We start from the raw sequence: 53,333 nt of genomic DNA, 5'->3' as shown, positions 1-53,333 counted from the left end.
CGCTACATGGAACTCAGTTGTTCCGGCCACTCACGGGAGGGCGACTCGCATCACGTTCACTCAGGGCGCACCGGTCCGACACCGTGTCGGGCGGAGCGCGGGGGCGGCGTCGTGCGCCCGCGTGCGACACCGGGCCCGGGGGCGCGCGGCGGCGCGGCCTTCCGGGGTCGAGACCGCCTCGTCTCGCATGGGCGAATCGCCCGGTTTAGTGTGGGTGATGCGGGCGCTGGCCTGCCGAGTCGTCGGATCCCAGGGCCGAGATGTACTATTTCGTAATGAAATCGTAGCCCGGAATGCGCTGCATGCCGGGTTCGCACATGCTAATGGTGCGGGCCGCGCGGACGTCGTCCGAACGGCATCCAGGTCCGTGCTGACACACCAGCCACCACACCGGTGGCCCCGGTGGGAGGGGAGTCCCACCCGGCCGCCCGTCCGCCAGGAGGCATCCGCATGACCGCCAAGCCCGCAACGTCCGAGAACCTGCTCACCCCGTCCGAGGTCGCAACCCTGTTCCGTGTCGACCCGAAGACCGTGACCCGCTGGGCCAAGGCCGGCAAGCTGTCGTCGATCCGCACCCTCGGCGGGCACCGCCGCTACCTCGAGTCCGAGGTGCAGGCCCTGCTCGAGGGGATCCCGCAGCAGCGGGTCTCCTGACACCGCCGGCGGGTCCGCACCCGCCGCAGCGACGAGGACCCCGGACGCGTGCCCGCGTCCGGGGTCCTCGTGCGTCGTCGGGCGTGACGCGCGGTCGTGCGCGTGCGCTCGTCGTGCGGGTGCCTGTCGTGCTGGTGCTCAGCGGCGGGCGAGCCGCAGCACCACGATCGCGGTCACGAACGCCACGCCCACCCCCACGCCGGCCAGCACCTTGCGGGCGTGCGCCCGGTCGGCCGGGTCGGCCCCCGGGCTGGTCGCGTCGGACGCGAGCCGACGCGCGGTGGCGATCGCCGCGTCCGCCTGCGCGCGGGGTGCCAGGCGCGCGGTGAGCTCGTCGACGGTCGTGGCGAGCTGATGGCGCGTCGCGGCGATGTCCGCCTCGACCGCGAGCATCGCGGGCGTCGTGAACCGCTCCGGTGCGCTCTTGTCGTCGCTCATCGGGCGTCTCCTTCCAGGGGCACGGTCCAGGGTCGCGGCGCGCTCACGACGCGGCGCCCTTGAGGGCGTCGACGTCCGCCTGCACGCTCGCGATGGCGGCCTGCGGGCTGGGCGGGGAGCCCTTCTTGACGGCCTTGAGCCCGACGAGCGCGAGCACCACCACCACGACGAGCAGCAGGAGCGTCACGACGAGCGCGGCGACCCACAGGGGCATCCAGAGGTCCAGCACGATCACGAGCGTCATCAGGACCGCCGCGAGCAGGTAGAGCGCGAGCACGCCGGCGGCCGCGAGAAGCCCCGCACCCGCGCCCAGCAGCTTCGCGCGCTCGGCGATCTCGGTCTTGGCCAGCTGGATCTCGGCGCGCACCAGCCGCGAGGTCTGCTCGCTCAGGTCGCTCACGAGCTGACCGAGCGAACGCTGCCCCGGGGGATCCGCGTGCGTCGTCATGGTGTGCCTCTCCTCGTCGTGCGCGCCCGTCCCGCACGCGGTGCGTTCGGGGCCTTGTCGTCAGGCTCTCCAGTCTGGTGGCGGCCTCGTCGTGCCGCGAGGCGAGACGACCCACCGTGCCGCAACGACCCGCCGTGCCGCGACGAGCCGCCGTGCCGACGTGTCAGTCGGCCCAGGGGTGGACCTGCTCGCCCGCGGGGTGCGTGGGCTCGCGGATCTGGGTGAGGTCGACCATGGGGGTCCGCGGCAGGTGGCTGCGGCCCCAGGCGGCGAAGCCGGCGGCCAGGAGCACGAGCGCGAGGCCGACGAGCAGCGCCGAGAGCCACGGCTCGACGACGTGCGCCAGTCCGATGACGGCGGCCGTGACGAACAGCGCGAGCCCGAGGAACGTGAGAACCGCGGCCGCCGCGAATGCGATCGCGGACGGGCGGACCTCGACGGCCCGCGTGCGGACGCTCGCGCTGACGGCGTCGATCTCGGCCTGGATCGACGCGCGCACGCGGTCCTCGGCCTGGCCGATCTTCTCGCGGGCGCGCTCGGCGATCGGCTCGGTGAGCCGGTCGAGCAGTCGGCGGCGTTCGGGGCCTGTCTCGCTGGTCACGGGCTCCTCCTCGCGGGGCACGGTGTGCCGCCAGCCTAGTCAGGAGGAGGGCCCGTGGGCCCGGATCACGCGCGCGTCGTCGCAGGTCGCGTCGGGGGTGGCCGCGCGGCTGCGGAGACGACGAAGCCCGCCAGGCTGCTCCCTGGCGGGCTTCGTGCGGTGGCTCCGACCGGCGTCGATCCGGTGACCTTTCGATTTTCAGTCGAACGCTCTACCAACTGAGCTACAGAGCCGTGAGGGCGTGCCCTCGAACGACGATGCCGGCCACGAGTGACCGGCTTGTGTCGAGCGACCCCGACGGGACTTGAACCCGCGACCTCCGCCGTGACAGGGCGGCGCGCTAACCAACTGCGCTACGGGGCCTCGTGGTGAGACCTGTACTGCGTTTCACCTGCACTTGCTCGTACCCCCAACGGGATTCGAACCCGTGCTACCGCCGTGAAAGGGCGGGGTCCTAGGCCGCTAGACGATGAGGGCGTCGCCCCTGACGTCGAGGCGTCGGTTGACCGTGGATGAGCATACGGGGTCCCGGGCCGGATCCCCAAACCGGTTCGTGGGCGGGCTTGGTCACACCGGTCAGGGGGCAGGATGGGGTCGTGGTCGAGATGTCGCGCGAGGAGTTCGAGGACGCCGTCCGGGACGCGCTCGACGAGATCCCGCCGGAGCTCGCCGAGGTGATGGACAACGTCGTCGTGCTCGTCGAGGACGACCCGCCGCCCGGGGACGAGGACCTGCTGGGCCTGTACGAGGGCGTGCCGCTCACCGAGCGCACGCACCAGTGGGCCGCCGGGTCCCTGCCGGACCGCATCACGGTCTTCCGCAACCCGACGCTCGAGATCTGCGAGACGCGCGAGGACGTCGTGGAGGAGGTCGCCATCACGGTGGTGCACGAGGTCGCGCACCACTTCGGCATCGACGACGACCGGCTGCACGAGCTCGGCTGGGCGTAGGTGCCCCGGCGCACCGGTCGGCCGTAGGGTCGGCGCATGAGGTCGGTGCAGGTCGGGGTGGTGATCCTGCCGCAGGAGCGGTGGGCCACGCAGCGCGAGAAGTGGCGCCGCGCGCAGGAGATGGGGTTCGCGCACGCGTGGACCTACGACCACCTGGCGTGGCGCAGCCTGGCCGACGAGCCGTGGTTCGCCACCGTGCCGCTGCTCGCGGCCGCGGCCGAGGCGACCGACCGGATCGGGCTCGGCACGTTCGTCGCGTCCCCGAACTTCCGGCACCCGGTGCCGTTCGCCAAGGACGTGATGGGTCTCGACGACGTCTCGGGCGGGCGGTTCCTGCTCGGGGTCGGCGCCGGCGGCGAGGGGTTCGACGCGTCGGTGACGGGTCCGGCGCCGAGCCGCGGCGAGCGCACGCGCCGGTTCGAGGAGTTCGTCGGGCTGCTGGACACGCTGCTCACGCAGCCCGTCACCGAGCACGCGGGGGAGTTCTACACGGCGCACGACGCCCGCATGGTGCCCGGGACCCTCGCGCGGCCGCGCACGCCGTTCGTCGTCGCGGCCGCCGGCCCGCGCACCATGACGCTCGCGGCGCGGTACGGGCAAGGGTGGGTCACCTACGGTGCGGCGTACGCCACCGAGGACGTCGAGGACCAGCCCGCGCGGGCGCAGGAGCGCTGGTGGGCGGCGCTCGAGCAGCAGGTCGCGCAGTTCGACGAGATCGAGCGCGCGCACCGGCCCGGCGACGTGCCGCTGCGGCGGTACCTGAGCCTCGACGGCGCCCCCGTCTACTCGTTGACGTCCGCACAGCTCGCGGCCGAGGGGGTCGAGCGCGCGGCGGCACTCGGCTTCACGGACGTCGTGGTGCACTGGCCGCGCGCGCACGGCATCTACGCCGGGTCGGAGCGCGCGCTCGAGGAGCTCGCGACGACGCTGCGCTGACGCGTCAGTGCGCGGTGCGGGCCTCCCAGGCGCTGCGCACCATGTCGTCGATCGTGTGCGTCATGCGCCAGCCGAGGTCGCGCGCTGCGAGCTCGCCCGACGCGACGATGCGTGCCGGGTCGCCCGCGCGCCGCTCGGTCACCTCGGGCGTGAAGTCGATGCCGGTGGCCGCGGCGACGGCGGTCATGATCTGGCGCACCGACAGCCCGTCGCCCGAGCCCAGGTTGTAGACGCGCTCGAGCGTGCCGCCCTCGGCGAGCGTGCGCGCGGCCGCGACGTGCGCGTCCGCGAGGTCCGCGACGTGGATGTAGTCGCGCACGCACGTGCCGTCGGGGGTGGGGTAGTCGTCGCCGCGGATCTGGGGCGTGCGGCCGGCGAGCAGGGCCTCGAACACCAGCGGGAACAGGTTGTGCGGGCTCGTGTCGTAGACGTCCGGGGTCCCGGAGCCGACGACGTTGAAGTACCGCAGGCTCGTGTGCTTGAGGCCGGTGGCACGGCCCTGGTCGCGCAGGAGCCATTCGCCCACGAGCTTGGACTCGCCGTAGGGCGACTCGGGCGTCGTCGGCGTGTCCTCGGTGACGAGCTCGACGTCGGGCGTGCCGAACACCGCGGCCGACGAGGAGTACACGATCGCGTCGACCCCCTGCTCGGCCATGACCTCGAGGAGCGTGAGCGTGCCCGCGACGTTCTGCCGGTAGGTGTGCAGGGGGCGGTCCACCGAGACGCCCGCGTACTTGAAGCCCGCGAGGTGCACGACGCCCTCGACGCCGTGCCGCGCGAGCGTGTCGGCGACGACGTCCGCGTCGTCGACCGAGCCGCGCACGAAGGGGACGCCCGCCGGGACGAACTCCTCGTGGCCGCTGGACAGGTCGTCCAGCACGACGGGCTCGAGCCCGACCTTCGTGAAGGCGCGCACCACGTGCGCACCGATGTACCCCGCCCCGCCGGTCACCAACCACGTCATGGGTCCGAGGGTAGCCGTCCGGGACGAGAGAAGCGACACAAGGTCGATCAGAAACGAACATCATCCGACAGGATCGCGCGGTCGGCTCGCGCAGGATGCCACGGATGGGTGAACCTGCGGTGTTCGGATCTGATCGAACGCGCCCCGGCGAGAACGCCGAGAAGCGGCGCGTGTGACGAACCGGACGGCAGGAGGGCGCGCTGCGTGGACCGCCGGTGGCGCGGATGTCGGTGGCGGTCGCGATGATCGGGGCATGCCCCGCGAGCGTCCGGCCGTCGTCGGTGTCGTCGACACCGCGCAACGACGCGCGCGCCTCGCGCGTCGGCACGGGCTCGTCGAGCCGCTGCCCGACCTGCACGCCGCGGTCCGGGCGCTCGTCGTGCTGCACGGCACCGACGCGTCCGGCCCGTACCTGGCCGCGTGGGCCCGGGTGCCGGGGTTCGCGACGAGCGACCTCGACGACGCCCTGTACCGCGACCGCACGGTCGTCCGGCAGCTCGCCATGCGCCGCACGCTGTGGGTGGCCGGCACCGACCTGCTGCCCGCGCTCGTCGCGTCGCCGGGGGCGCGGGTCGCCGGCGCCGAGCGGCGCCGGCTGCTCAAGGAGCTCGCGCAGGACGGCCGCTACCCCGACCCGCAGGGGACGCTGACGCGCGCCGAGGCCGGCGTGCTCGCGGCGCTCGCGGACGGCCGCTCGCGGACCGCGGCGGAGCTGCGCGACGAGGTCCCCGAGGCCGGTGGTGTGTTCCGGGCCGCCGGCGGCACCCGGTGGGCGCAGGAGCTGGCGGTCATGCCGCGGCTGCTGACGATCCTCGGCGCGAGCGGGCTCGTCGTCCGCGCCGAGAACCGCGGCGGGTGGACCGTGTCCCGGCCCTCGTGGGCGCTCGCGGAGCGATGGCTGGGCGGCCCGCTCGTGCTGCCCGACGCCGCCGCCGCGCACACCGCGGTCGTGGCGCGCTGGCTGCGGGCGTTCGGGCCCGGGACCGAGCGGGACCTGCAGTGGTGGCTCGGCTCGACCCTGACCGCGGTGCGCCGCTCGCTCGCGGACGTGGGCGCGGTCCCGGTCGGGCTCGAGGGGAGCGAGGACGTGGGGTGGCTGCTGCCGGACGACCTCGAGCCGGTCGAGCCCGCCGGGCCGTGGGCCGCGCTCCTGCCGGCGCTGGACCCGACCACGATGGGCTGGGCCGCACGCGACTGGTACCTGGGACCGCACGCGAGGCAGGTGGTCGACGCGGTCGGCAACGCCGGGCCGACCGTGTGGGTCGACGGGTGCGTCGTCGGGGCGTGGTCCGCGAGCAGCGGGACGGTCGAGGTGGCGCTGCTCGAGGACGTGCCCACACCCGCCCGCGCCGCGATCGCCGACGAGGTCGAGCGCCTCACCGCGTGGCTCGCGGGCGGCACCGTGTCGCCCACCTTCCCGTCGCCGCTGTTCGGCGGCCGGCGCCACGCGCCCGAGCCGGCGGCGGCCGCCTCGTCGGCCGTGCCCGCCGCACCGCGGGGCTGAGGTCGGCCCGGTGGTGGAGCAGCTGTCCCGGCGCGACGCGCGGCGGATCGCCGTGCGGGCGCAGGCGCTCACCGCGCGGCGGCCCGACGGCGTGCTGGACACCGTCCGGCGGCTGGACGCCCTGCAGCACGACCCCATCGCGGCCGTCGCGGCGAGCGTCGACCTCGTCCTGTTCAGCCGGCTCGGCTCGTCGTACGACCCCGACGAGCTGGCGGACCTGGTGGCGCAGCAGCGCGTCGTCGAGCTCGACGGCATGCTGCGCGACGCGCGCGACGTGCGGCTGTTCACCGCCGACATGGCGGCCTGGCCCGGCCCGGACGCACCCGCGTGGCGGCTCGGCAACGCGCAGTGGCTCGACGACAACCGCGGCGCGCGCGGCGACGTGCTCGACGCGCTGCGCATGGACGGCCCGCTCACCGCGGGCGAGCTGCCCGACACGTGCGTGCGGCCGTGGCGCTCGTCGGGCTGGAACGACCACCGCGACGTGACCATGCTGCTCGGCCTGCTCGTGCAGACCGGGGACGTCGCGGTCGCCGGGCGGCGCGGGCGCGAGAAGCTGTGGGACCTCGCCGATCGGGTCTACCCGCCCCACGAGCCGGTGCCCGCGGCGCAGGCGCGGCGGGTGCGGGACGAGCGGCGGCTCGCGTCGCTCGGGCTCGTGCGCGACCGTGCGCTCGAGGGGTACCCGGACGAGCTCGTCGGCGAGGTGGTCCAGGTCGAGGGCGTGCGCGGTCGCTGGCGCGTCGACCCCGCGCTGCTCGACGCGGTCGGCGCACCGTTCGAGCCGCGCACGGCGTTGCTCTCGCCGTTCGACCGGCTGGTGACCGACCGCCGGCGCCTCGCGGAGGTGTTCGAGTTCGAGTACGCCCTCGAGATGTACAAACCGGCGAGGCAGCGGCGCTGGGGCTACTACGCGCTGCCCGTGCTGCACGGCGACCGGCTCGTCGGGAAGCTCGACGCGACCGCCGACCCGCGGCGCGGGCGGCTCGTCGTGCACGCCCTGCACGAGGACCCGGTGGACGGGGAACCGTGGGACAGCGAGGTGCGCGGCGCGGTGCACGCGCAGCTCAGGGACCTCGGGGAGTGGTTGGGGCTGCGGATCGAGCGGTGACGGGTCATGGTGGTCGTCACACGGTCGGGTGACGACAAACCCTCCAGATCGTGCGCGCGTGTGCCGAACAACGACGTGAACCCACTCGCGAGGAGACCCTCCCATGCGCTTCCGGACGCGTACGTCGAGCCTCGGTGCGCTCGGCACCGCCGCGGTCGTCGCGGCCGCCGTGATCGGTGCCGCACCCGCGACCGCCTCGACCATCGACCCGCCCCCGCCGTCGCTCACGCGCGCGGCGGAACGTGCGGCGGCCACGAGCGACGCCGCGAGCGAGAAGCGCCTCGACGCGGCCGCGGCCGTGCCGGACGACCTCACGACGCGGCGCACCGCGAGCGGACGCGTGCTCGCACTCCCGCTCGTCGACGAGTCGTACGCGCTGACCTCCGCGTGGGGTGCTCGGTGCATCCCCGTCAAGGGTGCGTCCACGTTCCACTACGGGCTGGACATGGGCACGGGCGACAAGAAGCCGATCTACGCGGTCGCGAGCGGCGTCGTCACCCACGTCGTGCCGCCGACGAACGGTGCCGCGGGCTACCTGACGGTGAAGTCCGAGATCGAGGGCGTGCCGACGTGGATCGCGTACGTGCACCCGTGGGACCCCGGCAAGTACGTCAAGGTCGGTACCAAGGTGAAGGTCGGCAACCGCATCGCCGAGGTCGGCGCGTCCGGCCCCGCGACCGGGCCGCACCTGCACCTCGAGGTGTGGCAGAACGCGTTCTACGGCTCGGGCACGTCGGTGGACCCGAAGACGTGGCTGTCCGGCTTCAAGCTGCCGGTGGTGGACCGCGCGACCGCGGACAACACGCAGCCGGCGCCGACGCGCTGCTACTACTACCCGACGACGAGGCTCAACCTGCGCGCCGGTCCGTCGGTCGGCAACACGCTCCTCGCGACGCTCAAGCCGAACACGCGCATGCTCAACACGCCGGGCATCAAGCGCAACGGCTTCATCCCGGTGACGGTCGCGCTCGACGGTGCGCGCGTGCGCGGCTGGGTGCACACCGACTACATCTCGCAGGTGAAGACCTACCACCTCACGGTCGACGCGACCGTGCGCGCCGCCGCGAACGCGCAGGCCAAGGCGCTGTTCCTGGGCAAGAAGGGCACGCCGGTGAGCATCAAGGAGGCCTCCGGCGGGTGGCGCAAGGTGATCATCAAGGGCACCACGGGCTGGGTGCCGCGCACGTCGGTCGGCGCCGGGCTCGGGTGACGCCCGTGCCGCAGGCCGCGCCGCGCGGCCGGCCCGGTCACCCGGGCGCTCACCGTGCGTACTGGCCGTACCCCGTCAGGTACGCGCTGGTGGCGGCCTTCGCGGTGCAGCCGGTGACCGACCCGGTGTAGCCGATGCGGCCCGTGGTGGCGTTGCGCTGCTTGACCAGCGACTCGCCCGGGGCCTCGTGGTAGGACTTCGCGTAGCCCGCGAACAGGTTGCGCTTGACCGAGACGAGGTCGTGGCGCTCGAGCTCCCACGTCTTGACCGCGGCGTCGTACGACGTGCGGGTCGCGGGCTGGTTGGCGATGAGGTTGCGCCACAGCGAGACGTCCTGCGCGGCGACCCCGACCGTCACGCCGGCCGCGCCGCCGAGCATCGTGTTGTACCGGATCGTCACGTGGCGCGGGCTGTCCTGCCAGGTGTCCCACGTCGACGCCGAGGCCTTGATCTGCGCGCCGTTCGGGGCGGCCGCGAGCAGGTTGCGCTCGATCATGCCGCCGCTCGAGTAGATGCCGGCCATCAGGTAGATGTTGTGGTCCATGCCGTGCGCGTGCGTCCCGTTGTTCGTGCGGATGCAGTTGTAGGCGATGGTGTAGTCGTTCGGTCCGGCGGCGCGCTGCGTCGAGGGTGACGCGCCCCGCGCGCCGGGCGTCACCATGAGGTTGGCCGTCTCGCGCGAGCCGCTGACCTCGTTGTTCGTGAACACCCAGCCCGTCCCGCCCTGGATGTGCACGACCGCCTGGCCGCGGCCCTGGATGGTGCGGTTGTACGTGAAGTGGATCCCGCGGACCGTCCAGTGGCTCGCGTTCTTGAGCTGGAGCGTGCCGTTCAGCTCGACGCGCTCGCCCGGCTGGCTCTGCAGCTCGATGGGCTTGGTCGCGGTGCCCACGGCGGCGCCGTAGCCCGCCGCCTCGCGGTACGTCCCGCCGCGCACGACGATGACGTCGCCCGGGCGGCCCGCGCGGATCGCCGCGGTGATCGTGCGCAGCGGGCGAGACCTCGTCGCGGCCGGGCACGTCGCCTGGTCGCGGGAGTTCTTGCGCAGGCACACGTGCCGGTCGACCGTCTTGGTGCCCCACGACGTGGCGTACGTGTACGTGTCGGAACCGTTGGTGGCGACGTACATCGTGCGGGCGCCGGAGGTGGCCTTCGTGACGACCTTCGAGCGCACGCCGTAGTACGGGTCGGACGTCGCCGCGGTCGCGGTCGTCGCGGGGAGCGCGACGAGCGTCCCGACGAGCGCGGCGACGAGCGTCCCTGCCGTGAGCAGGCGGCGGCCGGTGGTGCTCGGCCGGGTGCGCGGCGGGCGGCGCATCTCGGTGGTGGCGGGCATCGCGTCTCCTCGTCGTCCCGGTCCGGCGCGCTCGTCGGACCGGTGCGTGCCGCTCGGCGAGGCTAACCCCGGGCCGGGAACGTTCGAAGGGCTGCGCGGACAGGACGTCCGCGACGTGCCGGACGAACCGGGGCGAGCCGGGACGGACCGACCGCAGCGACCGAGGGTGAGGTTGCGCCCGGCACCCCGGGGCGTCCACCAGGCGGACGCCCCGGGTCGTCCCGGCGGACGGCTCAGGTCACGCGGTGCGGGTGCGTGCGCCCCGAGGCGCGGGACGCGGTGCGCCGGGAGAGGGCGGGGTCCGTCACCGCGCGTGCGGCTTGGTGGCGCGGACGACCGCGCTGTGCATGCCGTCGGCGACGGCGTGGGTGAAGCGGACCTCGGCGTCGTGGAAGCCCGCGGCCGCGAGCCCCTCGAGGTACTCGGCGCGCGAGAGCGCACCGGCGATGCAGCCGACGTACGAGCCCCGCTCGGCCCGGTCGTCGGGCGACAGGTGGTCCTCGGCGACGACGTCGGAGATGCCCAGCCGGCCGCCGGGTGCGAGCACGCGGAACGCCTCGGCGAGCACCGCGGGCTTGTCCGGGGACAGGTTGACCACGCAGTTGGAGATGACCACGTCGACGCTGGCGTCGTCGAGCGGCAGGTCCTCGATGACGCCCTTGCGGAACTCGACGTTCGTCGCACCCGCCTTGGCCGCGTTGGCGCGGGCCAGGTCGAGCATCTCGTCGGTCATGTCGACGCCGTAGGCGAAGCCCGTGGGGCCGACGCGGCGGGCCGAGAGCAGCACGTCGATGCCGCCGCCCGAGCCCAGGTCGAGCACGCGCTCGCCCTCGCGCAGCTCGGCGACGAGCAGCGGGTTGCCGCAGCCGAGCGAGGCGGCCAGCGCCTCGGCGGGGATGCTCGCGGCGTCGTCCGCGCCGTAGAGGCCGGCCCCGAACCGCTCGTCGACGAGCGCGTCCGTGCCGCACCCGCCGCCGCAGCAGCCGGCGTCTGCGGTCGCGGACGGGGCGCTCTGGACGGCGGCCTGTGCGTAGCGGGCCCGGACCTGCTCGCGGATGTCCTGCATGATGACTCCTCCAGACATTGATGGATGTCGATGGCAGGAGCGTCGCGCAGATATCGACCAGTGTCAATATCGACCGTTGTCGATGCGTGAGGCATGATGGGGGCGTGCCTCTCGAGCTGCTCCCCGTGACCGCCGCACCGTCGGCCGCGTGCTGCACGCCGGCGCGCGGACCGGTCCTCAGCGCCCAGGACGCGGAGGGCGTCGCGCGCACCCTCAAGGCGCTCGCGGACCCCGCCCGCCTCCGGCTGCTGTCGATCCTCGCGGCGCACGACGAGGGCGGGGCGTGCGTGTGCGACCTGACCGAGCCCGTCGGGCTCACGCAGCCGACGGTCTCCCACCACCTCAAGGTGCTCACCGAGGCGGGCCTCGTGACGCGGGAGAAGCGCGGGGTGTGGGCGTACTACGCGCTCGTGCCGGGCGCGGTCGACGCGATCGCCTCGCACCTGGCGACCCACCTGACCCCCCGCCCCCCGGCCTGACGACACCGTCCGCCGACACCGCCCCCCACCGCACACCGCGCACCGCCCCCGCACCAACCCACCGAGCGCGCACGCTCCGGCGCGAGTGCGGACGCCGTTCGTGCGCGGTCGCGTGCCACCGTGCGCGCTCGGCGGGGTAGCGCTTGCCCGATGGGAACGGGTCCGGGCGGTCCGAACCGTTTCATCGGTGAAGACGAGGCTTCCCTGAGGGGCGAGCGCACGCGATGTTAAGGCTCACATCGCGCGGAGACCGGGTCTGCGCGACACCGCGACCGGGCCGCATCCGGGGCGCGGTCGACCTCGCACCTGACTCGAAGGAGAGCAGCATGAGATCACGCGTCCAGGGGCCGGCCCACCGGGCCAGGCGGTCCGAGCGGGGGCGCCGGCGTCTGCGTTGGGTGTCGACGGTCGTCGCCGGCGTCACCGCCGCGTCGGCGGGCGTCCTCGCGCTCGTCGTCGCACCCGCCGCCACGGCCGCGACGGTGGACACCAACGCGTCCTACGTCCTGGTCAACCGCGGCAGCGGCAAGGCCCTCGACGTCTACAACCTGTCGATGGCCGACGGCGCCCGCATCGCGCAGTGGACGCGCAACGACGGCGCGCAGCAGCAGTGGCAGTTCGTCGACTCCGGCAACGGCTACTACCGGCTGAAGTCGAAGCTGTCGGGCAAGGTGCTCGACGTCTACAACTGGTCGACGGCCGACGGCGGCGCGATCGTCCAGTACGCCGACTACAACCAGACCAACCAGCAGTTCCGTCTGCAGGACACGTCGAACGGCTACGTCTCGCTGATCAGCCGGCACTCCGGCAAGGCCGTCGAGGTGCAGGGCGCCTCCACCGCCGACGGCGCGAACGTCGTCCAGTACGCGAACTGGGGCGGGAACAACCAGCAGTGGCAGCTGGTGCGCGTGGGCTCGTCGCCGACGACGAACCCGACCACGAACCCCACGACGAACCCGACCCAGAACCCGGGCACGTGCGACCTGCCGTCGTCGTACCGCTGGTCGTCCACGGGTGCGCTGGCGCAGCCGCGTTCGGGGTGGGCGTCGCTGAAGGACTTCACGGTCGCGCCGTACAACGGCCAGCAGCTCGTCTACGCCACGACGCACGACTTCGGCAGCTCGTGGGGCTCGATGAACTTCGGGCTGTTCTCGAGCTACTCGCAGATGGGCTCCGTGAGCCAGAACCAGATGCCGTTCTCGGCGGTCGCCCCCTCGCTGTTCTACTTCGCGCCCAAGAACATCTGGGTGCTCGCGTACCAGTGGGGCGGCCCGGCGTTCTCGTACCGCACGTCGACCAACCCGGCCAACGTGAACAGCTGGTCGTCCGCCCAGACGCTGTTCTCGGGCAGCATCTCCGGCTCGGGCACCGGCCCGATCGACCAGGCCGTGATCGGCGACAGCCAGAACATGTACCTGTTCTTCGCCGGTGACAACGGCAAGATCTACCGCGCCTCGATGCCGATCGGGAACTTCCCCGGGTCGTTCGGCTCGTCGTCGACCGTCGTCATGAGCGACACGACGAACAACCTGTTCGAGGCCGTGCAGGTCTACAAGCTCCAGGGCCAGAACAAGTGGCTCATGATCGTCGAGGCCATCGGCTCGCAGGGCCGGTACTTCCGGTCCTTCACGACGACGAACCTGGGCGGCTCCTGGACGCCGCAGGCGACCAGCGAGTCCAACCCGTTCGCGGGCAAGGCGAACAGCGGTGCCACGTGGACGAACGACATCAGCCACGGTGAGCTGCTGCGCACCAGTGCGGACCAGACCAACACGGTCGACCCGTGCAACCTGCAGCTGCTCTACCAGGGCCGCAGCCCGAGCTCCGGCGGCGACTACGGCCAGCTGCCGTACCGCCCGGGTCTGCTGACCCTCCAGCGGTAGTCCCTCCAGGCGGGCCTGGCTGGACCCGCCCTGAGGCGCCCGCCTCGCACCACCGCTCCCGGCTCTGCCGGGCCGGCGCGAGGCGGGCGCCTCGGCGTCCCTGCCGCACGCCCGGTGCGCGCCGACGCTCGGGTCGGTCTCGGGCGGCGAATCGATTCGGCGGCGCCCACCTCCTTCGGGAGGCGCTCCTCGGCGGTGCAATGTGAAGGCTCACATCCGTGGTTCGACCGGTGGTGGGACGGCACCGTGGCCGTCTCCCGAGCACCGGGACGGCCCGTGTCCATCAGACCGAGGAGCGTCCAATGACCACCCGTACCAGGTCCACCCGGGCGGCAGCCGCGCTGCTGTCCGCCGCCACGCTCGTGATCGGCGGCCTCACCGTCGCGGCGAGCTCCGCGACCGCGGCCGAGGGTTGCCGCGTCGACTACACCGTCCAGAACCAGTGGCCCGGCGGGTTCCAGGGTGACGTCAAGGTCACCAACCTCGGCTCGGCGATCTCGTCGTGGAAGGTCACGTGGACGTGGCCGTCCTCGGACCAGAAGATCCAGCAGGCCTGGAACGCCGACGTCACCTCGTCGGGCTCGCAGGTGTCCGCCTCCAGCGTCAGCTGGAACGGCGCGCTCGGCACCGGCGCCAGCGCCTCGTTCGGCTTCCTCGGCAGCGCCGGCTCGTCGAACCCTGCGCCGACGGGCTTCGCCGTCAACGGCGTCGCGTGCACCGGCACCGTCCCGACGCAGACCCCGACGCAGACCCCGACGCAGACCCCCACGCCGACCCCCACGCCGACCCCGACACCCACCCCGACGCAGACCCCGCCCCCCACCACGTGCCAGCTGCCGTCGTCGTACCGCTGGTCGTCCACGGGGGCGTTGGCGCAGCCGCGTTCGGGGTGGGCGTCGCTGAAGGACTTCACGGTCGCGCGGTACAACGGCCAGCAGCTCGTCTACGCCACGACGCACGACTTCGGCAGCTCGTGGGGCTCGATGAACTTCGGGCTGTTCACCGAGTACTCGCAGATGGCCTCGGCCAGCCAGAACCCGATGCCGTTCAGCGCGGTCGCGCCGTCGCTGTTCTACTTCGCGCCCAAGAACACCTGGGTCCTGGCCTACCAGTGGGGCGGTCCCGCGTTCTCCTACCGGACGTCGTCGAACCCGGCGAACGTCAACAGCTGGTCGTCGGCGCAGACGCTGTTCTCCGGCAGCATCTCCAACTCCGGGACCGGCCCGATCGACCACGCGCTGATCGGCGACGACCGCAACATGTACCTGTTCTTCGCCGGCGACAACGGCCGGATCTACCGGGCGTCGATGCCGATCGGGAACTTCCCCGGCAGCTTCGGGTCGAACTACACGACGATCATGACCGACTCGACGAACAACCTGTTCGAGGCCGTCCAGGTCTACAAGCTCCAGGGCCAGCAGCGGTACCTCATGATCGTCGAGGCCATCGGCAGCCAGGGGCGCTACTTCCGGTCCTTCACGGCGACCGACCTGGGCGGGTCCTGGACCCCGCAGGCGGCGTCCGAGTCGAACCCGTTCGCGGGCAAGGCGAACAGCGGTGCCACGTGGACGAACGACATCAGCCACGGTGAGCTGCTGCGCACCAGCGCCGACCAGACCATGACGGTCGACCCCTGCAACCTGCGCCTGCTCTACCAGGGCCGCAGCCCGAGCTCGGGCGGCGACTACGGCCTGCTGCCGTACCGCCCGGGCCTGCTCACGCTCCAGCGCTGACCACCTGGCGCTGAACCGGACGCCCTCGCGGCGCCCCACCCGGACCGCCCCGTGCCGCCCGCCCAGGCTCCCTGCCCTGGTCGACGCGGTACGGGGCGGTCCGCTCGTCGCTGGACGGACTGTACGGACGGACGGTCAGGCGGTCGCCGGGACGAAGACGACCCCCTCACCCCGTCCGCCGAGTGCGGACGCTGCGACCCGAGCGCACCCGTAGGACGTACGCGCTCGCACCGCACCGTCAGCAGTCGCCGGGCCGGAGCAGGTCACGGCGCCGACCGTCGGGCTCGAGCCGTCGGGGTCAGAGGGGCTTCTTGAAGAAGGTCGCCGAGACGTCGTAGCCGAGCGCGGTGTAGAACGGGCCGGCTCGGCGGCTCGCGAGCGCGACGTAGGCGGCGCCGTGCTCCTGCGCCCAGCGCTCGGCGAACCGCACGAGCTCGCCGCCGACGCCCGACCTGCGGTGGGTCTCGGCGACCATCACCTCCTCCACCCAGGCGACCGGGCCGTTGGCGAGGAACGTCAGGTGGCGGTGGGCGAGCAGGTATCCGACGACCCGGCCGGCGGACTCGGCGACCGCGACGAGCGCGCCGGGCGCCTCACGCAGGTCCCGCCAGGTCGCGTCAAACGCGTCGCGCTGCGGGGTGAACGACGTCGCGAAGTCGCGGGCGAGCGGCCAGACCTGGTCGGCGTCGTCGGTGCGCGCGGCGCGGACGAGCGTGGTGTCGGGCACCGACGCAGTCTCCGGAACACGCGTGGGCTCGGCAAGGGCATTGCGCGGACCTCCACGTCGCGGCGGACGGATGGACAGGTACCCGCAGCGGGCGGTGCGCGCGACCCCTGCGCGGCCGACCTCGGCACCGCCATGTGGTGGGCGCTGCAGACCGTCACCACAGTCGGCTACGGCGACGTGGTCCCGTCCAACGGGATCGGGAAGGCGCTCGGGCATTCTTCATGCTCGAGGCCATCGCCTTCGTCGCGATCGTCACCGCCGCGATCACCTCGAGCTTCGTCGAGCGCGCCCGGCACGAGCGCATGCAGGCGGGCGTGACCGACGCGACGAGCGCGCAGATCATGGCCCGCCTCGACGAGCTCAGCGCCCAGATCGAGGCTCTGCGGCGCACCGTCGACCGCGGCGGCCACGGGTGATCGGCACGGTCGGTCACGAGCGCGGGTAGGCTCCCGGGCGAGCCGGGTCGACGGCTCACCAGGAGGAACGAACGGTGCAGAGCACGTCCGCAGACACCACGTCGGAGCCTGGGGCGACGCCCCTCCCGCGGCTCAGCCGCGACGGCAGCGTGCACGTCACCGACGAGCGGATCAACACCATCTCCCACCTCGCGGCGAGCTGCTTCGCGCTCGTCGGCGGTGCGCTGCTCGTCACCCAGGCGGTCGCCGACGGTGACGTCTGGACGATCGTCGGGCTCAGCGTCTACGCCGCCTCCGTGCTCCTGCTGTTCGTCGCCAGCACGCTGCACCACGGCATCGACGGCGGCCCGCGCGTCAACCGGGTGCTGCGCACGCTCGACTACGCATCGGTATTCGTCCTCATCGCCGGGACGACGACGCCCATGGTGCTGGTGCTGTTCCGCAACGCGTACGGCTGGACCGTGCTGGGAGCGGTCTGGGCGGTCGCCGCGGTCGGCATCGCGTTGCGGTCGTCGCTGCGCGACCTGCCCAAGTACGTGACGAACACGCTGTACATCGCGATGGGCTGGATGCCGGTGCTGCTCGTCGGCTCCGGGGTCTCCCTGCCCGTCGGGGCGTACGTGCTCCTCGCCGCCGGCGGGCTGGTGTACTGCGTAGGGTTCGTCATCTTCGTCGTCGAGCGGCCCAACCCGGCGCCCGGCGTGCTCGGGTTCCACGAGATCTGGCACATCCTCGTCGTGCTCGCCGCCGTGCTGCACTACCTGCTGATGTGCCGGTACGTGCTCCCGGCCTAGCAGGCCTGCGATGCGGCCACCGCCACCCGGCATGCAGCAGGATGGTCCCGTGACCGACCTGCCCACCTTCACCGTCGCCGACCTCGAGGCCGAGCCCGTGCTCGACCTGCCGGCGTTCACGCAGGACGACGCCGTGGACCTCGGTCTGCTGGCCGTCGCCGTCATCCGCGAGCGCGGCGCGAACCTCGCGGTGCGCGTCGAGCTGCACGGCGAGGCGGTCTTCCAGGCACTGACCGGCTCGACCGGCGCGGACAACCTGCCCTGGCTCGAGGGCAAGGCGCGGGTCGTGCACCGCTTCGGCGAGGCGTCGCTGCTGGTCCGCCGCCGCCACGAGGCCGCGGGCACGCCCTTTGACGAGCTTCTCGACGTCGACCACGACCGTTTCAAGGCGCACGGCGGGTCGGTGCCGCTGCGCGTCGGCGGCGAGGTCGTCGGCACCCTGACGACGTCGGGCGAGCCGGATGTCGTCGACCACGCGGTCTCCGCGGAGACCGTCCGCCGCTACCTGAAGTCGCACACCCGCTGGCGGGGGCGCCCGTAGCCTGTACCGCGGACGGCCGACGACCGAGTGTCACCCGAGCGCTTCGGGGTGGCAGTCGGTGTGCGGTCCCGGGCCTCTAGCTCAACTGGCAGAGCAGCGGACTTTTAATCCGCGGATTGCGTGCCGCCAGCGGTGGGGTCGACGGGGCGCAGATCCCGCGCGGCTCGGAGCAGCTCGTCGGGGGTCGTCGCGAACAGCGGCGCGAGGACTTCGAGCTCATCGAGCGTGTACGGCGTCTGGCCGGCACGCTTGCGCGACACCGACTGCTGCGTGATGCCCAGCAGTGCGGCGACGCGCGCCTGCGTGATCTCGTAGCGCGCCATCTCGCCGCGGATCACGGCCGCGACGCGCTGGTGCAGAGGCCGCTCCGCGAGCGGGACGAGGGTGCTGATCTGCGTGCTCATAGCGAGCACTCTACTCGTTGTAGCGTGTGGCGCGCAATGGCTGTGCGGGCGAAACGCGACCAGTGTGCGCGACACGCTTGCGCTGCACGCTTTCTGCGTGTATACCTCTCCCCATGACCAGATACGCTGAAAGTGTGGCGCACTCGCAGAAGGTGCGGCGGCTGTTCCCCCGGCCGGCCACGGCGATCGTGACCGGCAACGTGCGGGCCGAGATGGCGCGCAAGCGGATCTCGCAGGCGCTCGTCGCCGATCGTCTGCGTCTCACGCAGCAGGCCGTCTCGAACCGGCTGAACGGGCGCGTCCCGTTCGACGTCGACGAGATCGTCGCGGTCGCCGAGCTGCTCGAGGTCGACCCGGCTGCGCTCCTTCACCGGAGTGCGTCGTGAGCCCGGCGAGTGCCGGCGTGCTCGCTGCGGCCGTGGCGCTGCTCGTGCTCGGGCTGCTCGGGTGGGCTCTCGCGCGGATGGCCGACCGCCAACCGCCGATCATCGTCTGGGAGTTGGCCGGGCTCGACGCTGAGACCGTCGCCGCGCGTGCAACGTCCGCGCTGCGCGCAACGTCCTCGCTCCACGCAGCGGTCCTGAGCCGAGCGAGCGGCCTCTGTGAGGCGTGCGGTGCGAAGCTCCCCGCGCTTGCGCGGTGCCAGATCGTTCACCTGGACAAGAGCTCGCGCGAGGCGCCCGCGTTCGCCGCGGTGTGTGACCCGTGCGCGTCAGTGGCTCGACTCTCGCAGCGGGCAGTCGCACAGCACATCAAGGCACGACAGCTTGATGACGCGCCCGGCGCGCGCGTCGGCCAGCCACCGCTCTGCGGCGTCCTGGGCGAACGTCCCGCTGCCGTCGGTCGCGAGGGTCAGCGGCACACCGGGGCTGACCAGGATTCGCGCGACGGCCTCGCCGTCGAACAGCGAGGCCCAGAGGGACCCGCCCTCGTCGATGACGCGCGCCACGACCGGCCGGAAGGTCTCCAGGACGCTGTCGTTGGCCGTGTACTCGACGCCCCCGTACCGCAGGTACCCCATGGTCTCGCTCCTCTGTCGACGATCACTGACGCCCCGAAGGTAGCGCTCGGCCCGGTCGACGTGACCGCGGAGCGCGCGGCGTGGCTCGCCCGGGCCGCCTCGCACCACCAGTCCGGCTACTGCTACCGCGCGGACTGCGTCCGCGAGGAGTGCGTCTTCAACCGCACCGCGCTCGCGGCGATGTACGGGGCCGGCGTCCGCTCCCCCGAGGTCGTCTCGGCGCACGGCGCCATGCTCGCGGCCGGCGCGCCGAGTGCTTCCCCCTCGGTGCACGCGTCGACGGTGGGAACCGTCGGCGACGCGGGGGAGGGCCGGGTCGGGGGTGACGACTCCCCCTCGTCATCCCCGACCATCGGTCTCGCGGTCCCGCTCGCGACCCGCGTCCCGGTCGTGATGACCCGCCACCGGACCGTGCACACCGTGTGCGCCGACATCGTCGTCGCGCAGCACGCCGCGGCCCGCATCGACGGCACGGTCGAGTTCCACGACTACGACGCCCGGCGGCAGGCATGACCGCCCCGACGCCCCGCGAGGTGTTCGGCCCCACCGCTGGCACCGACGTCGACGGTGGCGGTGTCTTCTCGCCGACCTCGCCCTGGGTCGCCAGGCCAGGCCCGTCCCAGCGCCGCCGCGCCGCCGCGGTCCGCAGCGCGCACGAGCGTGCGGAGCAGCTCGCCAGGGCCCTGGGGCCGCTGATGCGGCGCGACGAGAGCGACGTCGACCTCCACCTCGAGCTGTACCGCCGCGCGGCGGACCGTCTCGACGTCGCACTCGACGAGCTCGACGCCGCGCTCGCGGCCGGTCCGCCGCTCCCCGCGCCGCGCGCGCGCTGATCCCACACCCCCACCCCCGACCTTCGGAAGGCACCCCCATGTCGTCCACCACCCCCACCGTCGCGACGCTGGTCGCCAACCCCGGCTCCACGCAACTGCGGCTGCTCGTCGCCCGGGTCGCGAAGCGACTCGAGCGCGGCGACTCGATCGAGACCGTCACCGCCTGGGTCGGCTCGCGCGGCGCGCGCCTGGTCTTCGGCTCGTCCGCGCAGCGCATCGTCCTGACGCTCATCGGCGGCGCGCGGTGAGCGGGCACATCGACGGCGCGTACCCGGTCGTGATCCGCCGCCGTCCCCGCCCGCCGGCGCCGGCCCCCGCGACCGACCGCCCGCCGCGCGCCGAGCCGGGCGTCTCGCCGGAGCTCTCCGCGATCGTCGACGACGTCCTCGCCGAGCTGCGCGAGGAGGACGCCCCGTACCGGTTCCCCGCGCCCGCGACGTACGTCCGGCCCCAGCACGCACGCCCCCGCCCGCTGCTGCTGAACCGCGCGGCCCGGGTCGTGCGCGACGCGCTCATGCTCGCCGTGTTCGCGGCGTTCTGCGCGATGCTCGCGCTCGTCGCGGTCGCGTGGTTCTCGCCCGACACCGTCGCGGGGCCGTCGTTGTGACACGGGCCCGCCTCGACGTCGCGAGCGTGACCGCGTGGTGGCGCGTCTTCCTGACGAAGCCCGGCCACGTCGACCAGCTCGACGCGATCGGCGGCCCGCGCCGCGCGCACCGGCTCGCGGACCAGATACGCGTCGTCGCCGTCAACGCCGAGGGCCCGACGGCCGCGACGCAGCTGCGCGCCGCCGGCGAGGCGCTCCTCGTCTCCGCCTGGCTGCGCGCGACGCGCCGCGGTGCGCCCGGCGGCGCGCCGACGCCGCCCGTCGGGTTCGACGTCGCGGTGACCGCGCTCGCGGGCCTGTACCTGATCGACGAGGCCTTCCGCCTGATCGCGGAGGGCTCCACCCGGGACACGTCGTGAGGCCGGTGGCCGCACGTGCCCGCTCGACGCACCGCACGCCGGTGTGCCTGTGCGGCGCGAGGTTGCGGTGGGTCCGGTACACGCCGATCAAGGCCGATCCGGACGACCCGACCGCCGCGACGTCGGTCCTTCCGCTCGACCACCGCGCGGCCGCCCCAGGGTCCCCGGCGGCTCGCACCGCGAACTACGCCGTGCAGCTCGGCACGGTCTTCGCCCGCCAGATCACCCCCACCCGCCCACTCGACCCGGCCGTCGAGTGGGGCCCCTTCAACATCCACTTCGCCACCTGCCCCCGGCGGGTCACGGCTGAGCAGCTGGCCTCGATGGGCCAGCGGAACGGACGACGACGATGAGCACCCCCACCGCCAAGCGCACCGGCCTGGTGCGCGTGCAGCTCGACACCCCGTGCCTGCGCTGCGGCTCGACCGACACGTACGGCGCCCGCTGGCACGACGACGACGGAGCGCTGATCCGGCAGGTCGCGACCGGCTGCCACGCGTGCGGCTGGTCGTCGAGCCGGTACAACGAGACCCACCCGTACGGTGCGGCGCTCGCGCCGGACCCGTCCGACGCCGACGGTGCGCTCCCCGACGGTTCGCCGGCCGACGCGCTGCTGCGCTTCACGGCGGTCACGGGCCTGGAGTTGGTCGCACTGCTGGACGTCGCGACCCCCGACCTCCTGGCCGCGGGGAGCGGCTACCCCGACGCGGACGTGCGCGCGGCTGCCCTGGGTCACTGGCTGGCGCTCGTCGCTGCGACGCGTGCCTGCTACGACACGCACGCCCTGCTGTCGCGCCTGCGTGAGCTCGACCCGACGGCCGCCGACGACATGGCAGAGAGCCTGCGCCTCGCGGCCGAGTACTCGCTGCACGGCGAGGGGTTCACGGAGTGGGTCGCGGCGCACGGGATCGACGTCGACCACGTCTTCGACGACGCGAAGCGCGCGAGCCAGGACAGCCCGCCCGCGCTCCTGCGCGTCCTGGGCGAGTACTCGCGCCTGCGCGCGAGGCACCCCGCGGGGCCGTTGCCGACACCGCAGGCCACGCCGGCGGACGACGAGGACCCCGCGACGACCGAGGCGATCGACACGATCGCCCGCCACGTCGTCGCGACCCACGGCCCGCTTGAGACCGGCTCGGCCTGGGAGGACTACCCCGAGATCGGCGAGCACGACTGGTCCCGCGTGTGCGCGGCCGCGGCCGCCGTGCGCGAGGACCTCTGGCCCGAGCACGACCGCTACGACGCCGCGTACGGCCTGCTCGCCGCGCGCGCCGTGGAGGTGTGAGCCGTGGCCCGCCGGACCTCCGTCCCCGACGTCGCACCGACGTCCTCGTCGTCGAGCGCGCTGGACGCGCTGACCGCGCAGCCGACGGCGGGCGGTGACTCGCACGCCGTGCTGGTCCCGCTCGAGCGGCTGCGCCCGCACCCGCACAACCCGCGCAAGGACCTCGGCGACCTGTCCGAGCTCACGAAGTCGATCCGTGCGCACGGCGTGCGCCAGAACCTGCTCGTCGTCGTCGACCCGGACGACCCCGACGCGTACCGCATCGTCATCGGCCACCGTCGCGCGGCCGCGGCCCGCGCCGCCGACCTCACGGCCGTGCCCGTCGTCGTCGACCGCGGCCTCGACGAGATCTCGCAGCGCGAGCTGATGCTCGTCGAGAACCTCCAGCGCGTCGACCTGACCCCCGTCGAGGAGGCCGACGGGTACCAGGACCTGCTCGACCTGGGCGTCGACGTCGCGACGATCGCCGCGCACACCGGCCGCTCCGAGACCACGGTCCGCGCCCGGCTGCGTCTCGTGCCTCTGCCGGACAAGGCCCGCGCCGCGATCCACGCACGGGACATCACCCTCGAGGACGCGGCCGCGCTCGCGGACCTCCCGGAGTCCAAGCAGAAGAGCCTCGTCAAGGCGCTCGGGACGAACAACTTCCGTCACCAGATGGCCACGGTCCGCTCCGAGCTCGAGCAGGAGCGTCAGATGGCGCCGCTCCTGCAGGTCCTCGCCGACGCGAACGCGACCGAGCTCAAGGCGAACGAGTGGGCCACGCCCGAGGGCTCGACCCGCCACATGGGAGACATCCGTGGTTCGAGGGCCGCCGAGTTCGCGGCGGAGCTGGCCACAGCGATCGGCCCGGGCTGGTCCTGGCGCTGGTACTACGGCGCCGTCCACCTGTACCGCCCGCACACGCTCGAGGAGGCCCAGGAGGCCGCGAAGGCGGACGCCCGCCGCACGGCGTGGGAGGCCGAGCGCGACGAGCGCAACGCGAAGGAGGCCGCGGAGCGCGCCGTCCGGACCGAGTTCGCGACGGTCACCGCTGCGACGCGGCGCGAGTTCCTCGAGCACCTGATCCACGACCGCAAGACCCTGACCAAGGACCAGACCGCGACGCTGCTGGACTACGTCGCGACCGAGGTGGTCGAGCAGCCCTGGGCGGGTCAGTACTGGCAGGGCGCGTTCCGCGGCCACTCGATCCCGGTCGACACCGACAGCGCCGACGCGCTCGTGGGCTGGCTGCGGATCACCCTGCCCTACGACCACGTCTCGAGCTACCACCGCCAGGAGCACCTCCCGATCGTCGCGGCCGCGGCCGCCGACCTGAGCGCGCCGCAGCGGCTCCTCGCCGCGCTCGCGGCCGCGGTCGAGCCGATCGGCCAGACAACCTGGCAGAACGGGGGCCGGTCGGTCACGACGGCCCGCTGGTACGCGCTGCTCGAGCAGCTCGGCTACGTCGTCTCGGACGCGGAGCGCGCCGCGCTCGTCGTCCCGCTCGACGACGACGAGGAGCCTGACGACGAGGACGGTGCGTCGTGACGCTCGTCGCCCCTCCCCACGGGTCGGGGTCGAACCACGCGAACAGCGGCCCGCCGTGCCTGCCGACCGAGGCCCGCGGCAAGGAGACCCCAGACGAGTTCCGCGCGCGCATGGAGGCCAAGCGCGGGCAGCGGCGCAGCATCGTGCTCCGCACCCCGTCGGGGCAACCCCGCCCCGAGCCCGCCCCCCCGTCCGGCACGTCCGCCCACGGCATCACCGCATCGACGCTGCGGCCGGCGCCCCGCGCACGCACGCCAAAGCCGGCCCCGACCCCTCGCCCGACGCGGCAGCCCGTCGTGTCGAAGCGCGAGCGCGACCGCGCAGCCACGGTCACCGCCTACCTCAACGGCGACCGTGTGAGCGACATCGCGGCCCGCCTCGACAGGTCCCCGACGACCGTACGCACGTGGCTGCGCGCGGCCGGCATCGAGCCTCCCGCCCGCGAGTACCCGGTACGCGTCCGCCCCTGCGCGGGCGGCTGCGGCCGACTCACCCGCCCCGCGTCGACGACCGTCGAGCAGTGCCCCGGCACGGTCGCGCGCGCGGCAGGCGGGAAGTGCAGCAGCTGCCACGAGAAGACCTCGAGCCGGCGCGCGATCAACGACGACGAGCTGAAGCGGATCGTCGAGCTCTACGACACCGGGCTGACCGCCCCGCAGATCGGCGAGCAGCTCGGCCGCACGTCCAAGACCATCCGCACCGCGCTCGACCGCGCCGGCGTCACCCGCGTTGACGGGCGCAGCCTCCGCTCCGGCGGCCGCCCCAAGACCGCCAACGACGACCCGCCCGACCTGGCGAAGGCCGTCGTCGACGCCTACACCGCCGGCAAGACGATCACCCAGATCGAGCAGACCATCCCCGGCGTCGGGTCTGCGACCCACGCACGCGGCATCCTCATGCGCGCCGGGGTCAGCATGCGCCCGCCCGCGAACAAGCCGACCGACCTCGACGCCCGTGCGCGCGCCGTCCAGCTCGCCACCCAAACCAACCTCACGCACAGCCAGATCGGCGCGCAGCTCGGCTACGCACAGACCACGATCTCTCGCTGGATCCGCGAGCACGACCACCCCACGACGACCAACGTCGCGCTCGCGGACACCGCCCCGCCGGCCACGCACGCACCCGCCCCAGCCGACGGCGACGACGTAGAGGCGGACCTTCCGCCGGAGCTCCTCGCGCTCGCGTCCAGCTCCGCGCGCGCCGTCGTCTCGTCGCTGCTCGATGCGGCGGCCGCGCTCGCGGAGACCTCGCGGCACGTCGCGGTCCTCGTCACGCAGACGCGTGCCGTCCTCGACCAGCTCGGACAGGACACCACGGAGGTGGCGCCGTGATCCTCACGACCGACGCCCCGATCGTCGAGCCGCTCACCCCCGAGGAGTACGCCGACCTGTACCGGTTCCACCGCGCCGCCCGCGCCGCGGTCGACAGGGAGGCGGCCGCCGCGCGCCTGCGACGCGCCGCGCTCGTCGCGGTCTACCACACCCGCGAGCCCATCCCGACGCCCGAGCCCGCCGCACCTGTGCGCACCGAGGACGCCGGCGACGACTTCCCGCGTGAGTGCGAGCGCGCACGCGTCGCGGCGATCGCCCGCTACCACGACACCCCGGGCAAGCAACGCGCGCGCCGCAACGCTCTCTGCGACGACAAGGCGACCCGACACCCCGGGAGCAGCGACCCCAGCCCGTCGCACGGTGGCGGGTCGTCGAGGACGCGCAGGTGCGAGTGCTCAGACCCGTTCACGGCCCGGATGACGGGTCACGGACACGCGTGCCCGCTCTACGACGGAGGTGCGGCGTGACAGCGCGCGTGCCCGTCGACTACGCGCACACCGCCCACGCCCGCGAGAACCGCGAGAGGAAGGCCGTCGCGCTCGCGGACTCGATGCGCCGCCTCGGTGTGACGGTCGAGGGCATCGCGGTCGGTGGAGGGATGCGTCGCACGGTGTGGCGGGACGCGGGTCTGGACCGGTCCCCGTCGGAGGAGACGTGGGACCTGGTGCACCAGCTCTTCGCGGCGGTGCAGGAGCCGGTCGTCGCACCCTCCGCGGAGCGTGCGTCGACGGGCCGCCGGTGCACGGTGCCGGCGTGCTCGTCGACGGACGCGCACCCGTACCCGGAGGGCTGGCGGTGCGACCCGCATTCCCCGTGGGCGCGCCGCGGTCTGCCGCGCGCGGACCCGAACCGGGTCCCGGGCGTGCCGTGCGAGCTCGACCGCCTGCGCGCCGCGCGTGCGATCGCCGCGACGTCGTACCCGCTGCCCACGTCGACGGTCGTCGACGACCGCGCGATCGCGTCCGGCAAGCGCCGCTCGACGACCGCCACCTACCAGGCCGTGCGCGCCGCGCAGGCACACCACCGCAACAGGAGGAACCCATGACCGACCCCGTGCGTCGCATCTATGTCGCGTCGTCGTGGCGCAACCCGGACCAGCCCGAGGTCGTCGACCGGCTGCGCGCTCGCGGGTTCGAGGTGTACGACTTCCGCAACCCGCCGGGGCGGTCCGGCTTCGCCTGGTCGGAGATCGATCCGGGGTGGCAGTCGTGGACGGCTGCGGAGTACATCGCCGCGCTCGAAGACCCGCTCGCCGTGGCCGGGTACGCGAGCGACTTCGCCGCGATGCAGTGGGCGGACACGTTCGTGCTCGTCCTCCCGTGCGGCCGGTCCGCCCACCTCGAGCTCGGGTGGGCGGTCGGCGCGGGCAAGCGCGCGGTCATCATCACGCGCGACGGCGAGGAGCCGGAGCTCATGGCGAAGATGGTCGACTACATCGCCGTCGGCCTCGACGACGCGCTCGAGTACCTGTCCCGCCCCGACGCTCCCGCCCCATCCGACGAGGACCGGGAGGCGCTGGCGCGGTACCGAGAGCACTCGGTGCGGCTCAACAACTTGTCGTGGCGCATCGCCGTTGCCGTGGGCGATGTCCCCGTGGGCGCTACCGAGGTCATCGGGGACCCGGATGAGCAACTCACCCGTCTCATCGCCCTCGCCACCCGCTCGCCCCAGCCCGCACCTGCAACACCCGCAACGGACGCTGCCCCGTCCGATGAGGATGCGCTGGTCGAGCGGCTGCGAGGGTCGGCCGACGCATGGTGGAGTGAGTACGACCGGGAGCTGCGCGCGCACGAGGAGACGAAAACGGCGTTGGTCGCGGTCACTGCTGAGCGCGACGCCCTCGCCGCCCGCTCGCTCGCCGCCCGTCCGTCCCAGACCGCCACGACCGTCAGCGCGGAGCAGGTGGAGCACATCGTGCGACGGGTGACCCCGTGAGCGCGCAGTTCTGGCTCAGTCTGGCGCTGGGCGCGGCGGGCATCACGGGCATCTTCCTCGCCGGGTCGGGGCGCAAGGTCGGCTGGCTGATCGGCCTGCTGATCCAGCCCGTGTGGATGGTGTTCGCGGTCGTCACCGGGTCCTGGGGGCTCATCCCGCTCGCGGTCGGCTACGGGGTCGTCTACGGCCGCAACTTGCGTCGCCAGTCCTCGCGGGAGGTGACCCCGTGAGCGCCCCGGACTGGGCCGTCGAGAAGGCGGTTGACGAGCGCAAGCCGCTGGCCGACTGGCGGACGCACATCGTGACCGTCACCGTCGACACCCGGTACGAGGACTGGCCCGAGGTCGATGTCCGGATGGTCTGCACTGCGCCCCCGGACGCGGAGTGCCGCACCTACCCGGTGTGCGACTGCGAGGCCTTCTCCGTCTGCGAGGACCCCGCGGAGCACGCGGAGGGTGGGCACACGGAGACGGCCCGTCACGACCTGGCGGGACACCCCTACGAGCCGGGCCGCGGCTGCTGGATCAAGTCGTGGTTCGACATTGGCGAGGAGGGGCTGAAGTACGTCGGCCCCGACGCGAGCGCTGCCCGCGACGACGGCGTGCCGGCCGTCGCCCGCGAGGGCGAGATCGACGTGACGGGCTTCTGGCCAGAGGAGTACGTCGAGTGGCAGTGGCATTACCCGAACCGCGGCTTCACCGGCGACCCGAGCGCTCTGCCCGCACCGGTCCGGGAGGCTGAGCTCGAAGACGCCGGGCAGGGCGTACTGGAGGTCCCGCGTTGCTGAACGGACCCGCTCCGATCCGTGCTCCGTGATGCCGGCGGACGCCACCCCCACCATCGACACCCCACCGCGAACCTGAAGGGGGGCACTGCCGCCCGTGTCCTGGCAGAAGAGCAGCGACGGCGCCGCGACGCACCCGAAGCTGATGAAGATCGACGCGTTGCCCGACGCGGACGACCGCCTCCTGAACGAGGTGAAGGGCTGGCTCTGGTCCCTCTCGACGCAGTCTGCCCAGCACGACACCGACTACTACGTCGAGGTCGGCACCGCGCGGATGTTCGGGACGTCGCGCACCGCGGTGCTCGTCGACGTCGCACTGCGCGTCGGGCTGCTGACCGAGCACACGATCGACGGCTTGCGCGTCTACAAGCTGCTCGAGGACGAGAACCTCTGGCACATCCGCTCGCGTGCGGAGAAGGAGTGGGAGCGCCAGCAGGCCTCCGACACCAAGGACCCGCGGCTGAAGGTCCCGGTGGTCCTCCGCGACGGTGACAACTGCCGTTACTGCGGCGTCCTCACGCAGTGGCGGGGACCTCGCAACCACGCGACGTTCACCCTCGACCACCGGCAGCCCGGCCAGCCCGGGACCGTCGAGACGCTCGTCGTCGCGTGCTGGCGGTGCAACACCTCGCGCAGCAACAACCCGCAGTGGGACGACGACCACCCGCTGCGCCCCGCACCGGCCCGGCCGCTGTACGGGCGGTGGGCCGCGCAGTACCTGACCGATAACGGCTACCCGACGCAGCAGAACGTGCTGCGCGAGGCGGACGAGAAGCGACCGGCGCCGGCCCTTGGCGCGGACCCCGCACCCATGAGCGTGCGACCCGCGACGGGCAAGGACGACGACACCGCTACCGCCCCTCGCCGCGCCGTCCCGCGCGCAACTCCCGCGAGAGTGGAGTCCGAGTCGAGTCAGACTCCACCGCCCGCTACCCCGGGAGTGGCTCCTCCCGGGTCGGGTCAGGGTCGGGTCGGGTCTCCCTCGGGTGTGGACGGTACGGGTCAGGGCGGGAGGGGCGCGCCGCAGGCGCAGCCCCGTCGTCGTCGTGGGCGTCGGGGGAAGCGTGGGCCTGGGCGAGGTGCGTCGTGAACCTGAGCGCGGCCCTCACCTGCCCTCTGTGCGAGCGGCCTCTCGACGAGCTCCTTGGGGAGACGGTCTGCGGGGTCTGCGTTGCTCGGCTGCGTGGGCTGCTTTGGGGGATCCCCGACGAGGTGTCACAGGAACGTCGCGTCGTCGAGGTACGTGGCGCTCGCGGCGACGTCGTCGTGCGTCGGCGTGCGGTCGATGGAGAGGTCGTCGTCCCAGGCCTTGCGTCCTCGCTCGAGGCCGCGGCCCGCGGTGAGCTGCGCTTCGGCGACGTCGGCCCGGTCAGTCGCTCGGCGGACGCCCGGCTACCGCTCGTGCCGTCGGCCGTGTTCGCTCGCGACGAGCTGGTGCGCGTGCTGGCGGAGCAGGCGCGCGCGATCGCCGAGGTGCGTGCGCACCCTCGTCCGCGGCGTGACCTGTGCGCCCTGGCGGAGTGGCTGCTCGGGCAGCTCGGCTGGCTCGCGTTCAACGACGACGGCCCGCGTCGGGTGCAGGTGCTGACCGAGGCGGTCGTCATGGCGCGCGCGGTCATCGAGCACCCGCACGACGACCGCGCCTACCGTGGTCGGTGCGCCGCGGTCGTCGACGGCGAGGAGTGCACGGCGCCGCTGTACGCGAAGCCGACCGCGCCGACGGCGACGTGCCGGCGGTGCGGCGCCGAGCACGACGTCTCGACACAGCGTGACCGGTTGCTCGCCGAGGCGCGCGAGCGTCGGGTCACGGCGACGCAGGCCGCACTCGCACTGCAGGGCATGGGCGTGCCGGTGATGCCCTCGACGGTCAGGTCGTGGGTGCACCGCGGCGCGCTCGTCGCGCAGGGCTCGGCCCGGTCGACGACGGGGTCCCGCACGCCGGTGTACCGGCTCGGCGACGTCGAGCAGCTCGCGCGCCGCCGGGCGCAGGATCTTGCGCGACACGCCGCCCGGTTCGCCGGTTCCCGGGATGCTTGACGTCGCAACGCTATTGTCTGTCACAGTGAGCCGAACTGGCTCCGAAGGCCCCTGGTCCCCGTGACCCGGGGCCTTCGTGCTTCCCGCCGCACGGCAGCGAGAGCGCCGCGGCCGGGATGGCGGACCGCCCCGGGGGCACGTCCTCGGGCGCGGGGCTGGCGGCGACTGCGGGGGTGGTCGTCATCGAGCGTCGTGCGGTCCGACGTCGCCGGCCCCTGACCGAAGGCGACCTGTCGTGGATCCGCAGCACCGCGCGGTGGAAGCGACTGGTCGACGAGATCTGCGTCCCCGGTGCGGTGTGCGGCATCTGCCTGGGGGAGCGGGGCCCGATCCTGTTCGACGTTCGTCGCGCTCACCCGCTGTCGAGGAGCCTTGACCACATCAAGCCGCTGGCCCGCGGGGGCGACCCCTGGGACCCCGCGAACCTGCAGCCGGCGCACCTGTCGTGCAACGCAGCGAAGGGCGACCGCGAGCCGCCGGCTCGCTGCAACCGAGGATGGTCCTGGTACTGAGAGCGGGCCCCGTCGCCGCAGGTCAGAGGCCGTTTTTTGGAATCGCGCGCCTGCGGTCGACCCCGCCCTCGATCAGTTTTTCTACCCCCACGGGAGCCCTTGGGTAGGGCCCCACAACGTGTGGTCCGGAGGTGAGCTGGCGTGGCGCGTGAGGTGACCGAGCACGGAGCGTCGGGGTACCGGCGCGGCTGCAAGTGCGAGGTGTGCCGCGAGGGGCACCGCGTGCAGGTCGCGCGCTGGCGGGCGTCGCGTCGCGAGCGCGAGTTCGCGAAGGCGCTCGCGGACGCGTCCGGCACGCCCTTGGTCGAGACGCCGGCGCCTGAGCCTGTCGCGGCCGCCGGCGCCCTGGACATGGACGCCGCGCCGGGCCCGCTCGAGGCAGCGCTGATCGAGGACATCACGGAGCCGGACTCTCGGGTCGCGTTCCGTCGGCACCTCGTCGGCCTCGCGCGGCTGAACGCGCGCGTGCTCGACCAGGTCTCGCGGCTCGACCGATACGACCTCATCTCGCCGGTGCAGCTGCGACAGCTCGAAATCCTGAACCGCATCGCACGGATCGGCTTCGCGGGGCTCGACGACGACGCGACGGCTGGCGGGACGGTCGAGGTGCCGGACGACGCGTCGGCGCTCCTGGCGGAGCTCGAGGGCGGTGAGTAGTCGCCGCGGCGGGCGCCCTGAGGCGGTGCCGCTGTGGGCGACAGAGCGCAACCCGCAGCGAGAGACCCTCGGAGCGCGGGTCGCGCGGGTCCAGCAGAAGCTGGGGCAGACCCCCATGCCGTGGCAGCGGGAGCTGTACGACGTCGCGTACGAGATCGACCCGGCGACGGGCGGCCCGTGGTACCGCGAGGTCGTGGTCCTGGTGCTGCGGCAGGCGGGCAAGACGACGGTCGTGCGCACGGTCCTGACGGACCGGTGTCTGTTCACGCCGGATGCGCTGGTGCGCTACACCGCGCAGAACCGGCTGATGGCTGTGCAGCGGCTCGAGAACGACTTCTACCGCCCGATCGCACGCTCCCCGCTCGCGGCGTTCCTGAACCTGCGCGTGGGTCGGCGCTCGGGCATGCCAGGGTGGGCGGCGAAGACGGGCTCGGAGCACATCGCCTTCACGAACGGCTCGACCTGGGGCGTCGACTCGGTGAAATCGACGTCGGGTCACGGCCCGACGCTCAACACCGGCGCGATCGACGAGGCCTTCGCGCACCAGGACGCCCGCGTCGAGGCCGCGATGCGCCCCGCGATGATCACCGTCCCGGACGCGCAGCTGTGGGTGACGTCGGCCGCCGGCGACGCGTCGAGCACGTACCTGCGACGCAAGGCTGACGAGGCGCGAGCACGCCTGAAGGTCGAGCTGGCGCGCCCGATGCACGAGCGGCGCTCGCGGGTGCTGTTCCTCGAGTACGCCGCCCCAGCGGACGCGGACCGGGCCGACCCGGAGACGTGGTGGCGCACGCACCCGGCGCTGGGCTACACGATCACCGAGGCCGCGATCCAGTCCGACTTCGAGGGTATGTCCGGCGAGCCGGAGGAGTTCGACCGCGCGTACCTGGGCTGGTGGCCGACGAAGAAGGCCGCCGAGTGGGTCATCCCGCAGGGGACCTGGCATGACAACCGGGTCCCGGACGGCGAGTTCGCCTGGGACGGCACCCCGGTGTGGTCCGTCGACGTCGCACCGGAGCGCGACATCGCTTCCCTCGGGATGGCCGGTGCTGCGCTTGAGGGGCGTGTGTTCGTCGACGTGATCGAGCGGCGCGAGGGTGCACCGACGTGGTGCGTCGAGCAGCTCGTCGAGCTGCGGCGGCGCTGGGGCGGGCAGCACGTCGGCCTGATCGACGCTGCGCGGTCCCTCGCGCCGGACCTCGAGGCGTCGGGCTTCACCGTCCACCGGCTCACGGCGCAGGACCGCATGGATGCGTGCGGCGCGTTCTACGACGACGCGATGGACCATCGCCTCCGGCACGTGCACGACGACGAGCTCGACGACGCACTCGCCGCGGCGACGAAGCGCTTCCTCACGCAGGAGGGCGGCTTCGTGTGGGCGCGCGGGAAGTCCGCGCGCGACATCACGCCCCTGTACGCCGCCACGGTCGCCCGCCACGTGTGGGTGAGGGTGCACGGCGACGACTACGACATCGACGCGTCGACCTACGGGGGCGACGTCGAAGACGACTGAGGAGACCCCGATGCTCCGCCTCATCACGACCGTCCTGGACCTGCTGGGCGCGCTCCTGCTCGTCGCAGCGCTCGCGGGCATCGCTCACCGCCTGGTGGGCACGGAAGCGGCTCTGGCGGCCGCTGGGGCGGGCGTCCTGGCCGTCTCGTGGCTCACCGACCGCACGCACGCGCCGCGACGACGAGGGGGTGACGACGCGTGAGCCTGTTCCGACGGGGCACGACGCTCGGTTCGGCGATGGACGCCGGCGGGCGCTCGGCGCGATCGAGCGGGTCGACGACGGTGACGTCCTCGACGGCCCTGCGGCAGTCGGTCGTGTGGGGTGCGAGCCGCCTGCGGTCCGACCTCGTCTCCCTCATGCCGGTCGACGTGTTCCGGAAGGCGTCCGGCCTGTCCGTCGAGGTCGCCCCGCCGCCGGTGCTCGTCGAGCCCTCGTCGTTCGGCGACGGGCAGCCGATGTCGATCGGCGAGTGGCTGGGCGCGACACAGATGGACATCGACCAGGTCGGGAACACGATCGGTGTGATCGCCGCGACCGACGCGTTCGGCCTGCCCGCCCAGGTCGACCTCGTCCCCTGGGACAAGGTCCGCATCCGGATCAAGGACTACAAGGTCCACACGTACTGGATCGACGGGGAGAAGTTCGAGCCTCGCGAGATCTGGCACGAGCGCGGTTACCGGCTCGGAGGGCTGCCCGTCGGGCTGAGCCCGCTGACGTACGCCGCGCTGAACATCGCCGGGGCGGACGCCGCGCAGCGGTTCGCGCTCGAGTGGTTCGTGAACGGCTCAGTGCCGGCCGCGATCCTGCGCAACGCTGAGAAGTCCCTCGACCCGGGCGAGGCCGAGCGCACACGCCGCCGGTTCAAGGCGTCGATGGCGACGGGCGACGTGTTCGTCACCGGCAAGGACTGGACGTACGAGGCGGTCGCGGCGAAAGCAGCCGAGTCCAGCTTCATCGAGCAGATGGAGTACTCCGACGTCGCGCTGTGCCGCTTCTACGGAGTGCCCGCGGACCTCGTCGACGTCGCGGTGCAGTCCTCGACGGTGAACTACGCGAACATCTCGCAGCGCAACCTGCAGGTCCTCACGATGAACCTCGGCGGCGCGCTGAACCGCCGGGACACCGCACTGAGCCGCATGACACCGCGGCCGCGGTTCGTGCGCCTGAACCGCTCCGCGATCCTCGCGATGGACCCGGTCACGCGCGCCGAGCTGTTCAAGACGCAGATCGAGTCCCGGCAGCGCACACCAGACGAGGCGCGCGGCAAGGACGACGTCCTGCCGCTCACCGAGGCCGACTACGCCCAGTTCGAGCGTCTCTGGCCGACCAACCGGCCGTCGCAGCAGCAGTCATCGGGAGGGAACTGATGGACGACGAGCTCGCCGAGAAGATCGCCGCCGCGGGCCGTGAGCGCTCGCAGGCGGTCGCCGCTCGCGCGGACCGACCCTCGCAGCGCCGCTGCGCTCCGGAGCAGAGCTCCCGGGCGTGGGTCGCGGCGCCGAACGCCCGCATGCAGCTGCGCGAGGCCGACGACGGCACCGGGCCCCTCAGCTTCGAGGGGTACGCCACGGTCTACGAGCGCGGCTACGAGATGTGGGACTGGTACGGCCCGTACACCGAGGTCGTCTCGGCGGGCGCGGGCGCGACGTCGCTCGCCCGCGCGGACCTCGACGTGCCGCTCGTCCTGCAGCACGCCGCGCTGCGGCGCATCGCTCGCACGACGAACGGCACGCTCGAGCTCGCCGAGGACGACTCGGGCCTGCTCACGAGGGCTCCGCAGCTCGACCGCGAAGACCCGGACGTCGCGTACATCGCGCCCAAGCTGCGCTCGGGGCTCATCGACGAGATGAGCTTCATGTTCCGCATCGTGCGCGGCCACTGGTCCCCGGACTACACCGAGTACCGCATCGAGGAGTACGACCTCCACCGCGGCGACGTCGCGATCGTGGCCTACGGTGCGAACCCCTTCACGGCCGGGGCCGGCCTCCGCTCGAGCGACGCGCTCGAGCTGGTGCGCGCGTTCGACGACGCGACCGCACGCGAGGCCCTGACCGCTCTGCGCTCGCGGCTCGAGCCGCCCGCGCCCCTCAAGCGTGGGGCCGACCTCGTCCCGTTCGAGGCGACCCGCCTCGTCGAGCTCGTCTGAGCCCGACGTCACCACCCGTACGCGTCGCGTAAGGACCTGCCGCGCCGAGGCCTGGCCGGGCACCGCCTGTCGCTACCGGGAGCCCACCGCACACACCCGCCCGAGAGGGCAGATCGGAGTACGACGATGACGCTGGAGCAGCTCATCGCACGGGCCCGGGAGCAGGTCAACGCCCGGATCACCCAGCGCAACGACCTCGCGAAGCAGCTCGAGGAGCTGCGCGGCGCGGAGACCCCCGACGAGGACAAGGTCACGGACCTCCTGGGTCGGCAGGCCGGCATCGACGCCGAGCTCGAGCAGCTGCGCACGCAGCTCGAGGGCTACGAGAAGGAGCAGGAGCGTGACGCGGCCGTGGCGCGTCTGCAGGCGCAGGTCGCGCCGACCGGGGCCGTCGCGCGCGGTGGTGACCGCGTGCACGTCAACGAGCAGCGGACCTACACCCAGGACTCGGACCCCAAGGGTCTGCGGTTCCTGTCCGACGTCGTGGGCGAGTACCGCGGCAACCCCGCGGCGCGCGAGCGGCTGGCGCGCCACATCGAGGAGGAGCGCCACGAGCGCGGCGACGTCGTCCTCGAGCAGCGTGCGGTGACCGCGGCCGGCTCGCCGGGCACGATCGTCCCGCAGTACCTCATCGACCTGTACGCCCCGAAGGGGCGCCCGGGCCGCAAGTTCGCGGACATGTGCCGCCACCACGACCTGCCCGACACGGGCATGACGGTCTACATCCCGCGGCAGACGGCGAAGACCACCGCGGGTGAGCAGGCGGCCGAGCTCGACACGGTCGCCGAGGCGGACTACGACGACGAGCTGATCCCCGTCACGGTCCGCACCAACGCGGGCTCGCAGACGATCTCGCGGCAGGCCTCCGAGCGCGGCCTCGGGACCGAGGACATCGTGTTCGAGGACCTGCTGAAGTCGTACGACACCGCGCTCGACAACCGCCTGATCAACGCCCCGACGTGGGGCCTGCTGGCGGTCGCGAACACGGTCACGTACACCGACGCCGACCCCACCGCCGCCGAGCTCTACCGCAAGATCCTCGGCTCGGCGGCCACGGTCGAGGACGTCCTGCAGGACCTCGACGAGGACGACCTGTTCACCCTCATGCGCGGCCGCCGCTGGGCGTGGCTCAACGGCGAGGTCACCGACAAGAAGCCGTTCGTGCAGAACACGAACGTCCCGGTCGGCACCTTCGCCACGACCGACGGCGCCCCGTACCCCGCGGGCGTGCGCGGCTTCCTCCCGAACGGCGGCCGCGTCGTCACGGACAACAACCTCCCCTCGAACCTCGGCACGGGCACGAACGAGGACATCGTCGTCGTGGTCGCCCAGCACGAGGCGCACCTGTGGGAGGACCCGTCCGCGCCGATGTTCATCCGCGCGGAGCAGCCGCAGGCGAAGAAGCTCGGCATCGACCTCGTGCTCTACGGCTACTTCGCGGCGTGCTTCAACCGGGTCGTCGACGAGCAGGGCACACCGAAGGCCGTCCACCAGAAGATCACCGGCACGGGCCTGGTCCCGCCGGTCTTCTGACCTTCGCCGCAAGCCGGTACCGCGCGCCCCGCCCTCGCAGGCTCCGAGCCCGAGGGCGGGGCGCGTCACCACACCCCCACGAGCCCACGAGAGGGGCGCACATGTCACGGAGCAAGGAGCACGAGAAGGCGGCCGCGAAGCGCGCCGCCGCCGCCCAGGACCCCACCGAGCTGCGCGCCGCGCTCGAGGCGGAGCGCCAGGGCTACCAGGCGCGCGGTCTGACCGACCGCGCGAAGCAGGTCACCGCCCAGATCAACGGGCTGGGCAAGGCCGCCGGCGACAACGGCGGCGGGGGGCCCGGCGGCGACGGCGGCGAGCAGACCACCTCGGCCCGCCGTGGCCGCGGCGCGATCGACAAGCCGACGACCGGCGCGCAGGCGCCCACCACCCCGGCCGGGCCCACGGGCACGGGCCCCGAGGACAAGGACACCCAGCCCGAGGGGAGCTGACGACCGATGCCGAAGCCGCCGCCTGCGATCACCCTCGTGGACGCGAAGGAGTTCCTGAAGATCTCGAGCGACTCCACGGACGTCGAGCTGCTCGGGTTCATCGAGGCGGCGACCGCGGCATGGGTGAAGCGGGTCGGGCCGGTCCTGCCGCAGCAGTTCGTCGACACGATCGGCCTCCCGCGGCCCGGCTTGCCCCTGACGAAGGCACCCGTCATCTCCGTCGAGTCGGTCACCGTCGACGGGGTCGAGCTCGCGCCCACCCGGTGGGAGCTCGACCCCGACGCCGGCGTGATCGACGTCGACGGAGGCCTGACCGGACGACGCGCCAGCGTCCACTACACCGCGGGCTACGCGCCCGACGACGTGCCTGCGGACCTGCTGCTCGGCGTGAAGCTCCTCCTGCGGCACCTGTGGCGCACGCAGCGCGGTGCCGCGAAGGCCGCGGGCGGTGGCGAGGAGGAAACCTCGGCGTCGTTCCTGTGGCCCAACCGGGTCGAGGAGATCGCGCGGGACTACCGCCTGGCGGGCTTCGCATGAGGTCCACAGCGCTCGCGGACACGATCGACGCGCTCGTCGCGACGTGGCGTACCGCGCAGATCCCTGAGACCGAGGTGTTCGACGGTCTGCAGCCCGGCGAGGAGACCTCCCAGACGTACATCGTCGTCGGGGTCGAGGACCCGTGGCTCGTCGACCAGAGCATCGACGCCGCGACGTCGGAGCAGACGTTCCCGCTCCTGACGTACCAGGTGCGCGACGAGCAGCTGACCATCCGGTGCGTCGTCGTCGCGTGGTCGGGTGACAACGATCTCGCGCCGGTGCGCGCGGCCGCGGTTCGCGCGCTCGACGGCGCCCTGGAAGCGCTCGTCGAGGACATCACTCTCGGGGGCGTGGTGCTGCAGATCATCGGGGTGTCGAACATCGCGCTCCGCCAGTCCTACGGCGTCGACGGCGTCGTGGTGAACATCCCGTTCACGATCGAGTGCCAGGCACGCCTGGCCCCATGACAGGAAGGACGTGCTGTGGCACGGATCCGCAACGTCTCCGGTGAGGCCCTCGCGGTCCCGGAGCTCGGGTGGCGCACGGTCGCCCCCGACGAGGTGGTCGAGGTCCCCGACGACCGCGTCGAGGCCTTCACCTACCAGGACGCGTGGCAGCCCGAGAGCGCCGCCGCGGCGCCGACGGCCGCGCGTCGTCCTCGCATGACGACCGCGCGCGGTACCGCGCCGGACGACGACCCGACCGAGCCCGCGTGCGAGGTCGACGACCAGGCTGGGGAGGCCTGACATGGCGATCGGATCGGGCCTCGGCTCGCAGCTGGGCATCGCGCCGGAGACCACCTACGGGACGTTCGTCGCGCCGACCTCGTTCCTGCTGCCGGTGAAGACGTCCCTGAAGAAGAACAAGAACACCGCGCAGTCCGCGGGCATCGCGTCCGGGCGGCTCATGCAGCTCGCGTCGGGTCGGGTGCTCACGACGCGCTCGGCCGAGGGGTCGATCGACCTCGAGCTGACGACCCGGAAGATGGGCCTGCTCCTGCAGGCTCTGATGGGCACGACGGTCACCCCGACCGTGCTCACCTCGCCGGCGTACAGCCAGGTGCACACCCTCGCCGACACGGCCGACAAGTCGCTGTCGATCCAGGTCGGCGTGCCCGAGATCGGTGGAACGGTCCGCCCGTACTCGTACGCAGGCTGCAAGGTCACCTCCGCGCAGTTCGAGTTCGAGCCGGGGTCGATCCCGACAGCGACGTTCGAGTTCGACTGCCAGGACGTCACCGAGACGCCGCCCCTGGCGGCCGCGTCGTTCCCGACGGGCATCACCCCGTTCGTGGGCGCGAAGACCGCGATCAAGATCGGGACCTTCGGGTCCGAGGCGGCGGTCGTCGGTGTGAAGAAGGCGACGGTCAAGATCGACCGTGCGCTCGACACCGATCGGTTCTACCTGGGGGGCGCGGGCCTGAAGGCTCAGCCCGTGTCGAACGGCTTCGTCGGGATCTCGGGCACCCTGTCCGCGGACTTCGTCGCGAAGGCCGACTTCGTCGACCGGTTCGTGTCCGACGCGTCGTTCTCGCTGGTCCTGGAGACCGTGGGCGCGCTCATCGGCGGCACGAACTACGAGACGTTCCGGATCACGCTGCCGGGGTGCTTCCTCGATGGAGACCTGCCGGCCCTTGACGGGCCGGGCGTGGTCTCCGGCGACTTCCCGTTCGTCGCGCTCTTCGACGGCACGAACCAGCCGAAGATCGAGGTCATCTCGTCCGAGTCCACGCTGGCGTGACCGGTGGCCGGTGGCGACTTCGAGGTCACCGGCGCTGACAAGCTGCGCACCCTGAGCGTCAAGCTCAAGGCCGCGGGCGACCGGGACATCACGAACACGCTGCGCCGCGAGTTGCGGGCAGGGTCGAAGGAGACGCGCACCGCGGTCAAGCGGTCCGCGATCGAGACCCTGCCCGCACGCGGCGGGCTGAACCGCTGGGCGGCGACGACCCCCGGGATCACGGCCTCGCTCAGCGGGCGGAACCCGTCGGTGCGGATCACCCAGCGCAAGCGGGGCCACGACATCGCCGCCCTGGACGCCGGCACCGTCCGTCACCCGATCTACGGGCGCCGCAAGACGTGGGTCGCCCAGGACATCACCCCCGGCTTCTTCACCAAGCCGATCGAGCGCGACGCGGACAAGCTGCGTCGTCTCGTGACCGAGAAGGTCAGCGACGCCGCGACCCGCGCGGCGTCCCTGTGACGAAGGAGAGTCCACATGCTGCTGCGCGTCACCAAGGGAGACGAGACCTGGGAGATCGACCCCGACCGGCTGCTCTTCGCGGAGGCTCGCGCGATCGAGTCCGCGACCGGGCGGACCTTCGGTGAGGTCCTCGAGCAGATGGGCAAGGGGTCGGCGACGTCGACCCAGGCTCTGTGCTGGGTGGCCGCCAAGCGTCACCACCCCGAGCTGAAGTTCACGGACCTCGACGGGTGGGACTTCGGCGACCTCGACATGGACATCGTCGAGGACGAGACCGACGCCGCGGACGCCGCGGACCCTACGCCCGCCACCGACGAGCCGGTGGCCTGACCGCGAAGCGCGACCGCTACTGGCCGTCGCTCGCCCAGCACCTGCACATCCGCCCGTGGGAGCTCGACCGGCTGACGCTGCGCGAGTTCAACCAGGCGTGCTCCTACATCGACGAGCTCGAGGAGGCGGCGCAACGTGGCGGGTAAGACGACGGTCCTGCAGTTCCTCCTGACCGCCAAGGACCGCGCGTCGGGAGACTTCGACAAGGTCTCGGGCGCGGCGGGCCGCACGCGCGGCGCGCTCAGCAAGCTCAAGGTCGCCGGCGGCGTCGCTCTCGGGGCGCTCGCCGCCGGCGTCGGAGCGTGGGCGGTGGAGTCGGTCAACTCCCTCGGCCGGATCGAGCAGATCGGCGCCCAGACCGAGGCCGCGATCAAGTCGACCGGCGGTGCCGCACAGCGCACCCGCGAGCAGATCGACAACCTCGCGGGCTCGATCGAGGGCATGTCCGGTGTCGAGGCCGAGACCATCACCCAGGGTCAGAACCTCCTGCTCACCTTCACGAACATCAAGGGCGCGACGTTCGACGACGCGACCCGGTCGATGACGGACATGGCCGTCGCGCTGAACAAGGGCTCGCTCGAGGGCCTCGACATGTCGAGCTCCGCGCAGATGCTCGGCAAGGCGCTCAACGACCCCGTCGCCGGCGTGTCGAAGCTGACGAAGATCGGCGTCACCTTCACCCAGGCCCAGAAGGACCAGATCAAGGCGATGGCCGAGGCCGGCGACGTCGCCGGTGCGCAGTCGGTCATCCTGCAGGAGCTGCAGAAGGAGTTCGGCGGCTCCGCGGAGGCCGCGGGGCGGACGACCGTCGGCAAGTTCGAGCGGGTGCAGCACGCGCTCGGCACGATGGGCGAGACGATCTTCGCGAAGGTCCTCCCCGCGGTCTCGTCCGTGTCGGACTTCCTGCTCACCAAGGGCGTGCCCGCGTTCGACGCGTTCGCGGGCTGGGTGGGCGACAACGTCGCCCCCGCACTCGGGCGGCTGGGCGAGGTCATCTCAACCAACGTCGTCCCCTTCGTAGGTGACCTGGCAGACAAGTTCCAGACCAACGTCCTGCCGGCCCTCAAGGTCGCCGGGTCGTGGGTCGTCGGCACGCTCGTCCCGGCCCTCGCGTCGATGGGCTCGTTGGTCGTTCGGAACAAGGACTGGCTCGTCGCGCTCGCGGTTGGCGTGGGCGGCGCGGTGCTGTCGTGGAAGGCGTGGCACGGCGCGATCCTGCTGTGGCAGACCGCGACGAAGGCCGCGGCGGCCGTCCAGGCGGCGTTCGACGTCGTGATGAGCGCGAACCCCGTCCTGCTCGTCGTCGCCGCTGTGGCGGCGCTCGTGGCCGGCCTGACGTACTTCTTCACGCAGACCGAGACCGGGCGCAAGGTATGGGCGGGCTTCACGTCGTTCCTGTCGACCGCGTGGGAGCGCATCAAGGCCGCCTTCTCCGCAGGCTGGAACGCCGTCAAGGGCTTCCTCGGCCGCACGTGGGACCTCATCAAGAAGGTGTGGTCCTTCTCGCCGCTCGGCCTGATCGTGTCGAACTGGAGCAAGATCACCGGTTTCTTCGCCTCGATCCCGGGGCGTGTGAGCGAGATCTTCAACCGCGCTCTCGGGGTCATCAAGACGGTGTGGGCGTTCACGCCGCTCGGGATCATCACGAAGAACTGGGGTCGGATTACGGCCTTCTTCTCCGGCATCCCGGGGAAGGTCAAGGGCTACTTCAGCTCGGCGGTCTCGTGGCTGCGGTCCGCGGGGTCGCAGGTCCTGACCGGCCTGAAGTCCGGCTTGGAGTCGGCGTGGACGTCGGTCCTGTCGTGGGTCTCGGGGCGCAAGGACGCGGTCGTGAGCGCGTTCTCCGGCGCGGTGTCCTGGCTGCGCGAGGCAGGCGGCAACGTCGTGCAGGGGCTGCTCAACGGCATCGGGGACCTGGCTGGGACGATCGGCACGTGGTTCCTGAACAAGGTCCCGGGCTGGATCCGGGACCCGTTCAAGAAGGCCCTCGGGATCCACTCGCCGTCGACGGAGTTCGCCGGGTACGGGCGCAACCTCATGGAGGGTCTGCTCGACAAGGGCATCGGCGCGCACCTCGACAAGGTCACCGCGATGATGAGCAAGCTCGTCGAGCGGATCAAGGGCACCAAGGGCCTGCTCGGCAAGGACGCGCTCGTCGACCTGGTCACGGCCCGCACGCGGGCCCTCACCGCGGCGTACAAGGCCCAGGAGGCGGCCGTCTCGCGGCTGCGCTCGGCCCAGGAGAAGTACGCCGACCTGGTCAACTCCCGCAAGGAGATGGTGAACGAGATCCGGGGAAACCTCACCGGACAGCTCGACCTGGGCTCGCTCGTCGGCCAGACCGACGAGAACGGCTACAAGCGGGAGACGACGTTCTCCTCCGTGTCGGGTGCGGTCAAGTCGATGGCCGCGAAGGCGAAGAAGTTCGCCGGCCTCATGCGCAAGATGGTGAAGATCGGCATCCCTCGCGCACTCGTGCAGCAGGTCGCGGGCATGGGGTTCGACGAGGGCACCGAGGTCGCGAAGGCGCTGGTGTCGGGGTCTGCGGCGGAGGTCGCGTCGCTGCGTCGGTCGTGGGCCGAGCTCGACAAGTGGTCAGCCTCCGCGGGCCGTGTCGTCGCAGGGCAGCAGTACGACCCGGCGATCCGTGAGCAGCGCGACGTCGTCAAGGAGCGGCAGGAGGCCGCACGTGCCGCTCAGCGGGACCGCGAGAAGCTCGCGAAGGAGATCGCGAAGGAGATCGCGGCCGCGCTCGAGCGCGCGCAGTTCGCGACGAGCGTCAACGTCAAGGCGTCCCTCGCCGTCGACGGCCGCGCTGCGGCGCAGGTCACGAAGGTTGGGATCACGGAGCTGCGTCGCAGCGGAGATCGGACGGTGTGACGGATGCTGTGGGCACAGCTCGGCCCGCTCGGGTCGCTCGTCGACCTCCCCGACGTGCTGCCCGTGCAGATCACGGCGGAGCGCGGGTCCTCGGAGCTCACGACCATCGGCGGCCGCCGGCACGTGCAGCGGGGCGTGCGGGCACCGCGCGCGTGGGCGGTGTCGTCGACGTGGCTGCAGCCCCAGGCGGCGGCGTTCCTCGAGGCGTGCGCCCAGGACGCCGTCCCCGGGCCGCTGTACCTGCTGACGTCGGACGCGGCGGTGGCGAACCTGCTGCCGCCGCACCTGGCGGCACCCGGCGCCGGTGGGGATCGCAGCCTGGGAGCGTTGGGCACGAACCCGTCGACGGTCACCGTGCCCGGCATCGGGCCGATGCGCGGTGTCGCGTTCCCGACGTCGCCGGGCCCCTGGTCCGAGACGGTCCCGGTGCGGCCCTCGGTGGCGTTGACGCTCTCGTGCTGGGCGGCATCCCCGTCGACGATCGGCTCCGGCGCCGGCCTGCTCTCGTGGCGCACGGTCAACGCCGCGGGCGCGCAGGTCGCCAGCGGGATCGTCACGGCACCGGGCGGGACGACAACCCTCCGGGCGACGACGTCGTTCACGCCGGCCGCGTCAGCGGTCGGGGTACAGCTGCGACCGCAGACGGTCGTCGCCGGCACCCTCACCGCCATCCGTCTGACCGAGGGCCCGCCGGCGACTACCGACTGGGTCGCCGGCCGCGGCGGCGCACGGGTCGTCGTCGAGGACCCGGCCCAGACGCTGAACCTCGTGCGCGGCTCGACGTCGTTCGCCGACTACTCGTGGGTCCTGAAGGAGGTGGGGTGAGTGCCGACACCCCGCTCGACCGTCACGGCCGACCTCGGTGCGGGACCCGAGGCCCTCGACGCGCCCTCGTGGTCGATCAAGCGCGACCTCTCGGGGGGCTCGCTCCCCGCGCAGGTGCGTGGGGGCAGCGGCTTCGCACTCGCCACGGGCAGCGTGGACGTCACGCTGCCGGACGGTCGCACGCCATGGACGACCGAGAAGATCCGGCCCGGCGGGGAGGTGTCGATCACCGCCGCGGTGAGCGCCACGGACACTGACCAGACCGTCGGTGACCTCAAGATCCGCAGCGTCGGTGCCTCGTCCGCGCTCTCGCGCTCGCGGCGGCTCGCGGTCGAGGACATCCTCCCCAAGGCGCGACTCGAGCTGCCGCAGCTGCTCGCCTCGATGGTCGACCCCGCACAGATCGGCCTCGCGCCGTTCGACGCGGTGTGGGTCATCGACCAGGCCGCACGCGCGTGCGGGTTCCACGCGACGCCCGAGCCGGTACCGTCCGCGCTGCTGTGCGTTCACGCGTGCGGCTCGCCGCTGCCCGAGGTCGGAACCTACGCGGGCGCGGGCCTGGGCGAGCGGGTCTACACCTGGCCGCTGGACCACCTCGGCCGCGTGTCCATGCGGTTCGAGCTGCCGGTGGGCGGTGCACGCCCCGTCTACACGCTCGCGGGGCCAATCCCGGTGGGCGCGACGGCCTACCTGACCCTGAACAAGGTCCGGATGCCCGGCGCGTCCTCGACGCTCACCTTCTGGGACCGCACCGGCGAATCCATCACCTTCACGTTCGGGCACAGCCCGACCGAGGTGTACCCAACGTTCAGGCACGGCCACACCAGTCCCGGTGGGAGTGTCGATCTCCCCGCCGTGGTGGCCCGTTCCGACTGGCGCGTCCAGGTGCAGATCGAGCGGACCTCCGCGACCGAGACCCGCGCGCGAGTGCGTTCCGCTGGCGGCTGGTCCTCCTGGGCGACGAGCACGGGGGTCGCGGTCGGTGAGCTGACCACGATGGACCAGAGCACCTCGCTCTCCGGTCTGCAGGTGCATCTCGCGGATGCCGACGCGGCTCTCACGTCCCCGACGGCGTGGCTCGCGTCCGCCGACAGCCCGCTGTCCGCGCTGGTCGGGATCGGCGACCAGGACGCCTGGACGGTCGCCCAGCAGGTCGCGTCGTGCACTCTCGGTGCCCTGTGGCTCGCTGAGGACGGCGTCCTGCGGTACCGCAACCGCTCGCAGATGCGCGGCGGCGAGGGTACGGGCGGAGCGGCGCGGATCGTCGCGGCGACGACCGTCGAGGACCTGCCGTGGTCGGTGAGCGAGGACGACGTCGCTGACCGCGTCGAGGTGACCTACCAGCCGGCCGACGTACAGACCGTCACGGACTACTCCCTCACGGTGTGGGAGTCGCCCGACGTGCTGGCGATCAAGGCCGGCAAGACGAGCACGCTCGTGGTCGACCTCGAGGCGCCCGTCGACCAGCTCGCACCGTGGTTGTCGGTCACGAGCACCGCCGAGTTCCCGATCGGGCAGCGCTCGCGGTGGGCGGCGTCGACGACGCGCGACGGGTCCGTGGTTGCGTCCGCGACAGCCCTGCAGGTGAGTGCGGTACTGGTGAATCCGTCTCGGGCACGGATCTCGATCAAGAACACCACGGGCTCGACGCTCTACACCGGTGGGGCGACGTCCTCGACGGCCCTGATCCTCCGCGCGAACGTCGTTGCCCGCTCGGGCGAGGCGGTGACGATCGACACGGGCAAGGCGGCCGCAGACGCGCTGTCGCCGCTGCAGGTGAGCCTCGCCCCGTGGGTGCAGGACGAGGACACAGCGGAGTCGGTGCTCGCCTGGCTCGCGGATCAGACGAGCAAGCCGCTGCCCGTGCTCGAAGACGTCAACGTCGTCCCCGACCTCACCGTCCGACTCGGCGACGTCCGGGTCCTCGAGGACCCGGACTTCACCGAGCTCACGTCAAAGGTCCTCATCGTGGGCAACACGCTCTCGGGCGACCCGTCCGGGCTCAAACAGCAGCTCCGCCTGGTGGTCCTCTCGACGCTCGTCCGGGACGTCGACGAGTACTACGAGAGCGGCGGCACCGTGCAGACCCTCGACGACGACGTCGTCGCAGCGCTCACCGCCGGCGCGACGGTCGACGCCGCCGACGGCTGGCTCGAGAGGAGGTACCTCAGTTGAGCTCGGACCCTTCCGTCCTCCCGTCGTACGTCGCACGCACCGAGCCGTACCGAGACGTCGACGGCGACGGGCCGATCACCCGCGGCACGAAGCGGATCGTGCAGTGGCTCACCGCCGTGTTCCCGCTCGGGGCCGGTGCGTGGACGGCGTACACCCCGACGGTCACGGGCCTGGCGCTCGGCACGGGGGGGACGGTCACGGGCCGCTACTCGCGTGTGGGTCGTCGTGTCCGCGGCCGCGTGGAGATCGTGCTCGGCACGGGGTTCGCGTTCTCGGGGGACCTGCAGGTGACGCTGCCGGTCACGCCGGCGTATGGGTACGTGCGTGCGGATGCGCTCGGTCGCATGTCGACGTCGGGCTCGATCTTCGAGCTCGTCGCGGCGGTGTACTCGGTGACCACGTCGACGCCGCTCACGGTGCGCTACGCGGCCACGAACCAGCAGCACACGACGATCACCGGCACGCTGCCGGCGTCGTGGTCTGCGGGAGGCCGCATCGTCGTGGAGTTCGCGTACGAGGCTGCTGCCGACTGACCAGTCCTGTCCCGTCTGGGCCCCGCGCCGTCGTCGGCACGGGGCCCTCGCTTGCCCGGAGGTGTCCCCGTGGCGACCACGAACAACGGCTGGCGCATCGTCGAGGAGCACGCGGTCACGCGCGTGTACCTGGCCGACGACGGCGACGGCGCGCAGATCCTGACCGGCGATGTCGCGCGCGCGCTCGGCTGGCTCGTCGAGCAGATCCACACACGCGTCGAGCGGGTCACCAAGGTCAACGGGTGGCGGTCCGCGGCCTACAACCAGCAGGTGGGCGGCGCGCCGGGCTCGAACCACATGTCGGGCACCGCGGTCGACGTGAACGGCCACCTGCACCCGTACGAGGCCGGGCGGCGCAGCGCGGCGTACGGCACCGGCGGGTGGGGCACCGAGGGCGTCAAGCGCGTCCGCCAGATCCTCGCCGAGGCCTCCGGCCTGTTCGCGTGGGGCCTGGACTACAACCCGGGCTGGCGCGATGGCATGCACTTCGACATCGCCAAGGGCAAGACGTCCGACGACGTGGCGCGCTTCGTCGCCACGCTCACCCCTGTCCCCGAGGAGGACACCATGAGCCGAGCCGACGCGTACGGCGGCACCCTGGACCTGATCCTGACCGCCGGCAAGCGGGACACCCCGGAGGGTCGGCAGGCGTCCGACGCGCTGCGCGAGGTGCTGCAGCCCACCGTGGCCGCCGAGGTCGCCGCGGCGCTCGAGCCGATCGCCGCGGATGTCGCGTGGCTGCGCACGCACGGGCAGACGGGCCTGGCCCGGCTCGTGCGCGAGCAGGGCACGAGGCTCTCGGCGGTGTCGGCCGACGTCGCGACGATCCTGCGCGACGCAGGCGTGGTCGACGCCGACGACGTCGCGGACCGCATCCTCGACCGCATGGCCGAGCGGCTGCAGTCGTGACGGCATCGCCCGGGCAGCCGGACGACGTCACGCTCGCCGTCGTCGCGGCCCGACTCGCGGACGTCCGCGAGGAGATGCGCGGCATGCGCTCCGATCTCGCGTCGCACCGCGCCGAGCTCGTGCCGCGTGGCGAGTGGGAGCAGCGCAACCGACACGTGGACTCCCGCTTCCAGGAGCACGGCCGCGAGATCGGGACGCTGCGCACGGCGATTGAGACGAAGACGAGCGACGTCGACCTGAAGATCGCGACGGCGGTCTCGTCGGCGGTGGGCACCGTCAAGGAGCAGCTCGCCGAGGTGAAGCAGACCGCGGCGGCCGCTGAACAGCGCGCGGAGTCCCGCCGCGCGCCGTGGTGGGCGATCGCGACGTCCCTGGCAGGCATCGCGTCGCTCGGCGTCGTGCTCGTCGAGAAGATCGCGACCTAGGAGACCCGCATGAGCGAGCAGTACCGCACGAAGCCCGCCGCCGTCGAGGCGATGCGCCTGGACCTGGACAACGGCATCACCGTCGCGACCTGGTGCGGCGGCCAGTACCACGTCCTGACCGACGCCGCGGCGTCCCCGCCGGACGTCCGCGCGTGGGTCGAGATCCAGACGATCGACGGCCCCCTCGTCGCCGATGTCGGCGACTACGTCGTCAAGGGCGTGCAGGGCGATTTCTACCCCCGCAAGGCCGCCGCGTTCGACGCCACGTACGAGCCGATCACCGAGAGCGAGGACACCCCATGACCACCACCCCGCCCACCCCCGTCGACGAGCGCACCGCGCTTTCCGAGCTCGCCGTCGCGACCCTGCGCACCGCCGTCCCTGCGCTGTGGGGCACGCTCGTCGCGGCCCTCCTCGCCGTGCTCGCCGGGCACCTCCCCGACGACGTGACCGACGCGCTCGCGGGCGTGCTCGCCTCGGACGTGGTGCTCGGTCTGGTCGTCACGCTCGTGATCGCGCTGTGGTACTGGCTGTGGCGGCGCGTCGAGCAGCACCTGCCGCTGTGGCTCGTGCGCCTGGTGCTCGGCTCGGCGCGGACCCCGGTGTACGCGCTGACCCCGGCGGATGCGGTGCTGACGGAGGTCGCGCAGGTCGAGCCGGTGGCGACGAGGTCGCCATGCGATCAGTGCGGAGCGCCCAGCACGTACACCACGACGCAGGGCGGGATCCGGTTCTGCGACGAGCACGGGCCGCGGTCGCGATGACGACGGTCCGCCTCGACGTGCGCGCCCCGTCGACCGTCGGCGCGGACACACCCGCCGTCGGGTACCTGGAGTGGTCCCCGACGGCACGCCGGGTCGTGGGTGAGGGCGCGGACGCGCACGTGACCCTGCCGTCCGCGCAGCGCGTCCCGCTCGCCGGAGCGCCGGTCGAGGTCAAGGTCGCAGCGACGACAGCGGCGTGGTGCTGGCGCGTCCAGGAGCGCGTCTCTGGCGGCAAGACCCGCTATGTCGCCGTCCCGGACACGACGGACGTGCTCGCGTACGCGGAGCTCGTTGACGTCGACCCGACCACCCTGGTGCCGCTCGACCCGGTCCCGCCGTCGGCGACCGCAGTGCTCGAGGACGCGTCGGCGGCACGCGACCAGGCGGTCGCGGCCGCGGCGACCGCGACGAACTCAGCCGAGGACGCGTCCGGCTCGGCGGCTGCGGCTGCGGCTGCGCTCGCGGCGATCGAGGCGCTCCCGACGTGGTGGGTCGGGACGCAGGCGCAGTACGACGCGCTCGCGGTCAAGGACCCCGGCACGCTGTACCTGGTGACGGCGTGACACGCCTGGACGTCGCCCGGCGTGTGTACGTCGGCGCTACGAGGGTCGGGGCCATCTACAGGGGCTCGCAGAAGCTCGCGACCACGCGCACCAACTTCGCCACCGACCCGCAGCCGACGCTCCTGAGCGGTTCCAACGTTCTCGGGTGGCACACGGGCAGATGGTTCGGCAAGGCCCCCGCCGCTGGGACGCACACTCTCGTCACCGGCGCGACTGACGGTCCGGTCGGCATCACGTGCTATCTCCGCAAGACGTGGACGGCTAGCCCACCGCTGATGACAGACAGCGGCGACACCGGTTTCCAGATCGGAGGAACGGCTGCACGTCGGCTCGCTGTGCAGCCGGGCGAGATCTGGACCTTCTCCGCGTACCTGCGCCCGTCGATCAAGCGCAACCTGAACCTCGACGTGTACTGCTACGCGGCGGACGGCGTCACGTCGGTCACGCCCTCCGGCTGGGGCAGTCAGCGCGCCTTCCCGTCCGGCGCGTTGATCCGTCCGGGGGTGACCGCCTCGCGTGTCCTCGCTGAGGCGGGCCAGTGGGCGCGTGTCTCGCTGACGATGACGGTCCCGGAGGATGTCTACAAGATCGACCTGATGGCAGACAGCAACGGCGTCGCCACGAACGGCGAGCAGTTGTGGGGCCCCGGCGACACGCTCGACGGCACCGCGCTCCTCGCCGAGCGCGGCAGCGAGCTGCGGCCGTACTTCGACCCGCTCATGGAGCCCCGCGCCGAATGGACCGGCGTCGCAAGCCGCAGCGCCTCGACCCTCTGGACGCTCTGAACGCCCCCCTGCCCAGACGCAGCCCCGCCCCACCTCTTCGGAGATGGGGCGGGGCCCTTCGTTATGCCCGCCCCAAGGTGGGACTGCGTCGATGACGACGACTCGCGCTGTCGACGGCTGGCGCGGGGGGTGAAGTTCCGCGGACCGCCGCCCGCGGCCCCGCCCCGTGGCGGCATGCTCTGCTGCATGGGCTTCAAAGACAGGGTGCGGGCCGCGCGAGAACACGCTCAGTACGACGCCCACCTCGGTGACGTGCGGGTACTCAACGGTGAGTTGTGTTGGTGGCCCAAGGGGCAGAAGGGCGAGCGACGTCCCATCGGCGGCGCGACGGCGGTGTTCGAGTCCGGGTCCGCGCGTGAACGGACGACGGTGACCCGAGTCGCGGCCGGCGCGATCATCGCGGGCCCGGTGGGAGCGATCGTGGGCGGCCTGCTGCGCAAGCAGGAGGGGCGCGTGTACGTGACGATCACGCTCCCGGACGGATCGGTCGTAGTTGCGGATGCCCCCGTGAAGGACGAAGCGGCCGCGCGGGCGTTCGCGCAGAAGGTGAACGCGGCTGGCGCGCACTACCCCGTCGAGCCATGACGACGCGGGGGCACGCCCAGGGCGCCGATACTCTGGGAGTGCCCCTGTAGCTCAGCTGGCAGAGCAGCCGACTTTTAATCGGCGGGTCCCGGGTTCGATCCCCGGCGGGGGCACCAGTGAGCCCGCTACCGTCGGCACCATGAGCCTGGGCTACGCGTACGAGAAGTTGAGTGCCACGGTGTCTTCGCTCGCTGACTCTGAGGGCACACTACGTGATCGGCTGCTGAACGCGTGGACCAGCCAGGGCGTCCGCACGCCCGTGGTCGACGGCGGCGCCGTGTTCCCTGACCTCGCGCGACGGCTCGACGCGCTGCATAAGCGGATGAGTTCGGTGCGCGAGGGTTCCGAGGGGTGGATCGCCGCCACGGTGGCAGCGATGACCGAGGAGGACGCACGCGCGGTGGTCCGCGAGATGCTCGAGCTGGCTTCGATCGTGACAGAGCTCCACTGGCGTGACGTCGTACGCGCGGAGGTCGAGAACGCCGGCTAGGCGACTCGTCGCACGGGACCAACGGCTCCGATCGTCGCGGCGGCGGCTACGGCGTTGCGCAGGTGGTCGTCGGGCATCTGGACGTAGATCAGGGTCGTCTCCGTCGACGCGTGCCCGAGCAGCTTCGACACCGCGAGCAGGTCACGCGTCGCCGCGTAGGCCACCGTCCCGAATCGGTGGCGCAAGGTGTGCGCGGTCCAGGGCGCGGGCAGCAGCGCCGACAGGAGCTTCGACACGTGGTTCGGGGTGATGTGACCGCCGCGCTGGACGTTGGGGAACAGCCACCCGTCGCAGGCGAGCAGCGCGTCGCGCAGGTGCCCGTCGACGATCGGCACCAGACGCTCGTGACCGCCCTTCCCGTGCACGAGCAGCATGTCCCCGTCGTAGTCGTCGCGGTGCACGCGCGAGATCTCGCCGGCCCGCAGTCCGGCGAGCGCGCCGAGCTCGACCATGAGGCGCTCGCGGGCGTCGGCGCGCTCGAGCGCGGCGGCGACGATCCCCTCGGGTGTGGGGCGGGGTCGGCCGCGGGGGACGCGCACGGTCGGGAGGCCGAGTGCGGGGTCGACACTCACGCGGTCGGTTCGGTGTGCCCAGCGGTAGAAGCCGGCGATCGCCGTGCGTGCGGACTTGCGCGCTGACGCGCCGCCGGGCACCTCGCCGAGCATCGCCTCGAGGCGGCGGGTCGTGATGTCCCAGGGTGACCCGCCCAGCAGCGCGGCGGCGTGCCGGAGATAGTGCCGGTAGAGCACGATCGTCTGGGGTCGTCTTCCGACGCCGCGCAGCGCGCGGCAGTACTCCTCGATGGCGTCGGACCAGCTCGCGGTCACGCGGGTTCCTCTCTCACGGCGGCGTGAGAGGGATTCATCGGACAAGACGAGCGTCAGGTGCACGGGACGTAGCCCGGGCTGGGGATGCGGCATCGGAGACCGGGGGCTGGGGTCGGGTCGCCCCGTCAGGCGACGACCGGCCGCGTCCAGACGACGCGGGTGCTGCGCCCGGCCGGCGAGATGAGGCAGGCGACCCCGACCGCGACGACGAGCCGCCCGCGGTACCGCGGCCAGACCTTCCGCCGCAGCGCGTCGACTCGCGCGTCGACGGCGTCGATTGACTCGTGTATGGCCTGCAGGTCCGCGGCGCGCACGCCGCGGCAGATCGCCTCGCGGAGCGCGCCGTAGGCGGCTTCGCGGGCCTCGTCGATCGCCTCGAGCTCGGCGACGGTCTCAGCGTCGAGCCTGGGCGCGCGGCGCGCGGTGGCGGTCGTCATCCTGCCTGGTCCTCGAGGCGCTGCTCACGTGCGGGGAACGTGAGCACGACGGCGTCGCGGCGCTCGTCGTGCTCGCTGACCTGCGCGTACGTGTAATCCGCGGGTTGTGGGTTCGATCCCCACGGGGCCCACTGACCTTGGGTGTACCTGTCCTTCATCGTCGAGCCAGGCTCAGAGTCGCTGACGTGGACCCCGTCGTCGTGGACGGGTCAGGTCGCTGCGGTGTGTAGGTGTTCGGGGTCGGCCCAGGTGCGGGCGACCTCGGTGGGGGTGCGGTAGGCCAGCCCGGAGTGCGGGCGGTGGTGGTAGGTGTCGATGTAGGAGGCGATCTCGTGACGTGCCTGGTCGATGGTCTCCCACTCGGTGCGCCAGGCGCAGCGCTTCTTGAACTGTCCGAACCAGGACTCGATGAACGCCTGGGACTCGGGTCGCGGTAGCCACCGCGGCGGTGGGTGATGCCGCGGGCGGACAGGTGCTTGCGGAAGTCCCGGCTGGTGAACTGGCTGCCGTTGTCGGTTCCGAGCGTCAGACGCCCGGGCGCGACCGAGCGCGCGAGGACGGCGCCCTCGACGCAGGCGATCGCCTCGTCGGTGCGTGTGCGCAGGTCCAGGGTCCAGCCGGCGACCTCCCGGGTGCAGCAGTCCACCGCGACGTGCAGGTAGACCCATCCGTGCGCCGCAGTCCAGACCTTGGTCATGTCCAGGTGCCACAGCTCGTCGGGCCGCCGGACCCGGAAGTAGCCCGGCCGGCGGCGCCGGTCGGTGCTACGGGAGCGTTGCAGCAGCCCGTGGGCGCGCATGACGCGCTGGACCCGCTTGCGGTTGACCGGCTCGCCCAGCGCCCGCGAGGCCAGGGCTGCGACCATCCTGGTCCCGTCGACCGGGTTCGCGCGGGCGACCTCGACGATCGCGTCGTCACCTGGTCGACCATGTCCCGGACCGGCGCCGGGTGGTCGCCGGGAGATCGGCCGGTAGAGCGCCTGACGGGACACCCCGGCGACGCGCGCGACGACGGCTGGCTTGCGCCCGGTGGCGATCACGGCGCGGGCCCTGGACACCCGGGTGCTCACGTCCAGTCCCGCGAGAGTTCCCCCGCGATCTCCAACTCATAGGTCTTGCGCCCCAAGGTGCGTACCAGGGCGGCGACCTTCTTCTTCAGCTCGACGACCTCCACGTGCTCCGGAGTCCGGGCGTTCGAGGCGGCCAGGGCGGCCTTGCCGCCCTCGAGCAGCTTGTCCCTCCAGGAGTAGTAGAGGGTCTCGGAGATCTCGTACTCACGGCACACGTCGCGCACCGACCGGTCGCCGCGCAGCCCGGCCAGGACGACCTCGGTCTTCTT

67 protein-coding genes, 5 tRNA genes and 4 pseudogenes are annotated in these 53,333 nt (G+C 72.6%); 58 read left to right on the top strand and 18 right to left on the bottom strand.

Going from position 1 to position 53,333, the window contains the following annotated elements; genetic code table 11:
• Positions 1 to 450 precede the first annotated feature (450 nt).
• A complete protein-coding gene (locus tag CUD01_RS02145) occupies positions 451 to 654 on the top strand; it encodes a BldC family transcriptional regulator (protein WP_094180931.1) in 204 nt (67 codons plus the stop codon).
• 138 nt (positions 655 to 792) lie between these two features.
• On the opposite strand, the gene CUD01_RS02140 is transcribed toward CUD01_RS02145, so the two are convergent.
• The 6 genes from CUD01_RS02140 to CUD01_RS02115 all read right to left on the bottom strand — a co-directional run bounded on the left by CUD01_RS02140 (position 793) and on the right by CUD01_RS02115 (position 2,618).
• Positions 793 to 1,092, bottom strand: coding sequence for a DUF3618 domain-containing protein (locus tag CUD01_RS02140; protein WP_141318339.1), 300 nt, complete (start codon positions 1,090 to 1,092; stop codon positions 793 to 795).
• 43 nt (positions 1,093 to 1,135) lie between these two features.
• Positions 1,136 to 1,540 carry a phage holin family protein gene (locus tag CUD01_RS02135; protein ID WP_141318337.1) on the bottom strand — a complete coding sequence of 135 codons (405 nt, stop codon included), beginning with the start codon at positions 1,538 to 1,540 and terminating at the stop codon, positions 1,136 to 1,138.
• Between the two features lie 163 nt (positions 1,541 to 1,703).
• Positions 1,704 to 2,141, bottom strand: a complete 438-nt coding sequence (locus tag CUD01_RS02130; RefSeq protein ID WP_094180928.1) for a phage holin family protein — start codon at positions 2,139 to 2,141, stop codon at positions 1,704 to 1,706.
• Positions 2,142 to 2,301: 160 nt separating this feature from the next.
• Positions 2,302 to 2,374: transfer RNA gene (locus CUD01_RS02125), tRNA-Phe, on the bottom strand.
• Between the two features lie 56 nt (positions 2,375 to 2,430).
• Positions 2,431 to 2,504, bottom strand: a tRNA-Asp gene (locus CUD01_RS02120).
• Positions 2,505 to 2,545: 41 nt separating this feature from the next.
• Positions 2,546 to 2,618 (bottom strand) — tRNA-Glu (locus tag CUD01_RS02115).
• A gap of 128 nt (positions 2,619 to 2,746) precedes the next feature.
• On the opposite strand from CUD01_RS02115, the gene CUD01_RS02110 reads away from it, so the two are divergent.
• A complete protein-coding gene (locus CUD01_RS02110) occupies positions 2,747 to 3,091 on the top strand; it encodes a metallopeptidase family protein (protein ID WP_166772193.1) in 345 nt (114 codons plus the stop codon).
• Between the two features lie 36 nt (positions 3,092 to 3,127).
• The gene (locus CUD01_RS02105; RefSeq protein ID WP_141318335.1) at positions 3,128 to 4,027 is read left to right on the top strand and encodes an LLM class flavin-dependent oxidoreductase; all 900 of its coding nucleotides are present in this window, start codon (positions 3,128 to 3,130) and stop codon (positions 4,025 to 4,027) included.
• Between the two features lie 4 nt (positions 4,028 to 4,031).
• Here CUD01_RS02105 and galE read toward each other — a convergent pair whose 3' ends face one another.
• Positions 4,032 to 4,991, bottom strand: a complete 960-nt coding sequence (gene galE, locus CUD01_RS02100) for a UDP-glucose 4-epimerase GalE (protein WP_141318333.1) — start codon at positions 4,989 to 4,991, stop codon at positions 4,032 to 4,034.
• Between the two features lie 253 nt (positions 4,992 to 5,244).
• Between galE and CUD01_RS02095 the strand changes: the two genes are divergently transcribed.
• From CUD01_RS02095 to CUD01_RS02085, 3 genes are all read left to right on the top strand, one after another.
• Entirely contained in the window at positions 5,245 to 6,495 is a 1,251-nt protein-coding gene (locus CUD01_RS02095) for a winged helix DNA-binding domain-containing protein (protein WP_141318331.1), read from the top strand.
• Positions 6,496 to 6,505: 10 nt separating this feature from the next.
• Entirely contained in the window at positions 6,506 to 7,606 is a 1,101-nt protein-coding gene (locus tag CUD01_RS02090) for a DNA glycosylase AlkZ-like family protein (protein WP_218023828.1), read from the top strand.
• Positions 7,607 to 7,709: 103 nt separating this feature from the next.
• Positions 7,710 to 8,816 (top strand): M23 family metallopeptidase, encoded by a 1,107-nt coding sequence (locus CUD01_RS02085; RefSeq protein ID WP_141318329.1) that lies wholly within the window; start codon positions 7,710 to 7,712, stop codon positions 8,814 to 8,816.
• Between the two features lie 49 nt (positions 8,817 to 8,865).
• Here CUD01_RS02085 and CUD01_RS16715 read toward each other — a convergent pair whose 3' ends face one another.
• Entirely contained in the window at positions 8,866 to 10,152 is a 1,287-nt protein-coding gene (locus CUD01_RS16715; protein WP_141318327.1) for a right-handed parallel beta-helix repeat-containing protein, read from the bottom strand.
• Positions 10,153 to 10,456: 304 nt separating this feature from the next.
• Entirely contained in the window at positions 10,457 to 11,218 is a 762-nt protein-coding gene (gene arsM, locus CUD01_RS02075) for an arsenite methyltransferase (RefSeq protein ID WP_094180921.1), read from the bottom strand.
• A 104-nt stretch (positions 11,219 to 11,322) separates the two neighbouring features.
• Between arsM and CUD01_RS02070 the strand changes: the two genes are divergently transcribed.
• The 3 genes from CUD01_RS02070 to CUD01_RS02060 all read left to right on the top strand — a co-directional run bounded on the left by CUD01_RS02070 (position 11,323) and on the right by CUD01_RS02060 (position 15,313).
• Complete coding sequence (locus CUD01_RS02070; RefSeq protein WP_232514445.1) at positions 11,323 to 11,697, top strand: ArsR/SmtB family transcription factor; 375 nt, start codon at positions 11,323 to 11,325, stop codon at positions 11,695 to 11,697.
• A gap of 326 nt (positions 11,698 to 12,023) precedes the next feature.
• Complete coding sequence (locus CUD01_RS02065; RefSeq protein WP_141318323.1) at positions 12,024 to 13,580, top strand: non-reducing end alpha-L-arabinofuranosidase family hydrolase; 1,557 nt, start codon at positions 12,024 to 12,026, stop codon at positions 13,578 to 13,580.
• A 302-nt stretch (positions 13,581 to 13,882) separates the two neighbouring features.
• Positions 13,883 to 15,313 (top strand): non-reducing end alpha-L-arabinofuranosidase family hydrolase, encoded by a 1,431-nt coding sequence (locus CUD01_RS02060; protein ID WP_141318321.1) that lies wholly within the window; start codon positions 13,883 to 13,885, stop codon positions 15,311 to 15,313.
• Positions 15,314 to 15,611: 298 nt separating this feature from the next.
• Here CUD01_RS02060 and CUD01_RS02055 read toward each other — a convergent pair whose 3' ends face one another.
• Positions 15,612 to 16,040: a GNAT family N-acetyltransferase gene (locus CUD01_RS02055; protein WP_218023827.1), complete on the bottom strand. Its 429-nt coding sequence runs from the start codon at positions 16,038 to 16,040 to the stop codon at positions 15,612 to 15,614.
• Between CUD01_RS02055 and CUD01_RS17335 the strand changes: the two are divergent.
• The 5 genes and pseudogenes from CUD01_RS17335 to CUD01_RS02035 all read left to right on the top strand — a co-directional run.
• A pseudogene (locus tag CUD01_RS17335) lies at positions 15,945 to 16,238 on the top strand (potassium channel family protein); the annotation flags it as partial. The gene CUD01_RS02055 and the pseudogene CUD01_RS17335 sit on opposite strands and share 96 nt — an antisense overlap.
• 23 nt (positions 16,239 to 16,261) lie before the next feature.
• Positions 16,262 to 16,456, top strand: a complete 195-nt coding sequence (locus CUD01_RS16925) for a hypothetical protein (RefSeq protein ID WP_243861263.1) — start codon at positions 16,262 to 16,264, stop codon at positions 16,454 to 16,456.
• Between the two features lie 74 nt (positions 16,457 to 16,530).
• Positions 16,531 to 17,250, top strand: coding sequence for a PAQR family membrane homeostasis protein TrhA (gene trhA / locus CUD01_RS02045; protein WP_141318316.1), 720 nt, complete (start codon positions 16,531 to 16,533; stop codon positions 17,248 to 17,250).
• A 49-nt stretch (positions 17,251 to 17,299) separates the two neighbouring features.
• A complete protein-coding gene (locus CUD01_RS02040; RefSeq protein ID WP_141318314.1) occupies positions 17,300 to 17,791 on the top strand; it encodes a heme-binding protein in 492 nt (163 codons plus the stop codon).
• A gap of 70 nt (positions 17,792 to 17,861) precedes the next feature.
• Positions 17,862 to 17,958 (top strand) — tRNA-Lys (locus CUD01_RS02035).
• Here CUD01_RS02035 and CUD01_RS17330 read toward each other — a convergent pair.
• Positions 17,938 to 18,114 (bottom strand): annotated as a pseudogene (locus CUD01_RS17330) (helix-turn-helix domain-containing protein); the annotation flags it as partial. The gene CUD01_RS02035 and the pseudogene CUD01_RS17330 sit on opposite strands and share 21 nt — an antisense overlap.
• Positions 18,115 to 18,329: 215 nt before the next feature.
• Here CUD01_RS17330 and CUD01_RS02025 point away from each other — a divergent pair.
• Positions 18,330 to 18,581: a helix-turn-helix domain-containing protein gene (locus CUD01_RS02025; RefSeq protein WP_208405633.1), complete on the top strand. Its 252-nt coding sequence runs from the start codon at positions 18,330 to 18,332 to the stop codon at positions 18,579 to 18,581.
• 326 nt (positions 18,582 to 18,907) lie between these two features.
• On the opposite strand, the gene CUD01_RS02020 is transcribed toward CUD01_RS02025, so the two are convergent.
• A complete protein-coding gene (locus tag CUD01_RS02020; RefSeq protein ID WP_141318310.1) occupies positions 18,908 to 19,216 on the bottom strand; it encodes a hypothetical protein in 309 nt (102 codons plus the stop codon).
• A 60-nt stretch (positions 19,217 to 19,276) separates the two neighbouring features.
• Here CUD01_RS02020 and CUD01_RS02015 point away from each other — a divergent pair, with 60 nt between their 5' ends.
• The 43 genes from CUD01_RS02015 to CUD01_RS01805 all read left to right on the top strand — a co-directional run bounded on the left by CUD01_RS02015 (position 19,277) and on the right by CUD01_RS01805 (position 50,731).
• Entirely contained in the window at positions 19,277 to 19,729 is a 453-nt protein-coding gene (locus tag CUD01_RS02015) for a hypothetical protein (protein WP_141318307.1), read from the top strand.
• Complete coding sequence (locus tag CUD01_RS02010; RefSeq protein WP_141318305.1) at positions 19,726 to 20,049, top strand: hypothetical protein; 324 nt, start codon at positions 19,726 to 19,728, stop codon at positions 20,047 to 20,049. The genes CUD01_RS02015 and CUD01_RS02010 overlap by 4 nt, the downstream gene beginning before the upstream one ends.
• Positions 20,050 to 20,087: 38 nt before the next feature.
• Complete coding sequence (locus tag CUD01_RS02005; RefSeq protein ID WP_141318303.1) at positions 20,088 to 20,297, top strand: hypothetical protein; 210 nt, start codon at positions 20,088 to 20,090, stop codon at positions 20,295 to 20,297.
• Positions 20,294 to 20,656 carry a hypothetical protein gene (locus CUD01_RS02000; protein ID WP_141318301.1) on the top strand — a complete coding sequence of 121 codons (363 nt, stop codon included), beginning with the start codon at positions 20,294 to 20,296 and terminating at the stop codon, positions 20,654 to 20,656. The genes CUD01_RS02005 and CUD01_RS02000 overlap by 4 nt, the downstream gene beginning before the upstream one ends.
• Positions 20,657 to 20,682: 26 nt before the next feature.
• Entirely contained in the window at positions 20,683 to 21,015 is a 333-nt protein-coding gene (locus CUD01_RS01995; RefSeq protein WP_141318299.1) for a hypothetical protein, read from the top strand.
• 5 nt (positions 21,016 to 21,020) lie between these two features.
• Positions 21,021 to 21,368: a hypothetical protein gene (locus CUD01_RS01990; RefSeq protein WP_141318297.1), complete on the top strand. Its 348-nt coding sequence runs from the start codon at positions 21,021 to 21,023 to the stop codon at positions 21,366 to 21,368.
• Entirely contained in the window at positions 21,365 to 22,300 is a 936-nt protein-coding gene (locus CUD01_RS01985; RefSeq protein WP_141318295.1) for a hypothetical protein, read from the top strand. The genes CUD01_RS01990 and CUD01_RS01985 overlap by 4 nt, the downstream gene beginning before the upstream one ends.
• 3 nt (positions 22,301 to 22,303) lie before the next feature.
• Positions 22,304 to 23,830: a ParB/RepB/Spo0J family partition protein gene (locus CUD01_RS01980; RefSeq protein WP_141318293.1), complete on the top strand. Its 1,527-nt coding sequence runs from the start codon at positions 22,304 to 22,306 to the stop codon at positions 23,828 to 23,830.
• Positions 23,831 to 24,126: 296 nt separating this feature from the next.
• Positions 24,127 to 25,161: a helix-turn-helix domain-containing protein gene (locus tag CUD01_RS01975; protein ID WP_166772173.1), complete on the top strand. Its 1,035-nt coding sequence runs from the start codon at positions 24,127 to 24,129 to the stop codon at positions 25,159 to 25,161.
• Positions 25,158 to 25,628, top strand: coding sequence for a hypothetical protein (locus tag CUD01_RS01970; protein WP_141318289.1), 471 nt, complete (start codon positions 25,158 to 25,160; stop codon positions 25,626 to 25,628). The genes CUD01_RS01975 and CUD01_RS01970 overlap by 4 nt, the downstream gene beginning before the upstream one ends.
• On the top strand, positions 25,625 to 26,206 hold the full coding sequence (locus tag CUD01_RS01965) for a hypothetical protein (protein WP_141318287.1): 582 nt from the start codon (positions 25,625 to 25,627) through the stop codon (positions 26,204 to 26,206). Before CUD01_RS01970 ends, CUD01_RS01965 begins: the two co-directional genes overlap by 4 nt.
• Positions 26,203 to 27,096, top strand: a complete 894-nt coding sequence (locus CUD01_RS16800) for a hypothetical protein (RefSeq protein ID WP_208405634.1) — start codon at positions 26,203 to 26,205, stop codon at positions 27,094 to 27,096. The genes CUD01_RS01965 and CUD01_RS16800 overlap by 4 nt, the downstream gene beginning before the upstream one ends.
• Positions 27,093 to 27,326: a hypothetical protein gene (locus tag CUD01_RS01955; RefSeq protein WP_141318284.1), complete on the top strand. Its 234-nt coding sequence runs from the start codon at positions 27,093 to 27,095 to the stop codon at positions 27,324 to 27,326. Before CUD01_RS16800 ends, CUD01_RS01955 begins: the two co-directional genes overlap by 4 nt.
• Positions 27,323 to 27,883, top strand: coding sequence for a hypothetical protein (locus CUD01_RS01950; protein ID WP_141318282.1), 561 nt, complete (start codon positions 27,323 to 27,325; stop codon positions 27,881 to 27,883). The genes CUD01_RS01955 and CUD01_RS01950 overlap by 4 nt, the downstream gene beginning before the upstream one ends.
• 94 nt (positions 27,884 to 27,977) lie before the next feature.
• On the top strand, positions 27,978 to 28,970 hold the full coding sequence (locus CUD01_RS01945; protein ID WP_141318280.1) for an HNH endonuclease: 993 nt from the start codon (positions 27,978 to 27,980) through the stop codon (positions 28,968 to 28,970).
• 323 nt (positions 28,971 to 29,293) lie between these two features.
• Positions 29,294 to 29,917 carry a hypothetical protein gene (locus CUD01_RS01940; RefSeq protein WP_141318278.1) on the top strand — a complete coding sequence of 208 codons (624 nt, stop codon included), beginning with the start codon at positions 29,294 to 29,296 and terminating at the stop codon, positions 29,915 to 29,917.
• Between the two features lie 116 nt (positions 29,918 to 30,033).
• Positions 30,034 to 30,429, top strand: a complete 396-nt coding sequence (locus tag CUD01_RS17325) for an HNH endonuclease signature motif containing protein (protein WP_141318276.1) — start codon at positions 30,034 to 30,036, stop codon at positions 30,427 to 30,429.
• Positions 30,430 to 30,570: 141 nt separating this feature from the next.
• Complete coding sequence (locus CUD01_RS01930) at positions 30,571 to 31,086, top strand: hypothetical protein (RefSeq protein WP_141318274.1); 516 nt, start codon at positions 30,571 to 30,573, stop codon at positions 31,084 to 31,086.
• Positions 31,087 to 31,201: 115 nt separating this feature from the next.
• On the top strand, positions 31,202 to 32,599 hold the full coding sequence (locus CUD01_RS01925; RefSeq protein WP_141318272.1) for a terminase large subunit domain-containing protein: 1,398 nt from the start codon (positions 31,202 to 31,204) through the stop codon (positions 32,597 to 32,599).
• A gap of 10 nt (positions 32,600 to 32,609) precedes the next feature.
• Complete coding sequence (locus CUD01_RS01920; RefSeq protein ID WP_141318270.1) at positions 32,610 to 32,801, top strand: hypothetical protein; 192 nt, start codon at positions 32,610 to 32,612, stop codon at positions 32,799 to 32,801.
• A complete protein-coding gene (locus tag CUD01_RS01915; RefSeq protein WP_141318268.1) occupies positions 32,798 to 33,967 on the top strand; it encodes a phage portal protein in 1,170 nt (389 codons plus the stop codon). Before CUD01_RS01920 ends, CUD01_RS01915 begins: the two co-directional genes overlap by 4 nt.
• On the top strand, positions 33,967 to 34,746 hold the full coding sequence (locus tag CUD01_RS01910) for an HK97 family phage prohead protease (RefSeq protein WP_141318266.1): 780 nt from the start codon (positions 33,967 to 33,969) through the stop codon (positions 34,744 to 34,746). The genes CUD01_RS01915 and CUD01_RS01910 overlap by 1 nt, the downstream gene beginning before the upstream one ends.
• A gap of 126 nt (positions 34,747 to 34,872) precedes the next feature.
• A complete protein-coding gene (locus CUD01_RS01905) occupies positions 34,873 to 36,279 on the top strand; it encodes an AAA family ATPase (protein ID WP_141318264.1) in 1,407 nt (468 codons plus the stop codon).
• 101 nt (positions 36,280 to 36,380) lie between these two features.
• Positions 36,381 to 36,728, top strand: coding sequence for a hypothetical protein (locus CUD01_RS01900; protein ID WP_141318262.1), 348 nt, complete (start codon positions 36,381 to 36,383; stop codon positions 36,726 to 36,728).
• 6 nt (positions 36,729 to 36,734) lie between these two features.
• The gene (locus CUD01_RS01895; RefSeq protein WP_141318260.1) at positions 36,735 to 37,265 is read left to right on the top strand and encodes a head-tail connector protein; all 531 of its coding nucleotides are present in this window, start codon (positions 36,735 to 36,737) and stop codon (positions 37,263 to 37,265) included.
• Entirely contained in the window at positions 37,262 to 37,732 is a 471-nt protein-coding gene (locus tag CUD01_RS01890; RefSeq protein ID WP_141318258.1) for a hypothetical protein, read from the top strand. Before CUD01_RS01895 ends, CUD01_RS01890 begins: the two co-directional genes overlap by 4 nt.
• A 15-nt stretch (positions 37,733 to 37,747) precedes the next feature.
• A complete protein-coding gene (locus tag CUD01_RS01885) occupies positions 37,748 to 38,011 on the top strand; it encodes a hypothetical protein (protein ID WP_141318256.1) in 264 nt (87 codons plus the stop codon).
• Position 38,012: 1 nt separating this feature from the next.
• A complete protein-coding gene (locus tag CUD01_RS01880; RefSeq protein ID WP_141318254.1) occupies positions 38,013 to 39,005 on the top strand; it encodes a phage tail tube protein in 993 nt (330 codons plus the stop codon).
• 3 nt (positions 39,006 to 39,008) lie between these two features.
• Entirely contained in the window at positions 39,009 to 39,467 is a 459-nt protein-coding gene (locus tag CUD01_RS01875; protein ID WP_141318252.1) for a hypothetical protein, read from the top strand.
• A 15-nt stretch (positions 39,468 to 39,482) separates the two neighbouring features.
• Positions 39,483 to 39,797, top strand: a complete 315-nt coding sequence (locus CUD01_RS01870) for a hypothetical protein (protein ID WP_141318250.1) — start codon at positions 39,483 to 39,485, stop codon at positions 39,795 to 39,797.
• A 135-nt stretch (positions 39,798 to 39,932) separates the two neighbouring features.
• On the top strand, positions 39,933 to 42,677 hold the full coding sequence (locus CUD01_RS01865; protein WP_141318248.1) for a phage tail protein: 2,745 nt from the start codon (positions 39,933 to 39,935) through the stop codon (positions 42,675 to 42,677).
• A 3-nt stretch (positions 42,678 to 42,680) separates the two neighbouring features.
• Positions 42,681 to 43,502 (top strand): hypothetical protein, encoded by an 822-nt coding sequence (locus tag CUD01_RS01860; protein WP_141318246.1) that lies wholly within the window; start codon positions 42,681 to 42,683, stop codon positions 43,500 to 43,502.
• Positions 43,503 to 45,677 (top strand): hypothetical protein, encoded by a 2,175-nt coding sequence (locus CUD01_RS01855; protein ID WP_141318244.1) that lies wholly within the window; start codon positions 43,503 to 43,505, stop codon positions 45,675 to 45,677.
• A complete protein-coding gene (locus CUD01_RS01850) occupies positions 45,674 to 46,210 on the top strand; it encodes a hypothetical protein (protein WP_141318242.1) in 537 nt (178 codons plus the stop codon). The genes CUD01_RS01855 and CUD01_RS01850 overlap by 4 nt, the downstream gene beginning before the upstream one ends.
• Positions 46,211 to 46,279: 69 nt before the next feature.
• Positions 46,280 to 47,119, top strand: coding sequence for a M15 family metallopeptidase (locus tag CUD01_RS01845; RefSeq protein ID WP_166772175.1), 840 nt, complete (start codon positions 46,280 to 46,282; stop codon positions 47,117 to 47,119).
• Positions 47,116 to 47,544 (top strand): hypothetical protein, encoded by a 429-nt coding sequence (locus tag CUD01_RS01840; RefSeq protein ID WP_141318238.1) that lies wholly within the window; start codon positions 47,116 to 47,118, stop codon positions 47,542 to 47,544. Before CUD01_RS01845 ends, CUD01_RS01840 begins: the two co-directional genes overlap by 4 nt.
• Before the next feature lie 9 nt (positions 47,545 to 47,553).
• The gene (locus CUD01_RS01835) at positions 47,554 to 47,847 is read left to right on the top strand and encodes a hypothetical protein (RefSeq protein WP_141318236.1); all 294 of its coding nucleotides are present in this window, start codon (positions 47,554 to 47,556) and stop codon (positions 47,845 to 47,847) included.
• Positions 47,844 to 48,308, top strand: a complete 465-nt coding sequence (locus CUD01_RS01830) for a hypothetical protein (RefSeq protein WP_141318234.1) — start codon at positions 47,844 to 47,846, stop codon at positions 48,306 to 48,308. The genes CUD01_RS01835 and CUD01_RS01830 overlap by 4 nt, the downstream gene beginning before the upstream one ends.
• A complete protein-coding gene (locus CUD01_RS01825) occupies positions 48,305 to 48,871 on the top strand; it encodes a phage upper tail fiber protein (protein WP_141318232.1) in 567 nt (188 codons plus the stop codon). The genes CUD01_RS01830 and CUD01_RS01825 overlap by 4 nt, the downstream gene beginning before the upstream one ends.
• Positions 48,868 to 49,656, top strand: a complete 789-nt coding sequence (locus CUD01_RS01820; protein WP_141318230.1) for a hypothetical protein — start codon at positions 48,868 to 48,870, stop codon at positions 49,654 to 49,656. The genes CUD01_RS01825 and CUD01_RS01820 overlap by 4 nt, the downstream gene beginning before the upstream one ends.
• A gap of 186 nt (positions 49,657 to 49,842) precedes the next feature.
• A complete protein-coding gene (locus tag CUD01_RS01815) occupies positions 49,843 to 50,241 on the top strand; it encodes a hypothetical protein (RefSeq protein WP_141318228.1) in 399 nt (132 codons plus the stop codon).
• Positions 50,242 to 50,281: 40 nt separating this feature from the next.
• Positions 50,282 to 50,357: transfer RNA gene (locus CUD01_RS01810), tRNA-Lys, on the top strand.
• A 23-nt stretch (positions 50,358 to 50,380) separates the two neighbouring features.
• The gene (locus CUD01_RS01805; protein ID WP_141318226.1) at positions 50,381 to 50,731 is read left to right on the top strand and encodes a hypothetical protein; all 351 of its coding nucleotides are present in this window, start codon (positions 50,381 to 50,383) and stop codon (positions 50,729 to 50,731) included.
• Here the strand turns inward: CUD01_RS01805 and CUD01_RS01800 are convergent.
• The 6 genes and pseudogenes from CUD01_RS01800 to CUD01_RS01785 all read right to left on the bottom strand — a co-directional run.
• Positions 50,728 to 51,558 carry a tyrosine-type recombinase/integrase gene (locus CUD01_RS01800; RefSeq protein WP_208405635.1) on the bottom strand — a complete coding sequence of 277 codons (831 nt, stop codon included), beginning with the start codon at positions 51,556 to 51,558 and terminating at the stop codon, positions 50,728 to 50,730. The genes CUD01_RS01805 and CUD01_RS01800 overlap by 4 nt on opposite strands.
• 125 nt (positions 51,559 to 51,683) lie before the next feature.
• Entirely contained in the window at positions 51,684 to 51,995 is a 312-nt protein-coding gene (locus CUD01_RS01795) for a hypothetical protein (protein ID WP_141318224.1), read from the bottom strand.
• Positions 51,992 to 52,153: a hypothetical protein gene (locus CUD01_RS16385; RefSeq protein ID WP_166772177.1), complete on the bottom strand. Its 162-nt coding sequence runs from the start codon at positions 52,151 to 52,153 to the stop codon at positions 51,992 to 51,994. The genes CUD01_RS01795 and CUD01_RS16385 overlap by 4 nt, the downstream gene beginning before the upstream one ends.
• Positions 52,154 to 52,204: 51 nt before the next feature.
• Positions 52,205 to 52,414: pseudogene (locus CUD01_RS17320) on the bottom strand (integrase core domain-containing protein); the annotation flags it as partial.
• 26 nt (positions 52,415 to 52,440) lie between these two features.
• A pseudogene (locus CUD01_RS17315) lies at positions 52,441 to 52,986 on the bottom strand (DDE-type integrase/transposase/recombinase); the annotation flags it as partial.
• Between the two features lie 74 nt (positions 52,987 to 53,060).
• Positions 53,061 to 53,333: transposase (locus CUD01_RS01785; RefSeq protein WP_141318220.1), on the bottom strand; the 273-nt coding region annotated here is incomplete at its 5' end.

Source organism: Cellulomonas uda (assembly GCF_006538705.1).
GTDB lineage: Bacteria > Actinomycetota > Actinomycetes > Actinomycetales > Cellulomonadaceae > Cellulomonas > Cellulomonas uda.
This window is presented reverse-complemented; position numbering and strand designations above follow the sequence as displayed.

What these genes read in the sequence shown, in the direction of transcription:
- CUD01_RS02060 (WP_141318321.1), top strand. Translation starts at nt 13,883, where the DNA reads ATGACCACCCGTACCAGGTCCACCCGGGCGGCAGCCGCGCTGCTGTCC.
- CUD01_RS01905 (WP_141318264.1), top strand. Translation starts at nt 34,873, where the DNA reads ATGACGCTGGAGCAGCTCATCGCACGGGCCCGGGAGCAGGTCAACGCC.
- CUD01_RS02085 (WP_141318329.1), top strand. Translation starts at nt 7,710, where the DNA reads ATGCGCTTCCGGACGCGTACGTCGAGCCTCGGTGCGCTCGGCACCGCC.
- CUD01_RS01895 (WP_141318260.1), top strand. Translation starts at nt 36,735, where the DNA reads ATGCCGAAGCCGCCGCCTGCGATCACCCTCGTGGACGCGAAGGAGTTC.
- galE (WP_141318333.1), bottom strand. Translation starts at nt 4,991, where the DNA reads ATGACGTGGTTGGTGACCGGCGGGGCGGGGTACATCGGTGCGCACGTG.
- CUD01_RS02020 (WP_141318310.1), bottom strand. Translation starts at nt 19,216, where the DNA reads ATGGGGTACCTGCGGTACGGGGGCGTCGAGTACACGGCCAACGACAGC.
- CUD01_RS16385 (WP_166772177.1), bottom strand. Translation starts at nt 52,153, where the DNA reads ATGAAGGACAGGTACACCCAAGGTCAGTGGGCCCCGTGGGGATCGAAC.
- CUD01_RS01835 (WP_141318236.1), top strand. Translation starts at nt 47,554, where the DNA reads ATGAGCGAGCAGTACCGCACGAAGCCCGCCGCCGTCGAGGCGATGCGC.
- CUD01_RS02005 (WP_141318303.1), top strand. Translation starts at nt 20,088, where the DNA reads ATGTCGTCCACCACCCCCACCGTCGCGACGCTGGTCGCCAACCCCGGC.
- arsM (WP_094180921.1), bottom strand. Translation starts at nt 11,218, where the DNA reads ATGCAGGACATCCGCGAGCAGGTCCGGGCCCGCTACGCACAGGCCGCC.
- CUD01_RS16925 (WP_243861263.1), top strand. Translation starts at nt 16,262, where the DNA reads ATGCTCGAGGCCATCGCCTTCGTCGCGATCGTCACCGCCGCGATCACC.
- CUD01_RS16715 (WP_141318327.1), bottom strand. Translation starts at nt 10,152, where the DNA reads ATGCCCGCCACCACCGAGATGCGCCGCCCGCCGCGCACCCGGCCGAGC.
- CUD01_RS02010 (WP_141318305.1), top strand. Translation starts at nt 19,726, where the DNA reads ATGACCGCCCCGACGCCCCGCGAGGTGTTCGGCCCCACCGCTGGCACC.
- CUD01_RS01860 (WP_141318246.1), top strand. Translation starts at nt 42,681, where the DNA reads ATGCTGTGGGCACAGCTCGGCCCGCTCGGGTCGCTCGTCGACCTCCCC.
- CUD01_RS02065 (WP_141318323.1), top strand. Translation starts at nt 12,024, where the DNA reads ATGAGATCACGCGTCCAGGGGCCGGCCCACCGGGCCAGGCGGTCCGAG.
- CUD01_RS01805 (WP_141318226.1), top strand. Translation starts at nt 50,381, where the DNA reads ATGAGCCTGGGCTACGCGTACGAGAAGTTGAGTGCCACGGTGTCTTCG.
- CUD01_RS01900 (WP_141318262.1), top strand. Translation starts at nt 36,381, where the DNA reads ATGTCACGGAGCAAGGAGCACGAGAAGGCGGCCGCGAAGCGCGCCGCC.
- CUD01_RS01890 (WP_141318258.1), top strand. Translation starts at nt 37,262, where the DNA reads ATGAGGTCCACAGCGCTCGCGGACACGATCGACGCGCTCGTCGCGACG.
- CUD01_RS01870 (WP_141318250.1), top strand. Translation starts at nt 39,483, where the DNA reads ATGCTGCTGCGCGTCACCAAGGGAGACGAGACCTGGGAGATCGACCCC.
- CUD01_RS01910 (WP_141318266.1), top strand. Translation starts at nt 33,967, where the DNA reads ATGGACGACGAGCTCGCCGAGAAGATCGCCGCCGCGGGCCGTGAGCGC.
- CUD01_RS02105 (WP_141318335.1), top strand. Translation starts at nt 3,128, where the DNA reads ATGAGGTCGGTGCAGGTCGGGGTGGTGATCCTGCCGCAGGAGCGGTGG.
- CUD01_RS01825 (WP_141318232.1), top strand. Translation starts at nt 48,305, where the DNA reads ATGACGACGGTCCGCCTCGACGTGCGCGCCCCGTCGACCGTCGGCGCG.
- CUD01_RS02095 (WP_141318331.1), top strand. Translation starts at nt 5,245, where the DNA reads ATGCCCCGCGAGCGTCCGGCCGTCGTCGGTGTCGTCGACACCGCGCAA.
- CUD01_RS02135 (WP_141318337.1), bottom strand. Translation starts at nt 1,540, where the DNA reads ATGACGACGCACGCGGATCCCCCGGGGCAGCGTTCGCTCGGTCAGCTC.
- CUD01_RS01795 (WP_141318224.1), bottom strand. Translation starts at nt 51,995, where the DNA reads ATGACGACCGCCACCGCGCGCCGCGCGCCCAGGCTCGACGCTGAGACC.
- CUD01_RS02140 (WP_141318339.1), bottom strand. Translation starts at nt 1,092, where the DNA reads ATGAGCGACGACAAGAGCGCACCGGAGCGGTTCACGACGCCCGCGATG.
- CUD01_RS17325 (WP_141318276.1), top strand. Translation starts at nt 30,034, where the DNA reads ATGGCGGACCGCCCCGGGGGCACGTCCTCGGGCGCGGGGCTGGCGGCG.
- CUD01_RS01880 (WP_141318254.1), top strand. Translation starts at nt 38,013, where the DNA reads ATGGCGATCGGATCGGGCCTCGGCTCGCAGCTGGGCATCGCGCCGGAG.
- CUD01_RS01830 (WP_141318234.1), top strand. Translation starts at nt 47,844, where the DNA reads ATGACCACCACCCCGCCCACCCCCGTCGACGAGCGCACCGCGCTTTCC.
- CUD01_RS02110 (WP_166772193.1), top strand. Translation starts at nt 2,747, where the DNA reads ATGTCGCGCGAGGAGTTCGAGGACGCCGTCCGGGACGCGCTCGACGAG.
- CUD01_RS01985 (WP_141318295.1), top strand. Translation starts at nt 21,365, where the DNA reads ATGAGCACCCCCACCGCCAAGCGCACCGGCCTGGTGCGCGTGCAGCTC.
- CUD01_RS01925 (WP_141318272.1), top strand. Translation starts at nt 31,202, where the DNA reads ATGCCGTGGCAGCGGGAGCTGTACGACGTCGCGTACGAGATCGACCCG.
- CUD01_RS01920 (WP_141318270.1), top strand. Translation starts at nt 32,610, where the DNA reads ATGCTCCGCCTCATCACGACCGTCCTGGACCTGCTGGGCGCGCTCCTG.
- CUD01_RS02145 (WP_094180931.1), top strand. Translation starts at nt 451, where the DNA reads ATGACCGCCAAGCCCGCAACGTCCGAGAACCTGCTCACCCCGTCCGAG.
- CUD01_RS01815 (WP_141318228.1), top strand. Translation starts at nt 49,843, where the DNA reads ATGGGCTTCAAAGACAGGGTGCGGGCCGCGCGAGAACACGCTCAGTAC.
- CUD01_RS16800 (WP_208405634.1), top strand. Translation starts at nt 26,203, where the DNA reads ATGACCGACCCCGTGCGTCGCATCTATGTCGCGTCGTCGTGGCGCAAC.